This is a genomic window from Kribbella alba, assembly GCF_039529635.1.
Taxonomy (GTDB): Bacteria; Actinomycetota; Actinomycetes; order Propionibacteriales; family Kribbellaceae; genus Kribbella; species Kribbella alba.
Window position 1 is genome coordinate 56,678 of record NZ_BAAANE010000015.1, and the last position, 56,671, is coordinate 113,348.

Consider the following 56,671-nt stretch of genomic DNA (forward strand, 5'->3'; position numbering starts at 1 on the left):
CACGGCCCTCGGCAACCTACCGATCGTCTCCGCCGACACGGTCGCCACTCACGACCTGACCGTCCGCTGGCAGTCCGCCTCGGTCGCCTCCCATCTCCCGGCCATCCCCGGCGTCAAGAAACTCGACGACCGCACCATCACCGTCGCGGCGACCCCCATGCCCGACCTTTACCGCCTTTTCTGCCTCTTCCTACGTGTAGCGACCGCCGTAACCTCCAACCCGCCTTACTGCTGAAACCGCTGAAAGCTAGCGGCTGAGCAGCAGGCGTAGGGCCGGAGGCAGTTCCAGGCCGGCGCTGAGTCGTTGCCAGGCTCGGGAGAAACCGTCGGGAGAGTTGGTGCCCAGTTTGCCGGGGAAGCGGGCGCGGAGGGCGAACGCGAGGATCGTGATGATCAATTGGCCGAGGGCGAACAACACGATGCCGACGGTCATCCGGGCAGCTGAACCGCCTGTGGCCTCGTTGTAGAGGATCCACAGCACTCCCGCCAGCCAGAGCGCGAAGCCTGCGAGGTACGCCGCCGCCAGCAGCCTGCTTCTTGGTGCCTCTGACCAGTCCATGGGCGTAAGTATGGGGTCTGTTTAAAACGTACAAGACCCGGTGCTGCTCGAGCGGGCAGGCTTGGTCTTGTGGACAACGAAGCTGTGCCGATCAGGTTCGATACGAAGATCGCGGTGCTGCTGAGGGACGACCTGCCGGTCTGGCAGCGGTTGAATGTGACCGCGTTTCTGGTGAGTGGGCTGGCGGCGACCAAGCCCGAGTTGGTGGGCGAGCCGTACGAGGACGCCGACGGGACGCAGTACCTGCCGATGTTCCGGCAGCCGGTGCTCGTGTTCGAGGGGTCCAAGGAGTTCATGTCCGTGGCCCACGGCCGGGCCCTGAGCCGGGAGATCCCGGTCTCCGTCTTCACTTCGGATCTGTTTGCCACCGGCAACGACCGGGACAACCGCGCCGCCGTACGAGCCGTGTCACAAGACCAGCTCGACCTGGTCGGGCTGGCCCTGCACGGCCCCAAGAACGCCGTGGACAAGATCCTCAAAGGCTCGAGAATGCATCCCTAGCGGCGCGAATCTTCCGGTACCGGACGCCGCGTGACGAGGTGGCAGGAATCGCAACGTCCGAAGAACCGAGGGGCAGGACCCCCTGTTCTTCGGACGCAAGGAAGGTTCGCGAATGCATCCCTAGCGGCGCGAATCTTCCGGTACCGGACGCCGCGTGACGAGGTGGCAGGGGTCGCAACGTCCGAAGAACCGAGGGGCAGGACCCCCTGTTCTTCGGACGCAAGGGAAGCGAAGGAAAGCGAAGGGAAGCGAAGGGAAGGGGAGGACAGCTCAGACGCGGCGGAAGATCAGGGCTCGCTTGACTTCCTGGATGGCCTTGGTGACCTCGATGCCGCGGGGGCAGGCCTCGGTGCAGTTGAAGGTGGTCCGGCAGCGCCAGACGCCCTCCTTGTCGTTCAGGATCTCCAGTCGCTGCTCGGTGCCCTCGTCACGGCTGTCGAAGATGAACCGGTGCGCGCCGACGATCGCCTGCGGCCCGAAGTACTGGCCGTCGGACCAGAAGACCGGGCAGGACGTCGTGCAGGCGGCGCAGAGGATGCACTTGGTGGTGTCGTCGAAGCGTTCCCGGTCGGCCTGGGACTGGATCCGCTCCCGGGTCGGCTCGTGACCGCTGGTGACCAGGAACGGCATGATGGAGCGGTACGCGTCGAAGAACGGCTCCATGTCGACGACCAGGTCCTTGAGCACCGCCAGGCCCTTGATGGGCTCGACGGTGATCTCCTTGTCCGGGTTCAGGTCCTTGATCAGCGTCTTGCAGGCCAGCCGGTTGCGGCCGTTGATCCGCATCGCGTCCGAACCGCAGACGCCGTGCGCGCAGGAGCGCCGGAAGGTCAGCGTGCCGTCCTGCTCCCACTTGATCTTGTGCAGCGCGTCCAGCACGCGGTCGCCCGGCTGCAGCGTGACCGAGTAGGTCTTCCACTCCGCGTCCGGGGTGACCTCGGGGTTGTACCGAAGGATCTTGACCTTGACGTCCATCAGTACTTGCGCTCCATCGGCTTGTAGCGGGTCTGGACCACCGGCTTGTAGTCCAACCGGATATTGAGGTTGCCCTCGGCATCGACCGACCTGTAGGCCATCGTGTGCCGCATGAAGTTCACGTCGTCGCGCTTGTCGTAGTCCTCGCGGAAGTGGCCGCCGCGCGACTCCTTGCGGGCCAGCGCCGACACGACCAGCACCTCGGCCAGGTCGAGCAGGAAGCCGAGCTCGACGGCCTCGAGCAGGTCGGTGTTGAACCGTTTGCCCTTGTCCTGCACGGCGACCTGGCTGAACCGCTGCTTCAGCGCCTCGATGTCGGTCAGCGCCTGCTTCAGTGAACCCTCGGTCCGGTAGACCTGCGCGTTGATGTCCATGGTGGCCTGCAGGTCCGACCGGATCGCGGCCACCCGCTCCCCGCCGGTGGCGTTGCGCATGCCCTCGATCAGCTCCACCACGAAGGTCTCCGGGGCGTCCGGAAGTTCTTCGAACTCGACCGTTGCCGCGTAGTCCGCGGCGGCGATCCCGGCGCGCCGGCCGAAAACGTTGATGTCGAGCAGCGAGTTGGTGCCGAGCCGGTTCGCGCCGTGCACGGAGACGCAGGCGACCTCGCCCGCGGCGTACAGGCCGGGGATGACGTCCTCGTTGTTGGCGAGCGCCTCGCCCTGGATGTTGGTCGGGATGCCGCCCATCGCGTAGTGCGCGGTCGGGAAGACCGGGATCTGCTCGGTGTACGGCTCGACGCCCAGGTAGGTGCGGGCGAACTCGGTGATGTCCGGCAGCTTCGCGTCGATGTGCGCGGGCTCGAGGTGGGTCAGGTCGAGCATCACGTAGGCGCCGTCCGGCCCGCAGCCGCGGCCTTCCCGTACTTCGTTCGCCATCGCCCGGGCGACCATGTCGCGCGGCGCCAGGTCCTTCACGGTCGGCGCGTAGCGCTCCATGAAGCGCTCGTTGTCCTTGTTCCGCAGGATGCCGCCCTCACCGCGGGCGGCCTCCGACAGCAGCACGCCGAGGCCGGCGAGGCCGGTCGGGTGGAACTGGAAGAACTCCATGTCCTCCAGTGGCAGGCCCTTGCGCCAGACGATGCCCATCCCGTCGCCGGTCAGCGTGTGCGCGTTCGAGGTGGTCCGGAAGACCTTGCCGAAGCCGCCCGAGGCGAACACGATCGACTTGGCAGAGAAGATGTGCAGCTCGCCGGTCGCCAGCTCGTAGGCGACCACGCCGGTCGCCTTGCCTGCCACCATCAGCAGGTCGAGCACGTAGAACTCGTTGAAGAACTCGACGTTCTGCTTGATGCACTGCTGGTAGAGCGTCTGCAGGATCATGTGGCCGGTGCGGTCGGCCGCGAAGCAGGACCGGCGTACTACGGCCTCGCCGTGGTTTCGGGTGTGTCCGCCGAAGAAGCGCTGGTCGATCTTGCCCTCGGCCGTCCGGTTGAACGGCAGACCCATCTTCTCCAGGTCGAGCACCGCGTCGACGGCCTCCCGGCACATCACCTCGGCCGCGTCCTGGTCGACCAGGAAGTCGCCACCCTTGACCGTGTCGAAGGTGTGCCACTCCCAGTTGTCCTCCTCGACGTTGGCCAGGGCCGCGCACATGCCGCCCTGGGCCGCGCCGGTGTGGGACCGGGTCGGGTAGAGCTTGGTGAGCACCGCGGTGCGGGTCCGCTTGCTGGACTCCAGCGCGGCGCGCATACCGGCCCCACCCGCGCCCACGATCACCACGTCGTACTGATGCTGCTGCATCTGAGAACTGTCCTTACTTGCAGACCGACAGCGTTGAGCTGGGGTCGAGGCAGGGGTCAAAGGTGAAGATGACCAGGGTGCCGAGCACCACGATCACGATCGTGGCGGTGATCAGCAGGGCCTTGAGCCAGAACCTGGTCTGGTCCTTCTCGGCGTAGTCGTTGATGATCGTGCGCATCCCGTTGGTGCCGTGCAGCATCGCCAGCCACAGCATCAGCAGGTCCCAGACCTGCCACAGCGGGTTGGCCCACTTGCCGGCCACGAAGCCGAAGTCGAGCGCGGTGATCCCGCCGCCCAGCATCAGGTTCACGAACAGGTGGCCGAGCACGAGGACGACCAGGGCGAGGCCGGACAGCCGCATGAACAGCCAGCTGTACAGCTCGAAGTTGGTCTGGCCGGACCGGTTCCGGCCGCCGCCCTTGAGTGAGCGGGCGCGGCTGGAGGAGCGCGGTTGGGCGATCTCAGGCGTCGTCATCTCAACTCCCGAACACGTGTGTCAGGTGCCGGATCACGAACGGCACGAACAACACGAGCCAGACCACCCCGACGCCGATCATCAGCTGCCGCTGGTAGCGCGGCCCGCGGGCCCAGAAGTCCACCAGGATCAGCCGGATGCCGTTGAAGGCGTGGAACAGGATGGCGCCGACCAGCCCGACCTCCATCAACCCGACGATCGGGTTCTTGTAGGTCCCGATCACCTCGTTGTAGGCCTCCGGGGAGACCCGCACCAGGGCGGTGTCGAGGACGTGCACCAGGAGGAAGAAGAAGATCCCGACGCCGGTGATCCGGTGCGCGACCCAGGACCACATGCCTTCGTGGCCGCGGTACAGGGTGCCGGGTGGTTTGCTGGGCAAACCGGTCCTCCGATCGGACGACAGACCAGAGCCGGGGATCGCGGCGATTCCGGGGCGTCAGAAGGGCAATGGGGCCGCGGTCGGCTCGGCCCGGCAGGGAACCAGGCCGTTCTTGATGCTATCGCCGCCGCACCGCTCTGCTGGCCCGCTCACGTGTGACATCGCTCTCGGAGACGTCGCAGGGATCGGGGTGGCCCGCCGATCCGCCCGGCGATTGGACCGGACAGGCGACCTGCCGACGGCTTAGCGTGACTTCAGACACCAATTCTGGAGGGGATCACGGTGAGTTTCTGGATCTGCGAAACGTGTGCGGTCGAGCACTCCGAGCAAGTGGGGGTGTGCGCGATCTGCGCCGACGAGCGCCAGTGGGTGCCCGCCGACGGGCAGCACTGGACCACCCTGGAGGAGCTGTCCGCCGCCGGGTACACGGTGAAGGTGAAGGACGTCGAGCCGGGGCTGTACGGCATCACCTCCGAGCCGGGCGCGGGGATCGGCCAGCAGTCGATGCTCGTCCAGACCCCGGAGGGCAACCTGCTCTGGGACCCGATCGGCTATCTGGACGACGACGCCGTCAGCCGGGTCCGGGAGCTGGGCGAGGTCGTCGCCGTGATCGCGAGCCACCCGCACATGTACGGCGTCCAGGTCGAGTGGAGCCACCGGCTCGGCGACGTACCGGTCTATGTGTCCGAGGCGGACGCTGATTGGGTCGCCCGGCAGGACCCGGTGATCCGCACCTGGTCCGGCACGCTGGACCTGCTCCCCGGCATCACCCTGATCCAGCCCGGCGGGCACTTCCCGGGTAGCGCGGTGGTGCACTGGGCGGAAGGTGCCGAGGGCAACGGAGTGATCCTGGCCGGCGACACCATCTTCGCGAACCCGGACCGTACCTCGGTCAGCTTCATGCGCAGCTACCCGAACCGCATCCCGTTGTCCGGCGCCGTCGTGGACCGCGTCGCCAAGGCACTCGACGTCTTCTCCTACGACCGCCTCTACGGCAACTTCGGCGCCAGCATCCCCACCGATGCCCGCTCGGTGGTGCGCCGCTCCGCGGACCGCCACGCCGCCTGGGTTCGAGGCGACTACGACCACCTGACCTGACCCTGACCTGACCACGGCTGGACTCTCGGCAGACCAGGGCGTCCACCTGCGTCAGCTCCGGCGTACGCGGCAAGCCGTCGAGCGGGAGACCCGATCAAGCGACCGAGCGACCACTCGACGCGGTCAGGCGGGTGTGGAGAGCCAGCATGTGCCGGACGGACGTGTTCCAGTCGTAGTTCTCAGCTCGACGCCGGGCAGCCGTACGCCGGTCCACAGCAGGCTGGGCTGCCAGGTCCAGTACTGCGTTCGCGAGCGCGAACGGCGTTGCGGGGGCCCAGCGACCGCAGCTGGAGTCGACCAGCTCGCGAGCGCCACCCGTGTCCGCGGTGACCACAGGGGTCCCCGCTGCCAGCGCCTCCAGTACTGCGAGGCCGAACGTCTCGCCCGGGCAGACCGACAGGGCCACGTCCGCCTCGGCGAGGTGGCGGGCCAGCTTGGTCCGGCCGTCGACGTACCCGTGGAAGAAGACCGGAGCGCGGCCCGCGATCGCGATGAGCTCGTCCAGGTGGGGCCCCGAGCCGTACACGTCGAGCCGCATCGGCACGCCGCGTCGGTGGAGCTCGGCCGCGGTGGCGACCGCCAGGTGTGGGCTCTTCTCCCGGGACAACCTGCCCGCGTGGACGAGCTTCAGGATGCCGTCGTCGGTGGGTATGCCGAGCGACGGGTGGAACGTGTCTAGGTCCACGCCGAGCGGGATCCGGACCAGCGGGGTGGTGACCTCGTCGAACTCTGCCGCCGCGTAGCGGGAGGTGACCACCACAGCGTCGTACGTGCGGCTCAGCAGGCGGTAGAGCGCGCTCACCCCGGCGGCTACGCCCAGCTGCCGGCCGGTGCGCAGGGACAGCATCGCGTCCAGGCGTTCGTGGCTGAAAAGGACCGAGCCGATGCCGTTGCGGCGGGCCCACCTTGCCACGGGCAACAAAGTGGACTTGTCCGAAATCTCGACGGTCGACGGCCGGAACCGCTCGAGTGCCTCGATCACCCGCCAGGGATCGGTGATCAGGCGGTAGCCGCCGCCGACCTTCGGCGCCTTCATCCGGACCACCGTGCCGGCTACGGTCTCGGTGACGCTGTCGCGCTCGCCCGGCGTGACCAGGATGCGCTCGGCACCGGCTTCGCAGTATCCCCGACCCAGGTGCTCGATCGCGGTGCGCATGCCACCTGAGGTCGGACCGACGAAGTTCGCCAACTGGGCGATCCGCAGTGTCATGCGACCCGCCGGACGGCAGCGACCTCGCGGAGTACTTCGACGTAGTGGCGGTCCACCAGGTCGTCGACCACCGCCGGCCACGTTCGCGTCTGGACCCTGCTGAGCCCGGCGGCTGCCATCGCCTTGCGGGCTTCGGAGTTGTCCAGCAGGTGTGCGACGGCCTGTCGGAGCGAGCCGGCCAGACCGGGCTCGAAGAGCAGGCCGGTCTCTCCGTGCCGGATGAGGTCGAGCGGACCACCTGCGCCCGGCCCGACCGTGGCGACGCCGGAGGCCTGTGCCTCCTGGATGGTCTGGCAGAACGTCTCGTGCTCGCCGGTGTGTACGAACACGTCCAGACCGGCGAAGATCGCGGCCAGGTCCTCACCCCGGCGCATCCCCAAGAAAGTTGCTTGAGGCAAGGAGCTCTCCAGCGAGGCCCGATCCGGGCCGTCGCCGACCACCACCACCTGACAGTCGAGCTCGCTCAGTTCGGCGAGCCGCCGGACCTTCTTCTCCGCCGCGAGCCGGCCGACGTACCCGACGATCGGCTTGCCGTCCGGCGAGATCTCCCGGCGCCACCCCTCGTCGCGGTTGGCCGGATCGAAGAGGTCCAGGTTGACGCCGCGTCCCCAGTGGTGGACGCGCGGAACACCCGCGTGGATCAGTTGCGTCATCGAGGCGGACGACGGGGCCAGCGTCCGATCCGCGCGCGAGTGGACCCGGCGTACCCAGGCCTGCACACCGCGATCAGCCTTGGCGAACCAGGGATATTGGCGCGCGAAGCCGGCCAGGTCGGTCTGGAAGACGGCGACCGTCGGCAGCCCGAGCCGGCGCGCGCTGCGCAGCCCGTAGGCGCCGAGGATGAAGGGGGACGCCAGGTGAACGAGATCCGGTTTGAACTCGGCCATCGCCCGTTCGATCGCCGGGTCGGGCAGGCCGACCGGGAATTCTTTGTAGCCGGGGATGCCGAAGCTCCGGGCCCGGAGCACCCGGACACCGTGGTAGCTGTCGGGACCCGGGCCGGCGGCGATGATCAGCAACTGGTGCCCGTGGGCCAGCAGCCGGTCGGTGACGTGGCGAACCGTGTTCGCGACGCCGTTGATCTGCGGCAGGAAGGACTCGGCGACCATCACTATGCGCACGCTCGAAGGTTCCCGTTCCAGCATGAACCCTCGGCAACGCTCTAGTGACACCGTGTCGATTCCCTGGCGACGTATCCAGGACCCGCGGCTTGACCTGACGTCCGAACAACTGGCGGGGGATCGGGCTCCGGACGTTATGCGTCGGTAGCCGCGAGGTCACCGGGCCGTGCCACGCAGTTCTGCCGCCTGACGCGCGAAGATCGCGACCGGACCCGATCAGCCCTTCAGGCCGCTCCCGGTCACACCCTCGACGATCTGTCGCTGGAAGGCCAGGTACAGGATGATCAGCGGCAGCGCCGCGAGCATCGCACCGGCCTGGATGTCCGCGTAGCGCTGGCCGAAGCTGCCCTGGACCGTGGCGAGCCCGACCGGGATCGTCATGAGGTTCGGGTTCGACAGCACGAACAGCGGCAGGAGCAGGTTGTTCCACACCCCGACGAACGTCAGGATCGTCACCGCGGCGATCACCGGACGGGACAGCGGCAGGATGACCGACCAGTACACCTTCCAGATGTTGGCACCGTCGATGCGGGCAGCCTCCTCGAGCTCCCGCGGGATCCCGTCGAAGAACTGCTTGAAGATGAACACCGCGATCACGGCGGGCACCTGGGGGAAGATGACCGACCAGTAGGTGTTGAGCAGGTTCACCGCGCCGAGCTCCTGGAAGATCGGCACGATGAGGACCTGCCCGGGGATCATGATCCCCAAGATGATGAGCAGGAACGCGAGGTTCTGGCCGCGGAACTTGAGCCGCGACAACGCGAAGGCCGCCATCGAGGCGAACAGCACGGTCAGGATCGCGGTGATCACCGAGGTGATCCCGCTCGCCAGGTACCAGTTCCAGATGTCACCGGCCTGGAACAGCGTCGCGTAGGAATGCAGCGTCGGGTTCCAGTTCGACAGGATGTTCGTGGCCCCGAGCGCCGCCGTGCCGTTGTCGGACAGCGACGTCTTGAGCGCGAACAGGCTCGGGATGAGCCAGACGATCGCGAACACGACGAGGACGATGCCGGCGACGATGTTGAACGTCCGGCCGCTGGTGCCGACCCGGGCCGCGGTCGCCGCGGGGGCGGCCGCCGAGATCGACGAATTCCTGCGGGCACGCGGAGCAGCGTTGGTCGTTGCCATGTCAGGCCTCCTTGCGGGCTGCCGAGCGGTCGACGAGTTGTCGGATGACCGCGATGGCGATGATGACGATGAACAGGAGGACCGACGCCGCGGACGCCGCACCGATGCGGTTGTCGGTGAAGCCGGTGTTCGTGATGAGGCCGAGGGCGACCTGCGTCGAGATGCCCGGGCCGCCGCTCGTCATCAGGTAGACCTGGTCGAAGATCTTCAGGCTGGCGATGATCTGCAGCAGGATGACCAGGGTCGTCGTCCGGCGGAGGAGCGGCAGGGTGATGTACCGGATCTGGTCCCAGTTCGATGCGCCGTCTACTGCCGCCGCCTCGTAGAGCTCCCGGGGGATCTCCTGGAGGCCGGCCAGGTAGAGCACGAAGTTGAACCCCAGCGTCCACCAGACCGTCGCGATCGCGACACCGATCATCGCGGTGTTCGGACCGGCCAGCACACCGGTACCGGGGGTCAGGCCGAGCGCGCTCTGCGCGGCCGCCCAGAGCCCGGTGGCGGGCGTGAAGATGAACACCCAGATCAGCGAGATCGTCGCCGACGGCAGGATGTACGGCAGGAAGAACGCGAGGCGGAAGAACCACTGCCCGCGACGGATGCGGTTCGTCAGGACCGCGAAGACGAACGCCAGGATGACCAGCGGCGGCGTCGTGTAGATCGTGAACTGGAGCGTGTGCCACAGGGCGCTCCAGAAGTCGGCGCGGGTCAGCATCTCGGCGTAGTTCGCCAGGCCGGCGAACGAGCCGAGGCCCGGCTTCACGGTCGAGGTGTTGAAGAAGCTCGTGATGAGCATCCAGATCGTCGGGCCGATCAGGAACGCCAGGTAGAAGATCCCGAACGGCGCCAGGAAGAGCCAGGCGGAGCGATTGTCACCGCGGGCGAGCGGCGATCGGCCTTGCACGGTTGCCTTCTTCGGAACCGTCCTGAGGGGACGGCTCTCGGCGGGAGCGGCGGTCACGTCGTTGTACCTCCGGGTCCAGGGGTCAGAGCGGGCTGGGGGTGTTGAGGTACACGTTGAGCTGGTCCTTGATCGCCTTCAGCGCGCCCTGCGGTGAGAGCGACAGTTGCTGTACGAGGGCCATCTGCGCGCCGACGGTGTTCTCGAAGGTCGAGCCGGAGCCGCCGTACCACGCGGGGTCGTCGTACACGGCGTCCTTCGCGGCGGACACGTAGTCCGCCTGCGGTTCGAGCTTCTTGTACGCCGCACTGTCGAGGGTGGGTAGGTAGGCAGGCACATGCCCACCCATCGCCCACGTCTGGCTCTGGTCGAGCATCGTCTTGATGAACTCCATCGCCTGCTTGCGTTGCCCCGGAGTGCGGTTCTTCCTCGGCAGGACGAACGTGTGCGAGTCGGCCTGCGCGGCGGGCTTGTCGTAGAGCTGCGGGACCGGGACCATGCCGAACGTCAGGCCCTTGATCGACTGGGCCGTGGTGATCTCCCACTCGCCCTGCAGGTAGAAGCCCGCCTTGCCGGCGAACATCTGCGTCTGCGAACCGGCGTAGTCGAGACCCTTGTTCAGCCAGCCGTTCTTGACCCAGGTCTGGATGCGACCCAGGACGTCGTTGAACGCGGCCTCGTTGACGGAGATCTTGCTGCCGTTGTCCGCCAGGAACGGGGTCGCGTCCTTGTGCTGGTTGTAGAGCATCCAGAACACGCGCCACGGGGTCGCCGTCTCGCTGACGTTCGCGACAGTGATCGCGGTGCCGCCGGTGACCTTGCTGACGGCGGCGAGGGCCTTCTCGAACGTGTCGAGCCCGTCGAGCGGCTTGAGCTTGCCGCCGGCGTCCAGGAGCCCGGCCTTCCCGCAGACGTCCTGGTTGTAGAACATGACCAGCGGGTGGGTGTCGAGCGGGATCGCGATGGTGTTCCCGTTCGTCTGCTGTGCCGCCCATGCCTTCTGGTTGAAGTCGCTCGCCGTGAGGCCGACCGACGCGAGATCCGCGTCCGTGATGGGCTCGAGAATGTTGCCGGCGTAGAGCGGCTTCGCACGGGTCAGGTGTGCGATCGCGACGTCCGGCGGCTTGTTCCCGACGGTGGCCAGGGTCAGCTTGGAGTAGTACGGGTTGCCCCAGGCGAACGTCGTCGCCTGCAGGGACCCAGCGCCACCGTGGAGCTTGCTGTAGCCGGCCTCCATCTCCTGCATGCGGCTGCCGTCGCCGCCGCCGAAGAGGTTCCAGAAGACGAGCTGGTCCGGGTTGAGGGCGCTTCCCACCAAGCCGGCAGCGAGCGGGCTCTTCGTGCACCCCGCGAGGGCGAATGTGCCGGCGGCCGCGAGACCCGCGCCCAGCAGACTTCGTCGTGTGAATGATCCGCTACCCGTTGCCATGTGGCGACTCCTCGTCGTTCCGACAGCCTGTGGCTGCACCGTGGGGTCCGGTCATCGCGGTGGGCGTCGCTGCCCGGGGCCAGCGGTGTGTTGCGCTGATCTACATCGATGAAATAATAGCGCGTGCGCCGGCATCGGCGGATCGTGATCGCCGGCGGGGGGCGGGCAACCCGTGCATGAATTGGCGTGCAACACTGCTTGTGCGGCCCATTTACAACGATGTAGGAGTCGCGGACGTCGCACCTCGGCACGTCGCCGCCACGTCACAAGGGAGTGAAGGAACCGCCATGACGAAAACCCACATCACCGTCGACCGCGAGTTCACCGTGGGTCCGGTCCCCCGCCGTCTGTTCGGCTCCTTCGTGGAGCACATGGGCCGCTGCGTGTACACCGGCATCTACGAGCCGGCCCACCCGAACGCCGACGAGAACGGGTACCGCACCGACGTCCTCGACCTGACCCGGGAGATGGGTGTCTCGATCGTCCGGTATCCCGGCGGCAACTTCGTCTCGGGCTACCACTGGGAGGACGGCATCGGCCCGGTCGACCAGCGCCCGCGTCGCATCGACGGGGCCTGGCACACCATCGAGACGAACGCCTTCGGCCTCCACGAGTTCGCAGCCTGGGCCAAGTTGGCCAACGTCGAGATCATGGAGGCGATCAACCTCGGCACGGCCGGCATCAAGGAGGCCCGGGCCATCGTCGAGTACGCCAATCACCCCGGTGGCACCGCCTGGTCGGACAAGCGCCGCGCGAACGGTTCCAAGGACCCCTTCGGCATCAAGGTGTGGAACCTCGGCAACGAGCTCGACGGCCCGTGGCAGATCGGCCACAAGACGGCCGACGAGTACGGCCGCCTCGCGCAGGAGGCCGGCAAGGCCATGAAGCTCGTCGACCCCAGCATCGAGCTCGTCGCGGTGGGCTCCTCGAACTCGCACATGTCGACCTTCGGCGAGTGGGAGTACCAGGTGCTCTCGCACGCGTACGACGAGGTCGACTACATCTCGCTGCACGCCTATTACCAGGAGCATGACGGCGACGCGCTGTCGTTCCTCGCGAGCGCGAACGACATGGACTACTTCATCGAGTCCGTCATCTCGACTGTCGACGCGGTCAAGGCGAAGCGCCAGACGTCGAAGTCGGTCAACCTCTCGTTCGACGAGTGGAACGTCTGGTACCAGCAGAAGGGCGATGCCGAGGACCAGCTCCACATGGTCGAGAAGGCCCCGTGGCGTGAGCACCCGCGCCTGATCGAGGACACGTACAACGTCACCGACGCCATCGTCGTCGGCACTTACCTCAACTCGCTGCTGCGCCATGGCGACCGCGTGACGATCGCCAACCAGGCGCAGCTCGTCAACGTCATCGCACCGATCCGCAGCGAGGAGAACGGGCCTGCCTGGCGCCAGACCACCTACTGGCCCTTCGCCCGTGTGGCAGAGCTCGCAAAGGGGCAGATCCTCCGCACAGTCACGTCGGGTGACAAGTTCGAGTCCAAGCAGTACGGCGATGCCGACGTCGTCGACGTCAGCGCCACGCACGACGCGGACGCCGGTCGCGTCGCCGTCTTCCTGGCGAACCGAGGTCTGGAGGAGAGTGCGGACGTCACGATGACGCTGCGCGGCTTCCAGGCGGGGCGCGTCACCCGCGCCGAGGTGCTCACGGTGCCGGAGGGTGGGAACCGCTTCACCGCGAACACTGAGGACGCGCAGGACGCCGTCGGCCTGGTGAAGCTCGAGGACGCGGCCGTCGAGGACGGTCAGCTCCGCGTCTCCCTGCCGCCGCTGTCGTGGGCGGTCATCGAGATCGACGCCACGGAGGCATAGGCGGAGGCATCGCGGGGCCGAAGGCGCGCGAACGTATCGCAGGCCACAAGCCTGCCGTGCTGGATCTCACCCGGCTGGTGCGTACCAGTGGGCGCCTGGTCGCTCTACGGTGGGGGAATGAGCCATCAGACCGAGTCCGGGTGGGACTTCGAACCCGTGTATGGGCCCGAGAAGCTCGACGGATTCGACCCGGCGGAGAAGCTGGGCGTGCCCGGCGAGTATCCGTTCACGCGGGGCGTGTACCCGACGATGTACACGCGGCGGCCCTGGACGATGCGTCAGTACGCCGGGTTCGGCACCGCGGCCGAGTCGAACCAGCGGTACCACCAGCTGATCGACGCGGGCACGATGGGCCTGTCCGTCGCGTTCGACCTGCCGACCCAGATGGGCTACGACTCCGACGCGGAGCTCGCCCACGGCGAGGTCGGCAAGGTCGGGGTGGCGATCGACTCGATCGACGACATGCGGGTGCTGTTCGACCGGATCCCGCTGGACCAGGTATCCACCTCGATGACCATCAACGCGCCCGCCTCGGTGCTGTTGCTGCTCTACCAACTCGTCGCCGAGGAACAGGGCGTCTCGGGGGACAAGCTGACCGGCACGATCCAGAACGACGTACTGAAGGAGTACATCGCCCGCGGCACCTACATCTACCCGCCGAAGGAGTCGCTGCGGCTGATCAGCGACATCTTCGCCTACTGCCAGACGGAACTGCCGCGCTGGAACACCATCTCGATCTCCGGCTACCACATGGCCGAGGCGGGCGCCACGCCCGCGCAGGAGATCGCCTTCACCCTTGCCGACGGCATCGAATACGTGCGGGCAGCGGTCGCCTCCGGCCTGGACGTGGACGAGTTCGCGCCGCGGTTGTCTTTCTTCTTCGTGTCCCGGACGACGCTGCTCGAGGAGGTCGCGAAGTTCCGCGCCGCCCGGCGGATCTGGGCGCAGGTGATGCGCGACGAGTTCGGCGCGAAGAATCCGAAGTCGCTGATGTTGCGGTTCCACACGCAGACGGCCGGCGTCCAACTCACCGCCCAGCAGCCCGAGGTCAACCTGGTCCGCGTAGCGATCCAGGGCCTCGCCGCCGTCCTCGGTGGCACCCAGTCGCTGCACACCAACTCCTACGACGAAGCGATCGCGCTTCCCACCGAGAAGGCCGCCCGGCTGGCTCTGCGGACCCAGCAGGTGCTGGCGTACGAGACAGACATCACCGCGACCGTGGACCCCTTCGCCGGCTCGTACGTCGTCGAGTCGCTCACCGGCGAGGTGGAAGCCGCCGCACGCGAACTGATGGACCGGGTGGAGGACTTCGGTGGTGCCGTCGCGGCCATCGAGAAGGGATTCCAGAAGCAGGAGATCGAGCGCTCGGCGTACCGGATCGCGCAGCAGATCGACTCGGCCGAGCGGGTCGTCGTCGGCCTGAACAAGTTCAAGGTCGCCGAGGAGGAGCCGTACGAACCGCTCCGGGTCGACCCCGCGATCGAGGCCCAGCAGGTCGAGCGCCTGGCCACGCTGCGCGCTGAGCGGGACCAGGCAGCCGTCGACAAGGCGCTCGCGGACCTGAAGGCGGCGGCCCAGGGCTCCGACAATTGCCTCTACCCCATGAAGGAAGCCCTGAAGGCCCGCGCCACCGTAGGCGAGGTCTGCGACGCCCTCCGCGAGGTCTGGGGCGCCTACGTCCCCGCCGACACCTTCTGACCCGGCCACACGTTGCAAGCCGTTGATCCGCCCGGGCGCTAGCGTGATGCCTCCTGTCGAAACGGAAGGATGGCCGGATGGCTCGTCGTATACCTGGTGCCGCAGTGGCCTTGGCGTTGCTCGTCTCGATCGCGGCCTGCGGGAACGACAAGCCGAGCGGGCTGCCCACCCTGGCTCCCGGCGGGTCGGACAGCTCGGGGACTCCCACTGCGACGACCGGTACGCCGTCGGGTCCGGCGACGACTGACCCGTCAGCGACAACGCTCCCCGACACCATCGGGGTCCACCGGCGCAAGATCGCCACCAAGAACCCGACCGAGGCCGCTGTTGCACTGGCCTTCGTCCGGTACATCACGGTGCGCCTCACGGCCTACAACAAGGTCGAGGTGGATCAGGACGCGCTCGCGAAGTCGTCGACCGGCACCGCGCTGAACGAGGTGAAGGCCGACGTCGCCGGGCTGCGAAGCCGCAAGCAGCACTCCGTCGGAGAAGTCTGGGTGGACGTCGCCAAGGTGGCGGTGGCCGGCAATACCGCGACCGTGACCTCATGCATGGACAACACGACCGTCGATGTGGATTCGACGGGCAAACCCTCCGGCGCTCCGAAGCCCTTCTACAACATCAAGAGCACCGTCCAGTTCGTCGGCGGCAAGGTCTGGCTGGTGAGCGCCGTCACGTTCCGCGGGGACAATCCCTGCAAGTGAAACCGGATCGCGTCATGGTTCGTCTGACCCACCGTCTCGCTAGGGTGAGGACGTCGAGGTCCGTCAGATGAGGAGCGAACCGATGATGCGCACGATCGCGACCGCCGCGGTGCTGGGGCTTGCGTCCGCCTTTGCTTTCGTCAACCCCGCCAACGCCGCGGGCGGCTTGGAGCAGTCCGGTGACGGCGGCTACAAGATCGGCGTCCACGTCACCATCTCCGGTGCCGACGCCGGCAGGCTCGGCAAGGGCGGCGGCACGACGATGTCCGTCCAGCCCTCCTGCTGGTGGCGCAAATACAACCCCGACATCGGCGGCAACGACGCGACGACGCCGGAGGGCTTCCAGAAGTTCTACGACGAGTCCATTCCGTACCTGTCCGGCCACGCGGCAGTCGGCCGGCTGTCGATGCCGGACTACAACGAGGTCAAGCGCGTCACAGACGCGGCCAAGAACGGCGAGCACTACACCTGGTACCAACTGCAGTGCCGCGACGGCGTCGACCCGGTCAAGGCGGGCTTCACCAAGTCGGGCGGGACGTACATGGGTCAGCAGATCGGGATCGACTGGGCAGCCTTCCCCGACGGCCAGGTGCCCGAGCCGTACGTCGCGCCGGAGGACCTCGCCGTCGCGCTGTGGGACTACGCCCAGCAGGGCCTGACCAACCCCGTGATCGGCCGGAACCCGAAGCTCGCCGCCAACGGTGGTGCGGCCGTGGTGAACCTGCCGACCTGGTTCTGGGTGACCAATCCGGCTACCTCGCTCGCCGACGACGGCAAGATCGACCTGGTCGCGACGGCCGGCAACTCGACGGTGACGCTTTCGGCGGCGAGCAGCGACGTCAGCTTCACCTCGGCCGCTGGTGAGACCAGTTGCTCCGTGGCCCAGGCCAAGCAGGCATACAGCGCCGGCAAGTCGGACGCCGATGCGTGCAAGATCTCGTTCGAGAGCGCGAGCGCCGGCTGGCCGGTGACCGCGAGCATCAGCTGGGGCGGCACGTGGACGGGCAACGACGGCACCGAGGGTGTCCTGCCGCAGGTGTTCCACTCGACCACGGTCAACGTCCCCGTGGTCGAGATCCAGGTCCCGAACCGCTGATTCAGTCCAGCAGGGCGCAGGACGCCAGAACCGTCATCCCGACGGCGATGGCGTCCTCGTCCGGGTTGAAGCCCGGCGTGTGCAGATCCGCAGCCGACTCCACGCCGGCCGGGCGGACCCCCAGCCGGGCCATCGCGCCCGGCACATGCTCGAGGTACCAGGCGAAGTCCTCGCCGCCCAGGCTCTGATCCGTCGGCGCCACTGCGCCCAGTCCCATCGTCTCCACGACCGCACGCTGGAGCACCTCGATGGCCGCGGCGTCGTTCATCACCGGCGGCACGCCGTGCGTCACCTCGGTGCTCACCTGGACCCCGTACGGCGCGATCAGTTGCTCGGCGAGCGTCGGGATCAGCTCAGCAGCCAGGCGCCAGGCGCTGGCATCCAGGCAGCGGAGGGTGCCTTCGGCCTCCCCGCGCGCCGGGATCGCGTTCGCGGCCGAGCCTGAGGTGATGCGGCCCCAGACCAGTGACAGGCCGGCCCGCGGATCGACCCGCCGGGACAGGGCCGCAGGCATCTCGGTGACCAGGGTGGCGAGCGCGTAGACGAGATCGCCGGTGAGGTGCGGCCGGGAAGTGTGTCCACCAGGCCCGGACAACCGCACCAGGACCCGATCCGCGGCGGCGGTCAGAGCGCCGATCCGCAGGCCGACCTTCCCGACCGGCAGCCGAGGGTCGCAGTGCAGCCCGTAGATCCGTCGTACGCCGTCCAGCCCGCCGGCCGCGATCACTCCGAGCGCACCGCCGGGCATCACTTCCTCGGCCGGCTGGAAGATCAGCCGCACCCGATGGGGCAGTTGCCCGTCGGCAGCCATCCGCGCGAGCACGATCGCCGCGCCGAGCAAGGCAGCTGTGTGGACGTCGTGACCGCAGGCGTGGGCGACGCCTTCCTGGGTGGAACGAAAGGGCGAGTCGACGCCGTCCGGCACCGGTAGCGCGTCGATGTCGGCGCGAAGCGCGACGCAGGTGTCGCCCGAGCCGATGTCGCAGATCAACCCGGTCCCCGTCGGCAGCACTTGCGGGGACAAACCGGCCGCCACCAGCCGCTGCCGGATCAGATCGGTCGTCCGAACCTCGTGCCACCCGAGTTCGGGGTGCGCATGCAGGTCGCGTCGGACGGCCACGATTTCGTCCTGGACCTCGTCGACGCGACTCTGCAGGTCGCTGAGCAGCAGGCTCTGCGAAATCGTCATTGCGCGATTCTCGCACCGGCCCCCGCGCGGGCCGGAGGCCGGGCTGCTGCGAAGCGTGACACGATCTCGCCTGCAGAACCCGAGGGCCTCACTCTCAGTGACCGGTCGACGGATTGGGGTGCCGACAGGGCAATCTTGCGGTGAACGCTCGGTCATCACAGCAAGGCTCTCCGTGCACACGATGCATGGCGGATCACTTTCCGGTATCGAGGCTGTATTCGATCTCATATATTGACCAGCCGCCCCCTATAGTCGCCCGTGCGGCGCGCCGGAAAGCGCGTCCGCGGTCAGTTTTGGGTCGACGCGAGGAGGCGTCCGGTGAAGAAGTACGTTCGGGGACTGGCAATCATGGGCGTGCTCACGCTCGGTGTGGCCGCCTGTGGAAGCAAGCCAGCTGACAACACACCGGCCGCGGGGGGCCACACGGACTTCAACGCCTGCATGGTGTCCGACTCGGGCGGCTTCGACGACAAGTCCTTCAACCAGACCTCGTACAAGGGTCTCCAGGACGCGGTCAAGGAGCTCGGCCTGACCGAGAAGAAGGCCGAGTCCAAGTCGGACAACGACTACCCGACCAACATGAACGCGATGGTCGCGGCCAAGTGCAACGTCATCGTGCCGGTCGGCTTCAAGCTGGCCGACGCGACCGAGGCCGCGGCGAAGGCGAACCCCGACATCAAGTTCGCGATCGTCGACTACAACGGCTTCAAGGCGCCGATCCCGAACGTCAAGCCGCTGGTCTTCAACACCGCCCAGTCGAGCTTCCTGGCCGGCTACCTCGCCGCCGGGACGACCAAGAGCGGCAAGGTCGGCACCTTCGGTGGCGCCCAGATCCCGACCGTGACGATCTTCATGGACGGCTTCGCCGAGGGCGTTGCCTACTACAACAAGACCAAGACCAAGAACGTCCAGGTCGTCGGCTGGGACACCAAGACCCAGAAGGGTCTGTTCACCGGCGACTTCGAGTCCACGGCCAAAGGCCAGCAGAACGCGCAGAACCTGGTCACCCAGGGCGCGGACATCATCTTCCCGGTCGCGGGTCCGGCCGGCATCGGCGGTCTGCAGGCGGCCAAGGCCAGCGGCGGCAAGGTCAACGCGATCTGGGTGGACACCGACGGCTGCGTCAGCGCCGCGGAGTACTGCAGCGTGCTGCTCACCAGCGTGTTCAAGGGTATGGACGTGGCCGTGTCCGACGCGATCAAGGCTGCTGTCGACAACAAGTTCAGCAACGAGGCGTACGTAGGCACGCTGGCGAACAACGGCACCGGCCTGTCGCCGTACCACGAGTGGGACAGCAAGATCCCGGCCGAGCTGAAGACCGAGATCGACCAGCTGAAGAAGGACCTGATCGACGGCAAGATCAAGGTGGAGTCGAAGGTCCAGCCGTAAGCCGCGCCGCGGCGTCGAGCTAGCGGAATCGTTCGGTACGGTTCGAGCCAGGAGGGCGAGCCCGGGATCAGCCCGGTCGCCTTCCTGGCTCGCCGTCTGGAGGGAGGCTGCACATGCACCTCGAGCTCTCGGGACTGACCAGGAGTTTCGGCTCACTGGTCGCCAACGACAGCATCGACCTGGTCATCGAACCAGGGGAGATCCACTGCCTGCTGGGGGAGAACGGCGCGGGCAAGTCCACCTTGATGAACATGCTCTACGGGCTGTTGCAGCCCGACTCCGGCGAGATCCTCATCAACGGCGAGAAGGTGACGATCAACTCGCCCAGCCAGGCCATCGCGCACGGCATCGGCATGGTCCACCAGCACTTCATGCTGGTCCCGGTCTTCACCGTCGCCGAGAACATCATGCTGGGCCGGGAGACCACCCGGGGCGGCGGCGTACTGGATCGCAAGCAGGCATATGCCCGGGTCCGCGAGCTGTCCGACAGATACGGCCTCGAGGTGGATCCGGGCGCGCTGGTGGAAGACATCCCGGTCGGGGTCCAGCAGCGGGTGGAGATCATCAAGGCGCTGGCCAACGACGCCGAGGTGCTGATCCTGGACGAGCCCACCGCCGTGCTGACCCCGTCGGAGATCGACGACCTGATCGCGGTGATGCGCCAGTTCAAGGCGGACGGCACCTCGATCGTCTTCATCACCCACAAGCTCAAAGAGGTCCAGGCGATCGCGGACAAGATCACCGTGATCCGCCGCGGCAAGGTGGTCGGCGAGGCGGAGCCGTCGGCCAGCGAGGAAGAGCTCGCCGAGCTGATGGTCGGCCGCGCCGTCGACCTGGTGGTGGACAAGGAGATCGCTCAGCCGGGGGCAGCCGCATTGGAGATCCGCGGGCTGAGCGTGATCGACGAGCGCGGCCACACCGCGGTCGACGGGATCGACCTGGAGGTTCGAGCCGGCGAGATCGTCGCGCTGGCCGGTGTCCAGGGCAACGGTCAGAGTGAGCTGGCCGAGGCCTTGCTGGGCCTGACCCCGATCGCGGCCGGCACCATCACGGTCGGCGGCAAGGACATCAGCCGGACCGGGACCAGGCAACGCCTGGACGCGGGCATCGGCTATGTCCCGGAAGACCGTGCGCGCGACGGGTTCGTCGGCTCGTTCACGGTGGCCGAGAACCTGGTCCTCGACCTCTTCCGCTGGCCGCCGTTCAGCAAGGGCGTCGTGCTGCAGACTGAGGCGATCGGGCAGAACGCGACCGAACGGGTCGCCGAGTTCGACATCCGCACCCAGTCGATCGATCTGCCGGTCTCGTCACTGTCGGGCGGCAACCAGCAGAAGGTCGTGCTGGCGCGGGAGCTGTCCAGACCGCTCAAGCTGCTGGTGGCATCGCAGCCCACCCGGGGCGTCGACGTCGGCTCGATCGAGTTCCTGCACAAACGCATCGTCCGCGAGCGCGACCAGGGCACAGCGGTGCTGATCGTGTCCACCGAGCTGGACGAGATCGCCGCGCTCGCCGACCGGATCGCGGTGATGTACCGCGGCCGGATCGTCGGCATCGTCGGTCCGCAGACCCCGCGCGACGAGCTGGGCCTGATGATGGCCGGTGCCTCCCAGCAGGAGGCCGAGGCCGAAGCGACCGAACACCCGACCACGTTGGGGAGTATCTAGATGAGCGACACCGAGCAGGCGACGCCGCCGGTGGAGAAGGCGCCCGCGCCGCCGCAAAGACGTTCCGGCCTGCCCAACTGGGTGATCCAGGGGCTGGTCTCCCTCAGCGCGATCGTGCTGGCCCTGGTGGTCGGCGCCGTCCTGATCATCATCGGCGACGAGCAGGTGAAGGCCGCCGCGAGCTACTTCTTCTCCGCGCCCCTCGATACCGTGTCAGCCGCGCTGACGGCGGTCGGCGAGGCGTACAAGGCGCTGCTCGTCGGCGCGGTGGGTGGGTTGGACCCGATCGCCGAGTCGCTCACCCAGGCCACGCCGCTGATCTGCGGCGGCCTCGCCGTCTCACTGGCCTTCCGCACCGGCCTGTTCAACATCGGCGCCCAGGGCCAGCTCGTCATGGGCGCGATCTTTGCCGCCTGGGTCGGGTTCGCCTGGCACCTGCCGATCGGGATCCACCTGCTCGTCGCGGTGATCGCCGGCATCATCGGCGGCGCGATCTGGGGTGGACTGGTCGGAGTGCTGAAGGCCCGGACGGGCGCGCATGAGGTGATCGTGACGATCATGCTCAACTACGTGGCGATCTACCTGCTGCAATGGTTGCTGACCACCTCCGCCTTCCAGCGTCCGGGCCGCTCCGATCCGATCAGCCCGGTGGTGGACAGCAGCGCGCAGTACCCGCAACTCGGCGGCACCCGGCTGCACCTGGGCTTCGTGCTGGCGTTGCTGGCCGCAGTTTTCGTGTGGTGGCTGCTCAACCGTTCGACCATCGGCCTGGAGTTGCGGGCAGTCGGGGCCAACCCGGACGCGTCGCGGACCGCCGGCATGAGCGTCGGCCGGGCCTACACGATCGCGATGCTGGTCGGCGGTGCCCTCGCGGGACTGGCCGGTACTCAACAGGTGCTGGGTACCGACCTCCCGCTGACCGACGGCGTCGCCGCGTCGGTCGGCTTCGACTCGATCACCGTCGCGCTGCTCGGTCGCGGCACTCCCGTCGGGACCGTGCTGGCCGGCCTGCTGTTCGGAGCCCTGAACGCGGGTGGTCTGCAGATGCAGTTGCAGACCCAGACGCCGCTGACCCTGACCACGGTGCTGCAAGCGGTGATCGTGCTGTTCGTCGCGGCACCCGCACTGGTTCGCTCGGTGTTCCGCTTCCTGCCCAAGGAACGCGGCACCGGCGCCGTCCTCGCGAAGGGCTGGAACGGATGAGCAGCACCCTGAAGACCGAGCCGGCCGAGACCGAACGGACGCTCGAGTCACCGACCGAGCGGGCCCAGCGGGTCCGTTACGGCAGCATCCTGCTGGTCCTGGCTGTTCTGACGGTCGTGCTGGCGGCCACTACCGGCAACGGCCGCGCTGCCTTCGGCCTGCTGGGCGGCAGCGAAGTACTGGGCGACGCCGCGGCGTGGGTCGGCATCCTCGTGCTGCTTGCGGCCGCGGTGGCTGCCGTCGTGCTCCCCTTCAGGGGCCGCGCGCCCCGAGCGACCGCCGCTCTGGCGCCGCTGCTGGTGCTGTTCGCGGTGATGTTCTTCAAGACCAGGGGCTCCGCCTCGTTCTCCGTGCCGGCTGGCCCAACCGCCTGGGCGCTCGCCGGCCTGGCCGTCGCCTGCGCCGTGGTCTGGGTACTGCGGATCGGCGGCGGCAGGCTGAACAGCCTGCTCGGCAGCATCGTGGTGATTGGGTTCTTCGCGGCCTTCCTGTGCTGGGCGGTCGCGGGCAAGAACCTCGCCTTCCCGATCTCCAACCAGTTCCAGGGCACCCTGAACTTCGCCACCCCGCTGATCCTCGGCGCCCTGGCCGGGGTGATCAGCGAACGCGCCGGCGTGATCAACATCGCGATCGAGGGACAGTTCCTGGTCGGAGCGTTCACCGCCGCCCTGGTCTCCAGTACGACGGGCAGCGCCGCGGCGGCGCTGATCGCGGCCGCTCTGTCGGGCGTGCTGATGGCCGCCCTGCTGGCCGTGTTCGCGATCAAGTACTTGGTGAACCAGGTCGTTCTAGGCGTCGTGCTGGTGGTGTTCGCGACCGGTATCACCGGCTACCTGTACGACCAGTTCATGCAGGAGAACGCGGCGAGCCTGAACACCCCGCACGTGCTCACCGCCGTGAAGATCCCGGGCCTGGGTGACATCCCCTTCATCGGCCCGATCCTGTTCAACCAGACCGCCCTGGTCTACCTGACCTATGTGGCGATCGCGCTGGTCACCTTCATGTTGTTCGAGACCCGCTGGGGCCTGCGGGTCCGCTCGGTCGGCGAGCACCCGAAGGCAGCCGACACCGTCGGCATCAACGTGACCAGGGTGCGGTACTCGGCGGTGCTGTGGGCAGGTGTTCTGGCGGGACTCGGTGGTGCGTTCTTCACCGTCGGCTATGCCGGTGCCTTCAGCAAAGAAATGACCGCGGGCAATGGCTTCATCGCGTTGGCCGCGCTGATCATGGGCCGCTGGCACCCGATCGGTGCGACCGTCGCGGCGCTGTTCTTCGGCTTCGCCACCCAGCTCCAGTCCCAGCTGCAGATCGTCGACACACCGATCCCGGGCGAGTTGTTGCTGATGGCTCCTTACCTGGCCACGATCATCGCGGTCGCGGGTCTCGTCGGCAGGGTGCGAGCCCCGAAGGCCGACGGCGAACCGTACGTGAAGGAATGACCGTGCAGCCGGATTGGCCAGCCCTCCGAGCGGCCGCGGTCGAGGCGATGGGCCGGGCCTACGCGCCGTACTCGAGTTACCCGGTCGGGGCGGCGGCGCTGGTGGACGACGGGCGGGTGGTTGTCGGTTGCAACGTGGAGAACGCGTCGTACGGGCTGGGGCTGTGTGCCGAGTGCGGGCTGGTCTCGGAACTGCTGATCAGCGGGGGCGGGCGGCTGGTGGCGTTCTCGTGTGTGAACGGTCAGGGTGACGTGATCCTGCCCTGTGGGCGGTGCCGCCAGCTCCTGCACGAGCACGGCGGTCCCGAACTGTTGCTGGAGACAACGTCCGGCATCCGGCCGCTGAGCGAGCTGCTGCCCGATGCCTTCGGGCCCGAGGAGTTGGAGAAGAACAAGTGACCGAGAGCTTCGACGCCGTCGACGTCATCCGCACCAAGCGCGACCGTGGCGAGCTGAGCGACGGTCAGATCGACTGGGTGATCGACGCCTACACCAGGGGCGCGGTCGCCGAGGAACAGATGTCCTCGCTGGCGATGGCGATCCTGCTGAACGGGATGAACCGGCGCGAGATCGCCCGCTGGACCGCGGCGATGATCGCCTCCGGCGAGCGGATGGACTTCGGCAAGCTGTCCCGGCCGACCGCGGACAAGCACTCCACCGGCGGCGTCGGCGACAAGATCACGTTGCCGCTGGCCCCTTTGGTGGCGGCCTGCGGGGTCGCGGTTCCGCAGCTCTCCGGCCGTGGGCTGGGCCACACCGGGGGCACGCTGGACAAGCTCGAGTCGATCCCGGGCTGGCGGGCGGCATTGTCGAACGACGAGCTGATGCGCCAGCTCGAGGATGTGGGCGCCGTGATCTGCGCGGCCGGTGACGGCCTGGCTCCGGCCGACAAGAAGCTCTACGCACTCCGGGACGTGACCGGCACGGTCGAGGCGATCCCGCTGATCGCGAGCTCGATCATGAGCAAGAAGATCGCCGAAGGCACCGGCGCACTGGTGCTGGACGTGAAGGTCGGCTCCGGCGCGTTCATGAAGGAGCTGGCCGACGCCCGCGAGCTCGCCGAGACGATGGTTGCGCTGGGCACCGATGCCGGCGTGAAGACCGTTGCCCTGCTTACCGACATGTCGACCCCGCTCGGCCTGACCGCGGGAAACGCCTTGGAGGTCAGGGAATCCGTCGAGGTACTGGCCGGTGGCGGACCCGCCGATGTCGTCGAGCTCACCATCGCACTGGCCACCGAGATGCTCGCCGCTGCCGGTGTCACGGACATCGACCCGGCCGAGAAGCTTCGCGACGGTACTGCGATGGACGCCTGGCGCAGGATGATCGCAGCCCAGGGCGGCGACCCGGACGCCGAGTTGCCGGTGGCCCCTGAACAGCACGTGGTGAACGCCTCCGTTGACGGCGTGCTGACAGAGTTGGACGCGCTGGCCGTGGGGGTCGCCGCCTGGCGCCTCGGAGCCGGCCGCGCCCGCAAGGAAGACCCGGTCTCCGCGGTAGCCGGCGTCGAACTCCACGCCAAGCCAGGCGACACCGTTCGGGCAGGTCAGCCCCTCCTGACCCTTCACACCGACGACCCCAGCCGCTTCGCCCGGGCCCTGGACGCCCTCACCGAAGCCACCACGATCGCGCCGGCCGACGGTCCGCAGTACCGGCCCGGCCCCCTCATCATCGACCGCATCACCGCCTGACCTGATCCGGACGCGGTAGACCCCTCGCCCGGTAAGATCCCCGCTCGGGGGTAAGGCGAACTAGGAGTCTGCAGATGAAGTTTCACCGCCTCGGAGCCGCTCTGACAGCGGCGACCTTGACGGTTTTCCTCGCGGCCTGCGGCGGCAACGACGACTCAGGCGGTCTGCCGACGGTGAGCACAGGACCGTCCGACACACCGACGAGTGCGTCGGCCACGACCGCGGCTCCGACGCCTACCGCGCCACCGACTCGCAGTACCCAGAAATACGGCACCCTGACGCTGGTGCTGGACCACATGCCGAAACCCCCGGCGAATTCCGAGCTCGTGCTGCAGGCGTACGACGAGTTCGAACGCAGTACGCACAAGACCTATGCGACGAATGTCGAGGACCCGGGTCTGGCGAGGCGGGCAGCAGCTGCCGCGCTGCAGGACGCTCGCAAGGTGCTGCAGGACCAGAAGGCCAAGAAGGTCCGCACCGGTGGGTCGATCACGGTGACCGTCAAGGTCGACCGGACCAACGCCGCTGCGGCGGCCCTCAGCAGCTGTTATGACCAATCCAAGGCTGTGTTGGTCAGGGCTGACGGCACCACCTATGTGGGACCCGGGGCGAAGCAGTATCCGCGCCTCAAGGTGGCTGTGATCCTCGCCAATGTGGGTGGGCTCTGGAAAGTGACCGAGTACAACCTCAGGAGGGACATATGCTGACCCGTCGGCCCACGATCCTAGCCAGTCTCGCGCTCGGCACCTTCGCGTTGCTGGCGACCTCACCATCGGCCCACGCGGACCGACTACCCGGTAACCCGACACCTGTAGCCTCCGGCAACAAGGTGAGCATCACGATCACCGGTACTGGCGTCAGCGGTGGCTCCGGCGGCCAGGGCGGCAGCCGGGCGGTCTCGGTGGCGACCCCGTGCAGCTACACCCAGGGGATGACCGGCAAGGAATACTACGACTACATACAGGGCGGCGGTCCGCTCGGCCGCGACGAGACCGGTACCCCCTTCAAGCCGAATCCGGGCTACGAGCAGTACAAGGACGATGACAAGGGCCACTGGTACGGCGGTATGTGCTCGTCGGAGACCTTCGGGGATCTGGACAAGTTCTTCGACTACGCCAAGAAGTGGTTCGAGGCACACGACGCCATTTACGTGCAGCCGGGCGGACGGCTCCCGGTTCCTCCGGTGCCCCCGGAGTTGCTGCAGAAGGTCGCCTTCGACGAGATGACCCTTCCGCCGCCCGCGATCGACTGGAATCCCAAGCACGTCGGCGATGCGGCCTCGGTGGTCAACTTCGACACCTGGGTGTGGTTGAAGGACCGCAGCACGAACCGGTACGTCGAGGCGTCGGTCGACTCGATCGAGGGACGGATCTTCGCCCGGGTGGACGCAGACCTCGTTGGCATGACGGTTCAGGCGCCGGACACGGAGACTGTCGAGTGCCCGGGCTCCGGTGTCCCGTACTCGGAGGGCGCCACCGGGGAATGCGCGATCCGCTTCGGCAAGGCCAGTCCTGGCCAGTCGAAGACGCCCGTCACGGTGCAGACCAACTGGCACACCACGTGGTTCGGCACCGGAGTCGGGCGGACTGAGACCCCGCAGCAACCCGGTCCGGCAACCGCCCCCACCCCGATCCGTGTGCTGGAGATCCAAGCCATCTCCCGCTGAGGTTTCACGAGGACGAGGACGTCGTCTGATCCGGGGCTGGCCTCGGGCCCCGGTATTCTTCAACCTCGCAAGGTGATTCGGACCCGAACGAGTAAGGGAGTGGCGTGTCGTTTTCCGGGATTGAAGCGGACGGCGTGTTGGCGTTGTCGGCCGCGACACTGGCCTCGTCGGGGAATCTGAACCTGGAGGCGAAGGCGATCCAGACGCTGATCGGGACGGTCAGCGATCTGGTGCCGGACCCGCCGAACGTCACCGCGAAGACGAACCCGGTGGTCCAGGAGCTCGCGCGGGTGTCGGGCTGGGCCAAGGACATCGCGATCAAGTTCGTCGACGACCAGAAGCCGCTGCAGGACCTTGCGAGTCTGGGCTACTGGCTGCCGGACCTCAGCAAGCTGGGCTGGGACGGCAGCAAGAGCGTCGGCGAGAACATCGACAAGACCGCCCGGTCGGACGAGTTCGGCGCCTTCGTCCTCGGCACAGCCGGGGCTCTGCTGGACCGCTACCGCAAGTGGGAGCTGGCAGTACCCAAGCCTGGTACGCCGCCACTGCGGTTGCCTCCGGCCGATGACGTCGTCCGCGGGATGGAGCTGATCCGCCGGCCCTCCGGTCTGTTGGTGCCACAGGGGAGCAGCGCCGACCCGAATGTGCCTCGCCTGGCTCAGGAGAGCCGGGGACCGGGCTGGCAACAGCCTGGCCGGACCCTCTCGCCGGAGGGTTTCGGCCGTCCGCCGACCTGGGCGCGCTACGGCAGCAAGGGCCTGTTCGTGGTCGGCACGGCGCTCACCCTCTACGACGTGGGCATGAGCCAGTGGGAGCACGACCAGAAATATCACCCGGAGTGGAGCACGGGCCAGCGGGTGGCGAACACCGGCTACAGCGTGGCCACCGAAGGCGGTGGCGCGGTCGCCGGCGGTATCGTCGGGGCCAGTTGGGGTGCCTCGATCGGAACCGCCATCTTCCCCGGCGCGGGCACAGTTGTCGGCGGTATCGTCGGCGGTGCCATCGGTGCCTTCGCCGGGTCCAAGGTCGGCAAGGCGGTCGGCACCGGCATCAAGCAGGGCGCCAAGAAGGTCTGGAATTCCTTGTTCGGCTGATCACCAGCTGACCTGGCAGTGAGTCGTCGACAGATACGAGGTGGCAATCGATGTGGCCGATCGCGGCAGCGGGAGTCGTGCTGCTCCTAGCCGGAGCGAGCGCGTACGCCGGATTCGGCAAACCGATCGTCGTCACCATGTGGCCGAAGCCGTACCTGTCCTTCGGCCTTGCCTGGCTGGGACTCGCGGCCTTGCTGATGGCCCTCGGTACGACGCTGATCGACTCCGGCCCGGAGGCTCTCGGGGTGGTGTTCTCGCTGCTCGCGCTGGTCTGCTTCGCGATCACCCTGCTCAGCTTCTTCTGGCTGCCGCGCCGGCTCCTGCCGGGTTGGTACCGCGCCTGGGTCGACGGCGGCCGCAGTACGGGACAAGCCAGTCGATGGCCGAAGTTCGGCCGAGGAGGACGATCGTGAAAGACCTGGCCACCGATTCCGAGACCGGTCTCACGCTCGGCCTCCCGCCCGGCTGGGAGCAGCTCGAGTACGACGGGCTGTCGCTGGCGATCGCCGCGCCGAGCCTCGGCGAGGACGACCCGTACCGGCCGAACGTGAACGTCCTGGTCGCCGAGATCGGCTCGGAGATCGATCTGCGCGAGCTCGGCACGGACGCGATCGTCGCCGCGAAACTAACCGCCGACGATGCCCACGTCATGGCGTACGACGTTTTCCTGGGCCCTGGTGACGTCGAGGGCAGGCGGCTCGGTTTCGCGTATCGCAATGACGCGAACGCAATTGCGGTGACGCAGTGGCTGCTGCTCCACAACGGCCTCTACACCGTCATCACCGCGAGTTGCCTGGTCACCGACCTGACCACCGTGCAGCCGTTGTTCGAGGAATCCATCGGCAGCCTGCGCCTGCCGGGAGCGGAGGTGCCCGCATGACGCTGCCACGGCTCGACCCGTACCTGCAACGCATCGGCGAGCCGCTGGAGGATCTGTCCCGCATCGCTGCCAGTCAGCCCTACGAGTCGCTCGGACCGCTCCTGCCGCGTGCCGCCCTGAACATCCTGGCCGGCAACGGCGGCAAGGTGACGCTCGGCTTGAAGGAACTCGTCGAGTCCGGGCTCGCCACGGAGGACGGCAAGCTGACCGAGCAAGGCCAGTTGGTCAAGCAGATCCTGACGAAGCCGACTGCCCGGATCCGGCTCGAATCCGCGCGGGGTCGCGCAACGCTGACCTTCGAGGCCTACGTGTACGCGGGGCAGGCGGTCCTGCTGGCCTCCGCCTCACCCGCCTCACTGGTGGAAGTTCCGCACGGCGAGGACATCCTGACCGCCTCGGCCACCGTCCGGCTGGACTTCGTCGACGTCAGCTACGTCCCGATCGCGCTGGCGGCCTGGGCCGGCGTCGCCCCGGCGTGGAGTCTGGCGACGAGCCCCGAGCTGATCGACGAGGAGTTGCTCGTCCACCGCGCGGACGACCCCGCTGTGGCGCCGCCCGCGGATGCCGACGAGCACCTGAAGTACGTCTGGTCCCAGCCGTGGTTCCTCTGGACGCTGACCGGCACCGGACTCGACTCCGGCCTGGTGATGGTCAACGCAGGTCCGGCCGGCCACTTCGCCCTGACGGAAGGCGAGGGAAAGAAGGCCCGCTTCACGGCGTACCCGTCGATGTTCCTGTGGCAGAAGCTGGTCGCCCTGGTCGAGCAGTCCGTCACCGCGATCGCCGCCGGCTAGTGCCCCGCGTCCAACCTCGGACGCCCGGCACTAGCCGGCGGGCTTCTTCTCGGCGTCGTCGGCGCGTTTGTCCCGCTTGACGGCCTCGGCGTCGCACGCGCCGGCGTAGCTCTCGATCGAGGTCTTCACGCTGCCCACCGTCGTCTTCGCCGACGACAGCGCGTCCGCGTAGGTCTTGGCGTGCGGGCCCTGCCAGAGGGTGTCGCTGGGCAGCGGGTACTTCTTCTGCAGGTTCACCAGGTCGTCGTCGAGAGCGCCCGCCTGGGTGCGCAGGTCCTTCGCAGCCTTCCGCAACTTGGCAGCCTGCGCTCGGAGCACCACTGGATCATCAGCCACCCCGCGATTTTAGACCGCGTCAGGTCCACGCCGCTCGGACTAGTGACTCTGCTTGCTGGTACGGCGAGCGCTGGGGAACCAGCGATATCGCCTGTGACCCAGGTCAGGCCAACCGCGTGTACGACGCGTCGTTCCCGATGCTGGATCGTGCGGACGGCACGGGGATGCTCTTCGCCATGAAGGTCAACTCGTACGCGACCGACTACACGATCACCAAGGTTCCCGACCAGACGTCGGACACCCCGGCCGCCGAGCTGAAGCGGAAGGACAAGCCGTTCGAGGTCACGGTCAAGGTTCGCGACCATCGCCTCAGGCGCGCTCGGATCTTCCGGTAGACCCACTTCACTGTCTTGTTTGCCCCAGTCGGACGGTCCCGTTCCTGTGAACGTACCAACGGCCTCGGTCACAGCCGCGTACCTTCGCATCCGGCATCATGACCCGCAGGCCCCACCACGTCGTACCCTCTAGCTGGACTGTCGTCTGACGAGATGGGATGCCCGCATGCGGTTCGTGGTCACGGTGGTCGATCCGGCCCCTGGGGTGAGTGCCGACGTCGTCGTCGACGCGGAAGCGGGCCTGACCGTGGCCGGACTGGCACCGCGGCTCGTCGAGGCCGTCGGTCGGCCAGTCACCGTGCCGGGCTCGGCCCAGGTGATCAACCTGCACGACCCGGCCGCGACGGTCGACCACCTGCCGACACTCTTCGTGGACGGCCGGCCGGTCGACCCGGCCGTGGTGCTGGCCGAATCGCCGCTGCGCGAGGGCACCCTGGTCAGCATCGGCGACTCCCGCGGTTGTGTTCCGCCGGAGCCGCATGGCGTGGTGGAGGTTCGCGTCGTCGGCGGCCCCGGCGCTGGCGCCGTGCACCGGTTGGGCATGGGCACTTACACGATGGGCAGCGCGCCGACGGCCGGTATCAGGCTGGCTGGCGGCGGCATCCCTGGCGAGGTCGCGACTCTGACGGTCGCGGTCTCGGGCGAAGTCACCATCCGGCCGGAAGAGCTCGACGGTATGACGGCGCCGGAGCGCCCGGTGGACCCCCTGGCCGGGCCGATCGTGATCCCGGACGAGACCGGCGAGGAAGAGTCGACTTACGTGCTCGAGCCCGGGCAGCGGCCCGCTCTGGTCGAGCTGGACCGCAAGGCACTCGAGTCGGGGAGTCGCTGGTCCGGCGTCACCTGGGAGCCGGGCATGCAGCTCACGGTCGGACCAGTGATGCTCGCCCTGGCCCCGGTGGATCCGCCGGACGCATCGCTTTCGCCGAACCCGGCCGGTGGACTGCTCGACTTCAACCGGCCGCCCCGGCTGCTGCCACCGCCCCGGATGACCGATTTCGCCTTGCCCGCAGAGCCGGAGAAGGGGCAGAAGCCCACCTTCCCGCTGCTGGTGATGTTGTTGCCGATGGTGGGCGCAGTCGCTCTCGCGCTGATCCTCAAGCAGCCAGGGATGCTGCTGTTCGGCCTGCTCACACCGCTGATGTACATCGGCCAGTACTTCCAGAGCAAGCGCGAGGGCAAGTCGACGTACCGCGAGCAGCTCGCCAGGTACAAGGAGCGCAAGGCGCGGGTCGAGCGCGACGCGCGCCGGGCACTGGTTGCCGAGCGCAACGCTCGGCGCCGGGACGTGCCTGACCCGGCGGCCGTGCTGCTGTTCGCCACCGGCCCCAGGGCGCGGCTGTGGGAGCGCCGGCCGACGGATCCAGACTGGCTGGAGCTTCGCCTTGGCATCGGTGATCTGCCGAGCGAGGTGATGGTCGAGGACCAGACCGTGGACGCCCACCTGCGCAAGCGCACCTGGACCGCTCCCGACGTGCCGGCCACCGTACCGCTGGTCTCCGTCGGCGTGCTCGGTATCGCCGGTACCGGCGGCTTGGCTCAGCAGATCGGCGCGTGGCTGGCGGCACAGCTCGCCGCCCTGCACAGCCCACGAACCCTGCGGCTGATGGTGTTGTGCCCCACCGACGCGGCGCCGACGTGGCAATGGATGCGGTGGTTGCCGCACGTTCGCGGTGGCGAGGATGACGGCTTCCTCGGCCTGTTCGGCAATGACGACGAGACCACGATGCGGCGGATCAACGAGCTGGCCAGGCTCATCGAGGCCCGCCGAAAGGCGCTGAACGCCTCCAACCCCACGCCGCAGCCGGAGCTGTTCGCCGAGCAGATCGTCGTCGTCATGGACGGAGCACGCAGACTCCGGCTGCTGCCGGGTGTGGTCGGCCTGCTCAAAGACGGTCCGTCCGTCGGGGTCAGGTTCATCTGCCTTGACGGTGACGAGCGCCAACTGCCGGACGAGGCGAACGCGGTGGTGACGCCGCACGGCGCGTGGTGGCGGCTTCGCCAGACCGGCGCTCCCACGGTGGACGGGATCCGGCCCGACCTGGTCAGCCCGCAGTGGCTGGACCGGCTGGCCCGCTCCCTCGCGCCGATCCAGGACGTTTCCGGCGGCGACGAAGCCACCGCGATCCCGGCTGCCAGCCGGTTGCTGACCGTACTGCGGATGGAGTCGCCGGACCCGGAAGGGCTGGCCAGGGGCTGGGCGGGGGGTGGCCGGACCACCGAGGCGGTGATCGGTGAGGGCGCCGAGGGACCGTTCAGCATCGACATCGTCCGGGACGGTCCGCACGGTCTGGTCGCCGGCACCACCGGTGCCGGTAAGTCAGAGCTGCTGCAGACGATCATCGGATCGCTTGCCGTTGGCAACAGACCGGACGAGATGACCTTCGTGCTGGTCGACTACAAGGGTGGCGCGGCCTTCAAGGACTGCAACCACCTGCCGCACACGGTCGGCATGGTCACCGACCTCGACGGCCACCTGACCACCCGGGCGCTTGCCTCGCTGGCCGCTGAACTGCACCGGCGCGAGTACCAGCTCAAGGGCGCGAACGCGAAGGACATCGAGGAGTATCTCGAGCGGATGGGCCCCGACGACGAGCGGATGCCGCGGCTGCTGATCGTGATCGACGAGTTCGCCGCGATGGTCTCGGAACTGCCCGACTTCGTCACCGGCATCGTCGACATCGCCCGCCGCGGACGTTCGTTGGGCGTCCACCTGATCCTGGCGACGCAGCGCCCGGCAGGCGTCGTCACCAACGACATCAAGGCGAACACCAACCTGCGGATCGCGTTGCGCGTGACAGACGCCGGAGACAGCTCCGACGTGATCGAGGCACCGGACGCGGCGCACATCTCGAAGGGGACACCGGGTCGTGGTTACGCCCGGCTGGGGCACTCGTCGCTGATCCCGTTCCAGACCTCCCGTGTCGGAGGACGTCCGCCCGGATTGGTTGCCGCCAGCATCGGAGTACGGCCGGTGGGCTGGCGGGATCTCGGCCGGCCGGTGCAGTTCGACGGTGAGCAGGCCGAGGACGATGTGATGATCCCGACCGACCTCGCCACCTTGGTGAAGGCGTTGCAGGGTGCGGCCGAGGTCGCCGGGGTGAAGACCCCGCCGAGCCCGTGGCTGCCGCCGCTGTCCGAGATCGTCACGCTGGCCGACCTGGAGGCGGACAAGCCCGCCGAGGACGGCAGCCTGCCGCCGATCCCGTTCGGCCTGGCCGACGTACCGGCCGAGCAGGCGCGGTCAGTGGCGACGTACGACCTGGACTCGTCCGGCCACCTGGCCATCATCGGGGCCCCGCGCAGCGGACGTTCGGCGACGCTGCGGGCCATCGCGGGGTCGATCGGCCGGCTGATCGAGCCCAAGGACGTGCACCTGTACGGCGTTGACTGCGGCAACAACGCGTTGATCCCGATGGTGAGCCTGCCCCACACCGGTGCGGTGGTGGCCCGTGACCAGGTGGACCGGCTGACCCGGCTCACCGCGCGGATCCAGGGCTTGATCGGTCGCAGGCAGCAGGAGCTCGCCTCGAAGGGTTTTGCCGACCTCACCGAGCAGCGGCGCAGCGTCGCGCCGGACGAGCGGATGCCCTACATCGTGGTGCTGCTGGACCGCTGGGAGGGCTTCGTCGCCGCGTTCGAGTCGGTCGACGGCGGCCGGCTGGTCGACGCCTGGATGCAGATCCTGCAGGAAGGCGCCGGTGCCGGCGTCAAGGTCGTGATGACCGCCGACCGGTCCGCGCTGGTGGGCCGGATCTCCACCCTGATGGAGGATCGGCTGCTGCTGCGGATGACCGATCCGTCGGACTTCCTGATGATCGGGATGCCGACCAAGGAGGTGCCGGAGCACTTCCCGCCCGGCCGTGGATTCCGCGCCCAGGGCCTGCTGGAGACCCAGGTGGCGCTCCTCACCGAGGACGACGACGGCACCGCGCAGGTGGCCGCGCTGCACCAGATCGGCGCCCAGGCGACCCCGCAGTCGGAGATTCCGCGGCAGTTGCGGCCGTTCCGTGTCGACGCCCTGCCGGCTTCGATCGACGCCGCCGCTGCGCTCGAGCTGGTGACGCGACCGCTGCGCCCGACCGAGGTGCTCGTCGGCGTCGGTGGTGACGATCTCGGCGTCCGGACGTTCGACGCGTTCGAGCACGGGCCGGGCCTGGTCATCGTGGGACCGCCGCGGTCGGGCCGCAGTACGACGCTGCTGACGATGATCGACTCGATCACCTCGCGCGGCTGGCAGGTGATGGCCGTCGTACCGCGCCGGAGCCCACTTCGCGACCTGGTCGGAGCGCCCGGCGTGGTCGGGGTGTTCGGCGCGGATGCGGATGCGGAGAAGGTGCGGGAGGTCCTGGACGGCCTGCCGAGTCCCTTCGCCGTGGTGATCGACGACCTGGAGTTGCTCGGGCAGGACAGCCCGCTGGCGGAGCTGATCGACGCCCGGGTCGCCCTGCTGCGGGATACCGGCAACCTGATGATCGGCGCGGGTACCGGCTCGGATCTGACCAGCATGTACCGCGGGCCGGTGGTGTCGCTGAAGAAGTCGCGGGCCGGCATCGTGCTCAACCCGCAGAAGTACGACGACGCCGAGATCTTCGGCATCCAGTTGCCTCGCGGAATGGCTGGTGGAGCGCCGCCCGGGCGGGCCCTGCTGGTCGCCGGCGGCCGCTACGAACCCGTCCAGGTCGCCCGCAGCTGAATCAGTCCCCGGTCCGCTGACTCACCTCAGTGGGCCGAGATTGCCACCTGGGGCCAGGGGCAACAAAGGGCCGGGATGCTCAAGAGCCGGCCAGACCTCGCGGTCCGACCGGCTCTTGGAGTTTCGCTGGACTGATCAGCCACCGGTGGCGGTCTGGATCGCCTGGCGGTTCTTCTCGACCGCCGTCGACGCATTCGTCAGATCGGTCTCGATGTTGGTGATGTTCTTCTTGCACTGCTCCCAGGCGGTGCGGAAGTCGTCCGCGTACTTACCCTTCCAGGTGGTGCTGGTCACAACACCGGAGGACGCGGTCTTCAGCTGGCCCAGCTCGGTCTGGAACTCCGAAAGCTTCTTCTTGAGAGCTTCCATCTCCGGCAGGCTACCGCCGACCATGTCGTTCATAGATCTCCCCATCTCGTCCTGGTGCTTGCCGCACCTCTTGGACCAAACGTAACCATGCCAGGGGGCCACTCGTCCGCCTGACCCGGTGCACGGGCCACGTCCGGAATGACCGCAGTGTGGTGAGCTAGTCGGCCAGCAGGTGCTGCCGCTCGGCGGTGAGCTGGTCGGTTGCGGTGAGGATCTCGGCCCGCCGCTGCCGCAGATCGTCGCCGATCTGCTGCAGCAGGCTGCGGGTCCGCGGCAGCCGGTGCTGGGCCTCCATGATCCGCAGGAAGCTCCGCAGATCGGCGTACGGATGGTCCATCCACACGTCGAGGAACCTGGCCCTAGTGTCCAAGGGCACCCCGGTCTCCAGCGACTGCCGCTCGCCGTACACCTGCAATTCGTCCTTCAGCCTGGCCAGACATTGTTCGGCATACGCCGCTGCGTTGCCCACCGCCGCCAGCTCGTCGTACTTGGCCTTGCCTGCGAGTACCCCTCCTCCGGCCAGGTCGGCAGTGGCCCATCTGCGGGCGCTTCCGATCAGGTGCTCGAGCGTGTCCAGCGCCCGGTCGGACCAACCGAGGCTGGTGAGCAGATCGTCGGTGTCCTGCAGTACTACGGCCTGTTGCTCCTGCTCTGCGGCGATTTCCCCCAGGCGCCCGGCCCGTGGATCCGCAGCGGCCAGCAGGCGTTTCTCCTTGTCCTGCAGAGCTATCTCGTAGTCGGCGGAGGTAGCGGCGAGCTCTTCCTGCCGCGAGCGTGCCTGGTCGAGTTCATCCCTGGCTGACTCGAATTTCCTCCGCGCCTCATTGAGCCGGTCCTCGGCCTCGTCTGTCTCCAACCGCAATACTTCGAGCTGCTCGTCCAGCCCACGGGACACCAGCAACCTGAACCAGGAGCGGGACCGGGCCTCGAGGCGGTCCAGGCGATCGCTGAGTTCCGCCAGCCGCCCGGCGAAATGCCGCGTCTCGGCGTACAGCGCGTCCACCTGCCGTTGTAGACGGCTGACCGTCGCGTCGACGCCGCGCTGCTCCTGCCGCGCGGCCATCCCAGCTGTCAGCCGTCTCTCGATCCCCTCAGCCACGGGTCATTCGACCACGCGCCCGGTCCATCCTCGTGTGTAGTCGACTCCCGAACTGATCACCTTATGTGATCATGCTGCCGCTGTCGGTGAGCTAGTCTGAGGTGCTGGCTGCGCCAGGCCGGCTTCGAGGGCCGGCTTCGAGCGCCGACTTCGAGGTACGAGGCGTGACGCAAGCCTGCTGACAGTCAGGGCCGGGGGCGATTCTGACCCCACCCGGACGATAGTGTCTGACCGACGCCAGGCTGGGGCGACTGCGCCGAACCGGCACAGAGTTGCCCCGCGGATTTTCAAGGAGCGGGGCAGATGTCCACCACCACCGGCACAGAAACCGTCGACCGGCAGCGCCAGCGCGCCGAACGAGGCGTCGGAACCACCCGGAAGCCCGGTGGCAGACTGCCGACGAACACCAAGCGGCGGCGCCCGGCGATCGCGGCGCTGGCGGCGCTGCTGATCGTCGGCGGCGCCCTGATCGCCGGTCTGCTGGCGATCAGGATGGATGAGCGCCAGGCAGTCATCCAGATCTCCCAGAACGTCGGCGTGGGTGAGCAGATCACCGTCAAGGACCTGGCCGAGACGCGCGTGGCCGGCGACTCGCTGACTCTGGTCCCGGCCGACCGGGCGAAGGAGATCATCGGCGCCTATGCCAAGGTCAACCTGATCAAGGGACAGTTGCTCGATCCCGGTCAGCTGACGCGGACGGACCCGATCGCGCCGGGCAAGGCAGCGGTGGGCATCGTCCTGGTCGGCGGCCGGATCCCGGCCGCCGGGTTGAAGTCCGGCGACCAGGTCGAACTGGTCCGGATCAGCCAAGGCAACCAGAACCCGGTGGTGCTCGGCACCGCGACCGTTCTCGACGTCCCGAAGCAGGCCACCGACAGTGCCGGCCTGGGGAGCAAGTCCTCCGCCGCGCAGACTGCCACCGTGCTCGTCGACCGGGAACTGGTCAAGGCGGTGACCGATGCCTCCGGCAACAACCGGATCGCGGTGGCGCTGCTGAAGAGCGGCACCTCGGTGGAGGACAAGTAGATGGGGCTGTATGTCGTCGCCGCGGCCAAGGGCTCGCCGGGCGTCACCACCGCCTCCGTGGCGCTCGCCGGCGCCTGGCAGGGCGATCCGATCCTCGCTGATCTCGACCCCGCCGGGGGCGACATCGCGCTGCGGTACCGGGACCAGGAGGGTGTGCCGCTCGATCCCGACCGCGGGTTGCTCTCCCTCGGTGCAGCTGTACGCCGAGGGAGCACTGAGGTCCAGTTGGCCGACCATGTGCAGATGCTGTCCGGTGGACTCGAGGTGCTGGTCGGTGTCACCTCGCCGAGTCAGGTGCAGGGTCTCGGCCCGGCTTGGCAGCACCTGGCCCGTTCACTGCGATCAGTGCCCGGACGGGACGTGATCGCGGACTGCGGGCGGCTGATGCCCGGCTCCGCCACCGTTCCGGTGCTGCAGAACGCGGATGCCCTGCTGCTGGTCGCCCGGCCCACCGTCGAGGGCCTGTCGCACCTGCGCGAGCGGATCCGCGGGTTCTCCGAGGTGCTCCAGCTCGGCACGTACGACGCCGTACCGGTCGGTGTCGCCCTGGTCACGTCGTACCGGGATTCCCGCGTGGTCGGCGAGGTCCAGGGCATTCTGGACCGGGCCCGGCTGCCCGCGTGGGTGCTGGGCATCCTGGCCGATGACGACAAGGCGGCCGAGGCGGTCCGGACCGGGGACGGCCGCAAGGCAAGGTCATCGCTGCTGCTGCGCTCCGCGGCAGGTATCGCGGAGCGGCTGCGCAAGCTCGGGGCGCAGAGCGCCAAGGCCACCGAGGACTGGGGAGTCGCCTGAGATGGATCAGTCGCTGGTACGCCGGTTGCGCGAAGAGGTCGCCGAGGTGCTCGCCCGGCAGCGCCGGGAGGATACCGCCAACGGCCTGCCGCAGATGACCGCGGAGGACGAGCGGCAGTTCGCTCGCGCGGTGGTCGGCCGGGTCCTCGAAACCCACGCCCGGGGTGAGATCGCCTCTGGTCGCACCCCGCCGAGTGCCCTCGAGGAGCAGGAGCTCGCGGACGGCATCCACGCCGCGCTGTTCGGAGTCGGCCGCCTGCAGCCGTTGCTCGACGACCCGATGGTGGAGAACGTCGACATCAACGGCTGCGACCGGGTCTTCGTCGGCTTCGCGGACGGCCACGAGGAGCTGGGCGATCCGGTCGCGGAGTCCGACGACGAGTTGGTCGAGCTGATCCAGACGCTGGCCGCCTACTCGGGCCTGGCCAGCCGGCCGTTCGACTCGGCGAACCCGCAGCTGGACCTGCGTCTTCCGGACGGCAGCCGCTTGTCGGCCCTGATGGGCGTCTGCGCGCGGCCGTCGCTGTCGATCCGGCGTGCCCGGCTGTCCCGGGTGAGCCTGGACATGCTGGTCGAGTACGGCACGATGTCGCCGGACCTGGCCTCGTTCCTGTCGGCCGCGGTGGCCGCCCGGAAGAACATCATGATCGCCGGCGCGACCAACGCCGGTAAGACGACGCTGCTGCGGGCGCTGGCCAACGAGATCCCGCCGGAGGAGCGCCTGATCACCGTCGAGCGGGCGCTGGAGCTGGGCCTCGGCGAGTTCGAGGACCTGCACCCGAACGTGTTGTCGATGGAGGAGCGACTGCCGAACTCCGAGGGGCAGGGCGCGATCGTGATGGCCGACCTGGTCCGTCGCAGCCTCCGCATGAACCCCAGCCGGGTGATCGTCGGTGAGGTGCTCGGCGACGAGATCGTCACCATGCTGAACGCGATGAGCCAGGGCAACGACGGCTCGCTGTCGACCATCCACGCGAACTCCTCGCTGGAGGTCTTCAACAGGATCTGCACCTACGCGATCCAGTCCGCCGAGCGACTGCCCGCCGACGCCACCATGATGCTGATCGCCGGTGCGATCGACTTCGTGGTCTTCGTCGAACGGCGCAACGAGTTCTCGGCCGGCGGTGAGCTGCGCCGGATCATCACCTCGGTGCGTGAGGTCAACGGCGTCGACGGACGGGTGCTGTCCAGCGAGATCTTCCAGGCCGGACCGGACGGGCTGGCGCAGCCGGCCGCGCCGATCAGCTGCCTGCCCGAGTTGCAGGCCGTCGGGTATCGCGCCTCGGCTCCCGCGGGGTGGGCGTCATGACGGGTCCGTCCGCGACCTTGCTGCTGGTCATCCTGCTCGGTGCGGTGATAGGCGGGGGAGTCCTGCTGCTCATCCTGTCTCTCGTCCCGCGCGAGGACGAGGCTGAGATGAAGCCGCCGTCGCCGCTGCTCGAGGCCTTGCGGAAAGCCGGGATCCGGGTGCCGATCGCCGCCGGCGTCGGTCTCCTGATCCTACTGCTCACCCGGTGGCCGGTGGCGGCCGCGGCCGTGGCAGTTCTGGTGTTCGTCTGGCCGGCGTTGTTCGGCGGAGCCGGCGCGGAGGCGAAGGCGATCAACCGGCTGGAGGGACTGGCCGCCTGGACCGAGTCCTTGCGGGACACGGTGGCGGGCGCGGTCGGACTCGAACAGGCGATCCCGGCCACGGCCTATGCCGCGGCGCCGTCGATCTCGAAGGAACTGACCGCACTGGCGGACCGTCTCAGGGTTCGTGTTCCACTGCCGCAGGCCCTTCAGCGCTTCGCCGACGAGATGAACGACTCCAGTGTCGACCTCATCGTCGCGAGTCTGATCCTGAACGCCCGCCTCCGTGGTCCCGGTCTGCGCGAGGTGCTGACCTCGTTGTCGGAGTCGGCCCGCGCGGCGCTCGATATGCGTCAGCGGGTCAACGCCGGCCGGCGCGGTACGCGGCGCAGCGTCCAGATCGTCATGTTCGTCACCGTGGCCTTCGTGCTCGGGCTGTCACTGTTCAACAAGAAGTACGTGGCGCCCTACTCCACGCCGGTCGGGCAGGTGATGCTGCTGATCATCCTCGGACTGTTCGCCGCGGGCTTCGTCTGGCTCCGGCGGCTGGCCAGCTTCGAAGTGCCGGAACGATTCCTGCACGCCCGCGACCGGGTGGCGTCCGCGGATCCAGGGGGTACGAGATGACTCTGGTGATGCTTGCCGGCGCCATGGTCGGCGCGGGGCTGCTGGTGCTGATCCGGTATGTCTCCGGCTCCACCCCGAGCGGTACTGCGGGTCTGCTGCAGCTCGACGCGGACCGCCGGCGTTACCGCAACGAGGTGAGCCTGACCGCGGACCGCCGGCACCAGCAGGAGTCGCTACGGATGCGGCGGCTGGGATCCGGCCTGCGCCGGGCACTCGATGCCAGAGGCATCCAATTGCCGCCGTCCATCCGGGCCGACCTCGGCATCGCCGGGCGGTCGCTGGAGACACACCTGGCGACCAGCCTGGTGGGTGGGCTGGTCGGCTTCGTCGTGCCGATCATCCTGCTCGTGCCGGTCAGCGTCGTGACCGGCAGCCTGCCGGGCGTGATCCCGCTGTGGTTGTCGGTCGTCGGTGCGGTGGTCGGCGCGATCCTGCCGACGGTTCAACTGCGAGCCGTGGCCGCTGACCGTCGGCGCGACTTCCGGCACGTGGTCAGCTCCTTCCTGGACCTGGTGGCGATGAACCTCGCCGGCGGCCGCGGCGTACCGGAGGCGTTGTCGTCGGCCGCGGGGATCAGTGACGGCTGGGCGTTCGTCCGGATCCGTGACACCCTCGAGACTGCTCGCCTGCAGGGGATCACTCCGTGGGCGGCGCTCGGTGAGCTCGGCGAGGAGGTCTCGATCGACGAGCTGCGAGATCTCTCGGCGGCGCTGGCACTGGTCGCCGAGGACGGCGCGAAGGTGCGCGACTCCCTGGTGGCCCGTGCGGTCTCGATGCGCCGACGGGAGCTGGCCGATACCGAAGGCCGTGCGCAGGCACGGTCCCAGTCCATGCTGATGGCACAGATGTTGCTGTGCGTCGGATTCCTGCTGTTCCTGACCTATCCAGCTGTAGCCCGCGTGGTCGGGCTGTGAACCTAGATCCTCACTGAGGAGTGATGACCATGTTCAACCCCACCAACCAGGCAGTCCTCCTGCTCAAGGTCCTGGTCGAAGGCCGGATCCAGCACGCCCGCAGGTCGGAGGCCGGTGCGTCCGCGGTCGAGTGGGTGCTCATCACGGCGCTGCTGATCGGCGTCGCGATCGCGGTCGGCGCGATCATCCTGAGCAGGCTGACCGCCAAGGCCAACAGCATCGACCTGGGCTGACAAGACAGCATGAAGATTTCCGGCTGGGCTAGGAAGAGGAAGCGGAACGAGCGCGGCGCGAGCACCGTCGAGCTCGTCCTCTACATGCCCATCCTCATGCTGGCGATCTTCATCACGATCCAGTTCTCGCTGATCTACCTGGGCAACCAGGCCGCGTCGGCGGCGGCCCGGGAGACGGCCCGGGTGGCGCGGACGACGCTGGACCGGGGTCAGGCCGAGACGGCCGGCCTGGAGTACACCAACCGCATCGGCAAGGGCATCCTGGAGGACGTGCAGGTGGTCGTGACCCCCGTCGGCACCCAGCAGGTGCGCGTCGTGGTGACGGGTCATGCCCAGAAGATCACGCCGTTCGTCGACCCGCCGACCGTCACCCAGGTCGTGCAGGGACCGCTGGAGGAGTTCCGTGCGGACAACTGAGCGTCGATGGTCGCGGCGGCGCGAGCGGGGCTCGATGGCCGTCGAGATCGTGCTGCTCGCGCCGGTGATGATGGCCTTCATGATGCTGGTCGTCGCCGGCGGCCGGTATGTCTCGGTTCGCGGCGACATCGAGGCGGCGACCCGGGATGCAGTCCGCGCGGCCACCCTCGAACGCACCCGGAGCGCGGGGGAGGCAGCGGCGGTGGACATCGCGGCCGCCTCACTGCAGGATGTCGGAGCCTGTTCGGGCGCGACACTGGACGGCGACTTCGTGTCCGGCGGCATGCTGACCGTCACCATCAGCTGTGAGGTCTCGTACGACGGGCTGGGGCTGATCGGACTGCCCGGCTCGAAGACCGTGACGATCAGCAGTTCGGCACCGATCGACTTGTACCGGAGGACGGGATGACCTGGCTCGCCCAATGGCTGCGCTCGCGTCGCAGGAGCCAGCGAGGCTCGGCGACCGTCTTCATGCTCGGCTTCGCCGCCGTCCTGATGGTCGGCGCCGGCCTGGTGGTGGACGGCGGCCTCGCGCTGAACAAGCGCAGCCAGCTGACCGATGACGCGGAGCAGGCGGCCCGCTCGGGCGCGAACGCGATCGACGTCGATACGCTGCGAGGCACCGGCGTGCTGGCGGTCGACCCGGCCAAGGCGACCGCTGTGGCCACCGACTTCCTCAGCCAGCGTGGGTACACGAACATCTCAGTGGTTGTGAACGGCAACGAGGTGTCCACGTCCGCCGAGGCGTCGGTCGACACCGCGATCCTGTCGCTGGTCGGGATCAACACGTTCACCGTCCGCGGCGACGCCACCGCGACGCCCGAGACCGGGATCGGCTAGGAGAGACGAGCATGACGACCCAGCGACCGAGCCCCGCGCGGTTCACCGACGCCCCGGACCCAGGCCGGTTCCATCAGGAGCCCGCACCGGAGCGCCGCTCCGCGGGTGGAGCGTTCCTGGCAGCCGTTGCGCTGCTGCTGCTCGTGGTCGGCGTGCCGGTCGCGCTCCTCGTACTGACCGGACTGCCGCCCTTCCCGCACAAGTGGCCGACCCGCGAGGACCTGACGGCCCCGATCGGGATCGAGGCCATGCTGACCGTTCTGCGTGCTGTCGTCTGGCTGGCCTGGCTGCACTTCACCAGTTGCGTGATCGCCGAGTTCGCCAGCGCGGTCCGCGGCCGCGGCGTGCCGCGATCCATCCCGCTCGGTGGCGGGAGCCAGCGGTTGGCAAGGGTCCTGGTCAGTGCGTTGCTGCTGACCGGCATCGCTGCCGGACAGGCCGCTGCGGCGACCGGTGGTGGCGGTAGCGCCGACCTCGAGCCCAAGTCGACGGTGTCGATCAGTGCGACGACCCAGGTCCAGCAGGACAGCATCGACGACCGGATCGATCCGACCCGGTTCACCGAGCAGCACACGACGGCCAGCAAGGACCCGCTGGCCGGCAAGAAGGTGTATGTCGTGAAGGCCCCGCACGGGCACCACCACGACAGCCTTTGGGACATCGCGGACAAGCACCTCGGCGATGGCCGTCGCTACAAGGAGATCTACGAGCTCAACAAGGACCGGGTGCAGCCCGACGGGCAGCACCTGCACCTCGCGCGGCTGATCATGCCGGGCTGGACGTTGATCATGCCGGAGGACGCGACCGGGGTGGAGCGCGTGCCGGTCGAGCACATCCAGGCTCCGGTTCAGCACACGACGGACACTCACGCAACTGGCAATCATGAGACCAGCCCGGACACTCCCGAGGTCCAGCCAGCCTCGGGCGGCGGTGACCAGCACGGCAATGTCCACGCACCGACGGGTGGAGGCGAGCACCAGCCCGACAGCGGCCAGGTGCAGCAGGACCCCCGCTGGCGGATGCCGAACGACCTGCTCGGCGGCGGCCTCGTGGCTGCCGGCCTGCTCAGTCTGCTGCTCGTCGAGCGGTACCGGCGGCGTGGGCGTGACCCGGAGCCGGCAGCCGCCGCGGCCGAGGTCGCGCTCCGAGTCGGAGCCGATCCGGATCGGTCCGAGGCCCTGGACCGGGCCCTGCGTCGCCTGGTGGGGCAGTGCGACGCGATGAGCGTCCCGCTGCCGCCGCTGTTCGCCGCGGTCGTGGACGACAGGGCCATCGAGCTGCTGTTGGCGCCTGCCCGCACCGATGCCCCCGCACCTTGGCAAGCGATCGATCAGGGCCGCCGCTGGCGGTTGGAGCGGGCGGACATCGCCGCGGACGCCGCCGGGCCGGCGCCGTACCCCGCGCTGGTCTGTCTCGGCCGGGACGAGGACGAGCGTGACGTGTTGGTCGATCTCGAGGCAGCCAGTGGCGCGCTCAGCGTGCGCGGCGACTCGGTGGTCGCTCGCGAGGTTGCCACTTCGGTGGCAGTACAGCTGGCGACGAACCCCTGGGCCGACCAGCTCCTGGTCACCACCTCGGGACTGCCGGACGCGCTCGGGGAGGTCCTGGCGGACCGGCTCCGGGTGGTGCCGGACATCGACATGGTGCTGCCGGACTTCGAGCAGGGCGGGGTGGAGACCGAGGTCCTGGCCGGCCGGGTGACCCGTGCGGCCGACGCCTCACCGCAGTACGTCGTCCTGGGCGCGCCGCCGAACGAGGACACCGCGCACCGGCTCGCTGCCCTGGCCTCGCGGGGCCGGTCCGGCTTCGGGCTGATGGTGGCGGGTGACGTGACCGGTGCCCGCTGGCAGTTGCAGGTGGACGAGTCGGGCACCTTGCGGATTCCGGCCCTCGACCTGACGCTGTCGGCGAGCAGGCTGACCGAACCGACCGTCGAGCTGCTCACCGAGCTCCTCGACGCGGCGCGGACACCGACCCAGCAGCCGTCGGCCGCCAACCGGGTCCGGATCCCGGTCACCGGCAGCTCGGGCGACGACTCGAACTGGGTGACCGCCAACGTCCGGGTCGGCGTACTGGGGACCGTCGAGGTCCGCAGCCCGTACCGGCTGGAGATCGAGCGGTTGCCGCTGGCAACAGAAGTCGTTGCCTTCCTCGCGTTGCACCCGGGTGGTGTTCACCCGAGCGTCCTCGGTGCGTCGGTCTGGCCCCGTGGTGTCACGGCCGAGGTCCGGGACGCGACTGTCGAGCGCGTCCGCCAGTGGCTAGGGACGGACTCGCAAGGCGGGCACCAGTTGCGTCAGGACGCGAGCGGCCGGTTGTACCTCGGCCCTGAGGTGGCGGTCGACTGGGACTGCTTCTGCGAGCTGGTCCGCCGCAGCCGCACCGCGCAGACGGTCCGGGACGAGCGCGAGCTCCTCCGGCGCAGCCTGCACCTGGTGCGTGGACCGTTCCTCAGCGGCAGGCCGCGTGGCGGCTACTCGTGGATCGCGCGCGTGCACCTTGAGCGGATGGTGCCCGACCTCGTTGTCGACACGGCGCACCGGCTGGCCCAGCTGACCCTCGGGGACGACGACCCGGCGGGTGCCGTCAGCGCTGCCCGGGCGGGTCTCCGGCTGACCGGCAGTTCCGACCTGATGTGGCGGGACCTGCTCCTGGCCGAGCACAGGTACGGCGGGGTCGCGGCGACCGAACAGGTGGTCCAAGCACTGGGCGAGGGAGTGCTGAAGCATGGACTGGTGCTGAGCGCCGAGACCGAGGCACTGATCGAGGAGCTCCTGCCGACCGGCGCGAGCCGCGCCCGCCGCGCCGGCTGACCAGCACAGGGCTGATCGGGGAGAGGCCGGTCAGCCCGAGTTGCGGGTCAGCAGCGCCTTCTGCTGCTTGGCGATCGAGGAAATCAGGGCCGTGTCGGGAACCAGGTCGGCGGTGACTTCGCCGGTCTGGTGGACGCTGATCTCGGCGACCAGCGCGCCGACCACGAAGCTCGCCTCGGCGATCGCTTCGGACCGGTTGGCCGAGCCGCTCACGACCACCCGGGCGTCCGTCATCGCCTCGGGCACACCAGGGATGGCGAACGAGCGGCTGTGGCTGTCCTGCTGCCAGAACCCTTGCTGCAGGCCCCTTGCCTTCGCCTTCGAGCCCGCCTTGAAGAGCTGCACGGTGAACCGCTTCTTCTTGTCCGCGCTGACCCGGTAGGCCTGGTAGCCCTCGATGAAGCTTGCGTTCAGCAACAAGGCGCGATCCTCGGACGGGGTCGACGAGAGCGTGCCCAGATAGCTCTCGGCGTCGAAGGGCCCGGTGAGCTGGTCCGGATCGGGTGACCCGGCCTTCACATACCCGGCCGGTACGACGATCAGCCCGGCGAGGGTGCTCGCCGGTTCCGCGGTGGCGGGCGGTGCCGACGGGGCACCCGCGCCGGCGCCTCCGTTGGTGGTCACAGCGCCCGCGTCACTCGAGCAGCCGGTCAGGACGGTCGAACCCAGCAGCACAGTCGTCACCACAGCGGCGACGCTGGGAGCAGCACGCCTCACGATTCCTCCGGCAGGTCAGGGAACCTGATCGGACCAGACAAAGGTGAACACGAGGCGAATACGCAAGGAGTCAGCACCTCACCGCACTGAGTCGCCGCCTCAGCCGCTGGGACTCGGGACTCCTCCTCGACGCGGAGGTTGACGCGTCAACCCACAGTGCTAGAGTTGATGCATCAACCAATTGGGGAGTGATTGTGAGACTCGGCCTGACTGCCTTCCCGAAGCTGCCTCGGATCGCCGTACTGGGTGCGGGACACGTAGGGCCGGCGATCGCGCGGGTGGCGATCGCAGCCGGACATCAGGTCTCGATCGCCGCTTCCGGTGATCCGGAGAAGATCGCCCTCATCACCCAGGTACTGGTCCCCGGCGCCGACGCGCGCTGGGCGGCCGACGCCGTCAAGGACGCTGAGTTGGTGGTGCTGGCGATCCCGCTGCACAAGTTCGCCACTTTCGACCCAGCCCTGGTGGCCGGAAAGCTCGTCGTCGACACGATGAACTACTGGCCACCCGTCGACGGCGTCCAGGAGATGTTCGAGGAGCGCCGGTACGGCAGCGAGGATCGCCGCTACGGCAGCAGCGAGATCGTTCAGCAGCGGCTTGTCGACTCGACGGTCGTGAAGACCTTCAACCACGCCGGCTATCACGAACTCGAAGACGACCGCCGGTCCGCGGGCTCGCCTGACCGCCGCGCGCTCGGCGTCGCCGGCGACGACTCCGGCGCGGTCGATCTCGTCGCGGGATTGGTCGAGCGCATCGGCTACGACGCCGTCCCGCTGGGCAGCCTCAGAGACGGCCGCATCCTCGAGCCGGGCGGCCCGGTCTTCGGAGTGTCCCTGCGCCGCACCGACTTCGAGTCGGCCGCGACCGCCCGAGCGGCGTAGTACGCGCTCAACTCATCAGACTTCCCACCAGCCAGAGAGATCGACGTGACCACACCACTTTCAGACACCGCCGCGACTGCCGCGGGCGAGTTCCCGCTCGTGCTCGGTCTGGACACCTTCGGCGATGTCACCCACGACGAGGACGATCGCCCGCTCTCGCACGCGCAGACGATCCGGGACCTCGTCGACCAGGGAGTCCTGGCCGATCAGGTCGGCGTGGACTTCTTCGGCATCGGCGAACACCACACCGACGACTTCCCGCTGTCGGCCGCAGACGTCGTGCTCGGTGCGATCGCCGCGCGGACGGGCCGCATCCACCTCGGCTCAGCGGTCACGGTGCTGAGCTCGGACGACCCGGTCCGGGTGTTCCAGCGCTACTCCACCCTCCACGCCGTCTCCGGCGGCCGGGCCGAGGTCATCCTCGGGCGGGGTTCCAGCATCGACTCGTTCCCGCTGTTCGGGTACGACCTTGCCGACTATGAGGACCTCTTCGAGGAGAAGGCGAACCTCTTCGCCGAGTTGCTCAAGGGCAGTCCGGTCAACTGGCAGGGCAAGACGCGCGCGTCGCTGCACGACCAGGACGTCGTACCGCACACCGAGCAGCCGCTGCCCACTTGGATCGGTGTCGGTGGAAGCCCGCAGTCGGTGATCCGCGCCGCGCACTACGGCTTCTCACTGATGCTCGCGATCATCGGCGGCAGCCCGTCGCGGTTCGCGCCGTTCTCGCAGCTGTTCCATCAAGCCCTGGAAAAGTTCGGCCGGGACCCGTTACCCATCGGCGTGCACTCGCCCGGCCATGTCGCAGCCACTGATGAGCAGGCGCGCGAGGAGTTCTGGCCGCGCTACCTGGAGGTCATCCGCCACGTCAGCAAGACCCGTGGGTTCGCCGTTCCGACCAAGGACAGCTTCCTGCAGGAGATCGGGCCACACGGAGCCCTTTATGTCGGATCGCCAGAAACCGTTGCGCAGAAGATCGCGACGAATCTCGTTGCCCTGGGCGCCAACCGCTTCGATCTGAAATACGGCATGGGCGGTCTCGGGCAGGGCGCGATCATGACCAACATCGAGCTCTACGGCACCGAGGTCATCCCGCGGGTTCGCGAGCTGATGGCGTGATGACGTCACCGGGCCCTGGCCGTGGCCAGGAGTTCGGTGATGCGGCGGCGGGCGGCCTTGGGGTGAAGGGGTTCGCAGCCGGCGTCGAGGCAGCGCCGGACCACCCGAGGGTCGTCGCGGAGCAGGAGGAGACCGCGGCGGAGCAGGGTGAACGGCGGCTTGCGGTGCTCGCGGAGGTCGCGCTGGAAGCGGCGGACGAACGTCACCAGGCGGTGGTGCCGGACGCAGATCGCCGCGGCCAGCAGGTTCCGCTCCCGCAGCGCTGCCACGATCTGGTCCGCGAAGATGCCTTCGGCAATCACCAGCGGTGAGCCCTCGGTCGACACCGGCCGGTGCCCGACGGTTCCGTCCACCGAGATGTCGTAGATCGGCAGGTCCGCCGACCCCGTGGTACAGAGTGTCTCCAGTGCAGCGATGGCCCGGTCCGCGTCCCAGGATCCGGGGTGGTCCCAGTCCACGATCCCGAGCGGCGAGCGCGGCATCGCCTCGTCGTCCCCGTCCCGGTAGAAGTCGTCCAGGCGAACCACCGGAAGCCCCACCAGCTCGGCCAGATGGGACTTCCCTGTCCCGGACGGCCCGGCCAGCAACACCACACGCGCACTCACCCGCGCCATTCTCCGTCATCGGGGCTCGATGACGCTCGGTGGGTAACGCCGACCCTCTGGGTCCCGATACTGAGGACATCGCGCCGACCGGCACGACTTGGCGGAGGGCGCCTGATGACTGAGCGGCTGACCTGGGGAGGAGCGCTGGCCTACGGAGTCGTCGCGGTTTCGGTGGGCGTGGAAAGCGTGCGGATGATTCGGCACGACGCGTATTGGACCGACGGACGAGTCTGGGCCGCAGCCTGCATGGTGGCGACAGTGATCCTCACCGCCCTCCTGACTGCCGTCGCTGCCGTCTCCCGGTTTCCCCTTATCGCCGACGACGGCCCCTGGCTGAGCCGCAACGGCTGGATGGTGCTGATCGGGCTGACCGTTTGCTCGTTCCTGGCGTCGAAGGGTGCCGCGGATCAGGAATTCACGGTCTACCTGACCGGTCCCGCGGTCTTCCTCCCGTTCTGGGTGCGCCGGCTGGAGGAGTCCTATCGCGAAGGGGTTGAAGAGGCGCGCCACGCCGCTCGGGCCGCTCGGGCTGCCCGCGAGCAGGTGGCGTCGGATGAGCGGACTGCTTGAGCGTCGCCCTGTTCAGCGCAGGAGCGCCTGGCGTAGTTGGGCGTCGTGGTTGGCGAACCAGGTGTTGGTGCGATCTGTCAGTTCCGCTTCGCCGGTGGTCCAGCGTTGGTGGAACCAAGGGTGTCCGGCCTCGGCGCCGCGGCGGACATAGTCCATGCACCAGATGTGGTTCTCGGCCGCAGCGTCGATGAGGCGAGCCCGGTCCGTCTCGTCGAGGCTGTAGCTGTCGGCGAAGCGGCGGAGCCGGGCCAGGGTCCGGCCGTGGCGGGCGTCGTGGATGTCGGCGTCGGGGCGCAGCGGAGCCCACAGCCGGATCGCCGCGGCGACGTCCCAGAGCGCCGAGCCGGGTCCGGCGAGGTCGAAGTCGATCAGTGCGACGGCAACCCCGTCGCGGAAGACGAAGTTGTCCAGGTTCGGGTCGTTGTGGCTGACCAGGCCGTCGACGTACGCCGCCGGCACAGGCTCGGCCCAGGGGTGGCCGTCCGGGTCGAAGCCGATCATGGCCTCGTGGTACCGCCTGAGCAGACCGGCGACGCTGTCGAGCGCCGCGTCGGTCATCGACCAGGCCGGGTACGGCGGGGTGACGGTGGCGCCCGGCAGGTACGTCAGCACCTCGCGGCCCTGGTCGTCGATCCCGAGCAAGGTGGGCGCGCCCTCCGAACCGGTGCTGAAGCCGACCCGTTCGAGGTGTTGGAGCAACGTGTGCGTCGCCGGACTGCTCGGGCGGAGTGGACGGCGTACGGTGTCGCCGACCCGCACCACCTGCCCACGGTTGGCCGTGCCACCGAGCAGCGGAGTCTCGCTCTTGGGCATCGTGGTTCAGTCGGTCCTGTCCAGCAACGCTCTCGCGAGCGGAGCATGCGTGACGACGCCGTTGACCAGCCCGCCGCGAACGGCGGCGCGGACCGCCTGGACCTTCGCCATCCCGTAGGGGATCGCGACCACCTCGTCGATCGCCGCCATCTGCGCGGCGTTGATCGCGACCACGCGATCGGCGACCCGGCTCTGCACCGGCTCCCCGTCGGCGTTGACGAACACCCCGGAGATGTCGGCGACGACACCGGCCCGACGGAGCTGGTCGCAGGACTTCTTGTCCATCGCGTCGAACAGCGTCGAGTGGCCCGCTGACCAGGCGCCCAGCCCGACCACAGCCTTGGTCACCGATTCGAAGTGCCTGATCGCGTCGGCCACCTCCGGCTGCTGGCGCAGCGCCCGCGCGGTGGCGGCGTCGGGCACCACCAGCGGCGCATAGAAGAGGTACGCCGCGCCGCCCGACAGGCGGGCGACGTTCCGCACCAACTCCACCGAGTTCGCCTCCACGTCCGGACGGGTCAGTGCGCCGGTGAGCTGGACGACGGGGACCGGAGCCAGGGAGATCAGCTGTTCGGTCATCGCGGTGACGGCCCGGGCCCAGGCGAGTCCGAGCACGTCCTCCGCGGTGACGATCTCGGTCAGCAGGTCGGCGGCGGCCCTGCCCAGCTGGAGCCGCAGGGCTGCGGGATCCTCTTCCGGCGTGTCGACCACGATGGCCCGCCGAAGTCCGAAGGCCTCCTGCAGCCGGGAGGAAAGGTCGAGGTCGATCGCGCCCGGGTGGCTGATCTCGATCCGGACCATACCGCTGCTGCGGGCCTGCTCGAGCAATCGTGCCACCTTGAACCGGCTGAGCCGGAACTCGTCGGCGATCTCGACCTTGGACCGGCCGTCGACGTAGTACCGGCGCGCGATCGACGCCGTCAGGACGAGCTGCGACGGCCCGCCGGTGAAGGTGCTCGGCTCCATCTAAGACCTCCCGCGCTCAACTGAGCATGCCTGCGCTCTAGTGTTGCACAGACTCTTGACAGGCTCATCCACACCGGGTTCACTCGGCTATGAGCAGCGCGCTGCTCATATGAGCGTCCGACCCTGGGGTTTCGAAGACAACAGCCGACGAAGCGAAGGAGCAGCTCGTGCTGGAACAGCGGAAGCGCATCGGGAGTGCGGCCGTCGCGCTCCTCCTCGCGGGTGCGGTCAGTGGCTGCGCCGGATGGGGCGGCGGCGGGGGTGGCGGCGGCGCGGACAGCGTCACCGTGCTGATGGTGAACAACCCGCAGATGGTCGATCTGCAGAAGCTCACCGCGGACAACTTCACCAAGCAGACCGGGATCAAGGTCAACTACACGGTGCTGCCGGAGAACGACGTCCGGGACAAGATCAGTCAGGAGTTCTCCAGCCAGGCCGGTCAGTACGACGTGGCGTCGTTGAGCAACTTCGAGATCCCGATCTACGCGACCAGCAAGTGGATCGCGCCGCTGTCGGACTACATCGCCAAGGATCCGACCTTCAACCAGGACGACGTGCTGAAGTCGATGACCACGTCGCTCACCGCCACGGACGGGAAGGTGTACGGCGAGCCCTTCTACGGCGAGTCCTCCTTCCTGATGTACCGCAAGGACGTCCTGGCGGAGAAGGGCCTGACGATGCCGGCCAAGCCGACCTGGCAGCAGGTCGCCGACATCGCGGCGAAGGTGGACAACGCCAAGCCCGGGATGAGGGGTATCTGCCTGCGCGGCCAGCCCGGCTGGGGACAGCTCTTCGCGCCGCTGACCACGGTGGTGAACACGTTCGGCGGCACGTGGTTCACCGCTGACTGGCAGCCGAAGGTGAACGCGCCGGAGTTCACCGAGGCGACCAAGTTCTACGTCGACCTGGTCCGCGCGCACGGCGAGCTCGGCGCGCCGCAGGCCGGCTTCACCGAGTGCCTGAACAACCTGGTCCAGGGCAACGTGGCGATGTGGTACGACGCGACGTCGGCTGCCGGCTCGCTCGAGGCGCCGAACTCCCCGGTGAAGGGGAAGATCGGGTACGCCCTGGCGCCGACGGTCAAGACCAGCAGTTCCGGCTGGCTCTACACGTGGTCCTGGGCGATCCAGGAGGCCAGCAAGAAGAAGGACAACGCCTGGAAGTTCGTCTCCTGGGCCTCGAGCAAGCAGTACGAGGAACTGGTCGGGCAGCAGCTCGGCTGGTCCCGGGTCCCGGCCGGCAAGCGGGCCTCGACGTACACCAACCCGTCGTACCTCAAGGAAGCGGCGGCGTTCGCGCAGCCGACCAAACAGGCGATCGAGACCGCGGACCCGCGGAACCCGGGTGCGCAGCCGCGGCCCGCGATCGGGATCCAGTTCATCGACATCCCGGAGTTCCCGGACCTCGGCACGCAGGTCAGCCAGGACGTCAGTTCGGCGATCGCCGGACGGATGAGCGTGGACGAAGCGCTGAAACGCGGGCAGGTGCTCGCCGACGACGTAGCTGAGCGCTATCGCTCACGCCAAGCGAAGAAGTAAGGGGAGCCTTCATGACTGTCGAAGCCGAGGCCCGTCCGGGGCGCCATGCTTCGGTTCCGCCCGGATCCGAGGGCACGATGATGCGCCGTACCGGCGACTGGGCCCGACGGGCGCCGTTGCTGCCGGCGCTGGTGTTCATGATCCTGGTGACCCAGTTGCCGTTCGTGGTCACCGTGATCATCTCGTTCATGAACTGGAACGCGTACTATCCCGACGAACGCGGCTTCGCCGGGTTCGCCAACTTCCGCCGCGTCCTCACCGACGTGAACACGCGGCACGCGATCTGGGTGACGATCCTGCTGACCGCCGCGGTGGTATTGATCAGCCTGCTGCTCGGGTTGGCGATCGCGCTGCTGCTCGACCGGAAGTTCCGTGGTCGTGGCGTGGTCCGGACGATGATGATCACGCCGTTCCTGATCGTGCCGGTTGCGGCCGCACTGCTGTGGAAGCACGCGCTCTACAACCCGTCGTACGGACTGTTCAACGGCGTACTGAAATGGGTGTTCGGGGCCAACGCGCCACAACCTGACTGGATCAGCAACCAGCCGCTGTGGTCGGTGATCTTCGCGCTGGTCTGGCAGTGGACGCCGTTCATGATGCTGATCCTGCTGGCCGGGCTGCAGAGCCGTCCACTCGACGTGATCGAGGCGGCGGGGATCGACGGCGCCAGCCAATGGGACATCTTCCGCTACATGACGTTGCCGCACCTGCGGCAGTACCTGGAGCTCAGCGCACTGCTCGGGTCGATCTACGTGGTGCAGAACTTCGACCACGTCTTCACCATCACCTCCGGCGGTCTCGGTACCGCGAACCTGCCGTACACGATCTACCAGACCTTCTACACGGCCCACGACTACGGCCGGGCCTCTGCCGCCGGCGTCATCGTCGTGATCGGCACGATCATCATCGCAACGCTCGCCCTGCGTTCGGTGTCCACGCTGTTCAGGGAGGAGGGCAAGCGATGAGCGGCCAGGCGACGATCGTGACCGGTAAGAAGGGGCGCGGCGGTGGGATGGCGCTGTCGGCTCTGGCCTGGATCGTGGGCACGTTGTTCGTGCTCCCGGTGCTGTGGATGGCGCTGACCTCGTTCCACCGCGAGGAGGACGCGGCGAAGAATCCGCCGGACCTGACCGCGCCGCTGACCCTGGACGGCTTCCGCTCGTTCTTCGACACCGGCCCCTGGCCGTCGATCGCGAACTCGTTGACCGCGAGCATCCTGTCGACAGCCCTGGTGATCCTGCTGGCCTTCCCGGCGGCGTACGCGCTGTCCATCAAACCGGTCAAGAAGTGGACGGACGTGCTGTTCTTCTTCCTGTCCACCAAGATGCTGCCGGTGGTCGCGGGGCTGCTGCCGATCTACCTGTTCGCCCAGTTCGCCGGACTGCTGGACAACATCTGGTTGCTGGTCATCCTGTACACGTCGATGAACCTGCCGATCGCGGTCTGGATGCTGCGCAGCTTCCTGGCCGAGGTGCCGGTGGAGATCCTCGAGGCCGCCGAGGTGGACGGCGCCGGGTTGACACGTACGCTGCGCTCGGTGGTCGCGCCGGTGGTGATGCCGGGGATCGCGTCGGCGGCACTGATCTGCTTCATCTTCAGCTGGAACGAACTGCTGTTCGCCCGGGTGCTGACCGGCACCGTGGCGCAGACCGCCCCGGTGTTCCTGACCGGGTTCGTCACCAGCCAGGGCCTGTTCCTGGCCAAGGTCTGCGCGGCATCGCTGGTGGTGTCGCTGCCAGTGCTGATCGCCGGATTCGCCGCCCAGGACAAGCTGGTCCAGGGCCTGTCCCTCGGAGCCGTCAAGTGACCCAGACCAATCTGAACAAGCTCGGCTCCGCCACGGTAGGTGCCCTTGGCAACGAGGTTGGCGTGCCGGCGTACGACCGCGGTGCGGTCCGCCCCGGCATCGTGCACTTCGGCGTCGGCGGCTTCCACCGCGCACACGAGGCGATGTACCTCGACCGGCTGATGAACGAGGGACAGGCGCTCGACTGGGGGATCTGCGGTGTCGGCACGATGCCGCCGGACCAGCGGATGCGGGACGTGTTGCAGGCCCAGGACGGGCTGTACACGCTGGTGGTCAAGCACCCCGACGGGGCGATGGAGCCGCGGGTGATCGGCTCGATCGTCGAGTACCTCTACGCGCCGGACGACCCGGAGGCGGTGCTGGCCAGGATGACCGACCCGGCGACCCGGATCGTGTCGCTGACCATCACCGAGGGCGGGTACCACGTCAACCAGGTGACCGGTGAGTTCGACCCGGGTGATCCCGGGCTCCGGCACGACCTGGAGCCGGGCGCTGTGCCGACGAGCGCGTTCGGCCTGGTGGTCGAGGGTCTGGCCCGGCGCCGCGCGGCCGGTGTTCCGTCGTACACGGTGATGTCCTGCGACAACATCCCGGGCAACGGTCACGTCGCGAAGAGGATGCTGACGTCGTTCGCCCGGTTGAAGGACCCGGAGCTGGCGGACTGGATCGAGCGCGAGGTCCGCTTCCCGAACTCGATGGTGGACCGGATCACCCCGGTCACAGCCGACACCGACAAGGAGGCGTTGGCGCAACGGTTCGGCATCGACGACGGCTGGCCGGTGGTGTGCGAGCCGTTCACCCAGTGGGTGCTGGAGGACGATTTCGGCGGTGACCGGCCGCCGTTCGAGGACGTCGGCGTGCAGTTGGTGAGTGATGTCGAGCCGTACGAGCTGATGAAGCTGCGGCTGCTGAACGCAAGCCACCAGGCGCTCTGCTACCTCGGCTACCTGGCCGGCTACCGCTACGCGCACGAGGTCTGCCAGGACAAGCTGTTCGTCGACTTCCTCCTCGGCTACATGGACGAGGAAGCGACCCCGACGCTGCCGCCGGTGCCCGGTGTGGATCTGGATCGGTACAAGCACCAGCTGATCGAGCGCTTCGCCAACCCGGAGGTGCGCGACACGCTCGCCCGTCTCTGCGCGGAGAGCTCGGACCGGATCCCGAAGTGGCTGCTGCCCGTGATCCGCGAGCAACTCGCCGCCGGCCGGGGCATCGACCGGGCCGCGCTGGTCGTCGCCGCCTGGGCCCGGTACGCCGAGGGCGTCGACGAGCAGGGGGAACCGATCGAGGTCGTGGACCGGCTCCGCGACAAACTGGTCGAGCGGGCGCAGCACAATCGTGAAGACCCGCTGCTCTTCGTGTCCGACCGGGATCTGTTCGGTGACCTGGTCGACGACGAGCGGTTCGTCCGGGCCTACACCTCGGCGCTGTCGTCGCTGCATGAGCGCGGGGCCAGGGCAACACTCGAAGGGCCGGCCGGATGATCGCAGCCCTCACCGCGGCCGGTTTCACCAGCTGGCGGCCGGTCGCGGTGGTGCTCTGAAACCGTTACGGTGCGGGAAATCGCGTGAACGGATTGGGGGCCGGACGACGTGACCTTGCTCGGTGACGGCGACGAGGACGACGAGTTGCTGGCGGACGTCGCCCGTCGCTACTACCTGGACAACGCCTCCAAGGTGGACATCGCCAAGGAGCTGGACCTGAGCCGGTTCAAGGTCGCCCGGCTGCTCGAGGGCGCCCGC

57 protein-coding genes (2 of these 57 cut by a window edge) are annotated in these 56,671 nt (G+C 68.4%); 39 read left to right on the top strand and 18 right to left on the bottom strand.

Annotated elements, in window-relative coordinates; genetic code table 11:
- Positions 1–235, top strand: partial view of a M55 family metallopeptidase gene (locus ABD210_RS30920; RefSeq protein WP_344116394.1) — the final stretch only. The gene continues 599 nt to the left of window position 1, outside the view; 235 of the gene's 834 nt are visible here — the last part of the coding sequence; its start codon lies off the left edge, out of view; it ends in the stop codon at positions 233–235.
- Between the two features lie 12 nt (positions 236–247).
- On the opposite strand, the gene ABD210_RS30925 is transcribed toward ABD210_RS30920, so the two are convergent.
- Entirely contained in the window at positions 248–559 is a 312-nt protein-coding gene (locus ABD210_RS30925) for a hypothetical protein (RefSeq protein ID WP_344116395.1), read from the bottom strand.
- A gap of 69 nt (positions 560–628) precedes the next feature.
- On the opposite strand from ABD210_RS30925, the gene ABD210_RS30930 reads away from it, so the two are divergent.
- A complete protein-coding gene (locus tag ABD210_RS30930; protein ID WP_344116396.1) occupies positions 629–1,060 on the top strand; it encodes a DUF2000 family protein in 432 nt (143 codons plus the stop codon).
- 270 nt (positions 1,061–1,330) lie between these two features.
- Here the strand turns inward: ABD210_RS30930 and ABD210_RS30935 are convergent, their stop codons facing one another.
- Genes ABD210_RS30935 through sdhC form a run of 4 tightly spaced genes read right to left on the bottom strand, consistent with a single transcriptional unit; the run spans position 1,331 to position 4,631 of the window.
- Positions 1,331–2,035, bottom strand: a complete 705-nt coding sequence (locus tag ABD210_RS30935; protein ID WP_344116398.1) for a succinate dehydrogenase iron-sulfur subunit — start codon at positions 2,033–2,035, stop codon at positions 1,331–1,333.
- Positions 2,035–3,777, bottom strand: a complete 1,743-nt coding sequence (sdhA, locus tag ABD210_RS30940; protein WP_344116400.1) for a succinate dehydrogenase flavoprotein subunit — start codon at positions 3,775–3,777, stop codon at positions 2,035–2,037. Before sdhA ends, ABD210_RS30935 begins: the two co-directional genes overlap by 1 nt.
- A gap of 13 nt (positions 3,778–3,790) precedes the next feature.
- Complete coding sequence (locus ABD210_RS30945) at positions 3,791–4,252, bottom strand: succinate dehydrogenase hydrophobic membrane anchor subunit (RefSeq protein WP_344116402.1); 462 nt, start codon at positions 4,250–4,252, stop codon at positions 3,791–3,793.
- 1 nt (position 4,253) lies between these two features.
- Positions 4,254–4,631: a succinate dehydrogenase, cytochrome b556 subunit gene (sdhC, locus tag ABD210_RS30950; RefSeq protein WP_344116404.1), complete on the bottom strand. Its 378-nt coding sequence runs from the start codon at positions 4,629–4,631 to the stop codon at positions 4,254–4,256.
- 282 nt (positions 4,632–4,913) lie between these two features.
- On the opposite strand from sdhC, the gene ABD210_RS30955 reads away from it, so the two are divergent.
- Positions 4,914–5,729: an MBL fold metallo-hydrolase gene (locus ABD210_RS30955; RefSeq protein ID WP_344116407.1), complete on the top strand. Its 816-nt coding sequence runs from the start codon at positions 4,914–4,916 to the stop codon at positions 5,727–5,729.
- Positions 5,730–5,823: 94 nt separating this feature from the next.
- Here the strand turns inward: ABD210_RS30955 and ABD210_RS30960 are convergent, their stop codons facing one another.
- The 5 genes from ABD210_RS30960 to ABD210_RS30980 form a co-directional block, all read right to left on the bottom strand.
- Positions 5,824–6,939, bottom strand: coding sequence for a glycosyltransferase (locus ABD210_RS30960; RefSeq protein WP_344116409.1), 1,116 nt, complete (start codon positions 6,937–6,939; stop codon positions 5,824–5,826).
- Positions 6,936–8,060, bottom strand: a complete 1,125-nt coding sequence (locus tag ABD210_RS30965) for a glycosyltransferase family 4 protein (protein WP_344116411.1) — start codon at positions 8,058–8,060, stop codon at positions 6,936–6,938. Before ABD210_RS30965 ends, ABD210_RS30960 begins: the two co-directional genes overlap by 4 nt.
- Positions 8,061–8,276: 216 nt before the next feature.
- On the bottom strand, positions 8,277–9,188 hold the full coding sequence (locus ABD210_RS30970) for a carbohydrate ABC transporter permease (RefSeq protein WP_344116413.1): 912 nt from the start codon (positions 9,186–9,188) through the stop codon (positions 8,277–8,279).
- 1 nt (position 9,189) lies between these two features.
- Positions 9,190–10,089: a carbohydrate ABC transporter permease gene (locus ABD210_RS30975; RefSeq protein ID WP_344116415.1), complete on the bottom strand. Its 900-nt coding sequence runs from the start codon at positions 10,087–10,089 to the stop codon at positions 9,190–9,192.
- An 82-nt stretch (positions 10,090–10,171) separates the two neighbouring features.
- Positions 10,172–11,515 (bottom strand): extracellular solute-binding protein, encoded by a 1,344-nt coding sequence (locus tag ABD210_RS30980; protein WP_344116417.1) that lies wholly within the window; start codon positions 11,513–11,515, stop codon positions 10,172–10,174.
- 287 nt (positions 11,516–11,802) lie between these two features.
- Here ABD210_RS30980 and arfA point away from each other — a divergent pair, with 287 nt between their 5' ends.
- From arfA to ABD210_RS31000, 4 genes are all read left to right on the top strand, one after another.
- On the top strand, positions 11,803–13,341 hold the full coding sequence (gene arfA, locus ABD210_RS30985; RefSeq protein WP_344116419.1) for an arabinosylfuranosidase ArfA: 1,539 nt from the start codon (positions 11,803–11,805) through the stop codon (positions 13,339–13,341).
- A 117-nt stretch (positions 13,342–13,458) separates the two neighbouring features.
- On the top strand, positions 13,459–15,039 hold the full coding sequence (locus tag ABD210_RS30990; protein ID WP_344116421.1) for an acyl-CoA mutase large subunit family protein: 1,581 nt from the start codon (positions 13,459–13,461) through the stop codon (positions 15,037–15,039).
- A 77-nt stretch (positions 15,040–15,116) separates the two neighbouring features.
- On the top strand, positions 15,117–15,743 hold the full coding sequence (locus ABD210_RS30995) for a hypothetical protein (RefSeq protein WP_344116423.1): 627 nt from the start codon (positions 15,117–15,119) through the stop codon (positions 15,741–15,743).
- An 82-nt stretch (positions 15,744–15,825) separates the two neighbouring features.
- Positions 15,826–16,839, top strand: a complete 1,014-nt coding sequence (locus tag ABD210_RS31000) for a hypothetical protein (protein WP_344116425.1) — start codon at positions 15,826–15,828, stop codon at positions 16,837–16,839.
- A gap of 1 nt (position 16,840) precedes the next feature.
- Here the strand turns inward: ABD210_RS31000 and ABD210_RS31005 are convergent, their stop codons facing one another.
- Positions 16,841–18,028: an amidohydrolase gene (locus tag ABD210_RS31005; protein ID WP_344116426.1), complete on the bottom strand. Its 1,188-nt coding sequence runs from the start codon at positions 18,026–18,028 to the stop codon at positions 16,841–16,843.
- 348 nt (positions 18,029–18,376) lie between these two features.
- On the opposite strand from ABD210_RS31005, the gene ABD210_RS31010 reads away from it, so the two are divergent.
- The 12 genes from ABD210_RS31010 to ABD210_RS31065 all read left to right on the top strand — a co-directional run bounded on the left by ABD210_RS31010 (position 18,377) and on the right by ABD210_RS31065 (position 29,847).
- Positions 18,377–19,417, top strand: coding sequence for a BMP family lipoprotein (locus ABD210_RS31010; RefSeq protein WP_425552773.1), 1,041 nt, complete (start codon positions 18,377–18,379; stop codon positions 19,415–19,417).
- Positions 19,418–19,530: 113 nt separating this feature from the next.
- Positions 19,531–21,081 (top strand): ABC transporter ATP-binding protein, encoded by a 1,551-nt coding sequence (locus ABD210_RS31015; RefSeq protein WP_344116430.1) that lies wholly within the window; start codon positions 19,531–19,533, stop codon positions 21,079–21,081.
- Positions 21,082–22,284 carry an ABC transporter permease gene (locus ABD210_RS31020; RefSeq protein WP_344116432.1) on the top strand — a complete coding sequence of 401 codons (1,203 nt, stop codon included), beginning with the start codon at positions 21,082–21,084 and terminating at the stop codon, positions 22,282–22,284.
- Positions 22,281–23,723 (top strand): ABC transporter permease, encoded by a 1,443-nt coding sequence (locus ABD210_RS31025; protein ID WP_344116434.1) that lies wholly within the window; start codon positions 22,281–22,283, stop codon positions 23,721–23,723. The genes ABD210_RS31020 and ABD210_RS31025 overlap by 4 nt, the downstream gene beginning before the upstream one ends.
- A gap of 2 nt (positions 23,724–23,725) precedes the next feature.
- Positions 23,726–24,121 (top strand): cytidine deaminase, encoded by a 396-nt coding sequence (locus tag ABD210_RS31030; protein WP_344116436.1) that lies wholly within the window; start codon positions 23,726–23,728, stop codon positions 24,119–24,121.
- Positions 24,118–25,413: a thymidine phosphorylase gene (locus ABD210_RS31035; protein WP_344116439.1), complete on the top strand. Its 1,296-nt coding sequence runs from the start codon at positions 24,118–24,120 to the stop codon at positions 25,411–25,413. The genes ABD210_RS31030 and ABD210_RS31035 overlap by 4 nt, the downstream gene beginning before the upstream one ends.
- 74 nt (positions 25,414–25,487) lie before the next feature.
- Positions 25,488–26,120, top strand: a complete 633-nt coding sequence (locus tag ABD210_RS31040; RefSeq protein ID WP_344116441.1) for a hypothetical protein — start codon at positions 25,488–25,490, stop codon at positions 26,118–26,120.
- Positions 26,114–27,079: a hypothetical protein gene (locus ABD210_RS31045; RefSeq protein WP_344116443.1), complete on the top strand. Its 966-nt coding sequence runs from the start codon at positions 26,114–26,116 to the stop codon at positions 27,077–27,079. The genes ABD210_RS31040 and ABD210_RS31045 overlap by 7 nt, the downstream gene beginning before the upstream one ends.
- A gap of 104 nt (positions 27,080–27,183) precedes the next feature.
- Complete coding sequence (locus ABD210_RS31050) at positions 27,184–28,173, top strand: hypothetical protein (protein WP_344116445.1); 990 nt, start codon at positions 27,184–27,186, stop codon at positions 28,171–28,173.
- Between the two features lie 50 nt (positions 28,174–28,223).
- Positions 28,224–28,586 (top strand): hypothetical protein, encoded by a 363-nt coding sequence (locus ABD210_RS31055; RefSeq protein ID WP_344116446.1) that lies wholly within the window; start codon positions 28,224–28,226, stop codon positions 28,584–28,586.
- Positions 28,583–29,053, top strand: a complete 471-nt coding sequence (locus ABD210_RS31060) for a hypothetical protein (protein WP_344116448.1) — start codon at positions 28,583–28,585, stop codon at positions 29,051–29,053. Before ABD210_RS31055 ends, ABD210_RS31060 begins: the two co-directional genes overlap by 4 nt.
- Positions 29,050–29,847, top strand: a complete 798-nt coding sequence (locus ABD210_RS31065; protein ID WP_344116450.1) for a hypothetical protein — start codon at positions 29,050–29,052, stop codon at positions 29,845–29,847. The genes ABD210_RS31060 and ABD210_RS31065 overlap by 4 nt, the downstream gene beginning before the upstream one ends.
- Before the next feature lie 30 nt (positions 29,848–29,877).
- Here ABD210_RS31065 and ABD210_RS31070 read toward each other — a convergent pair whose 3' ends face one another.
- The gene (locus ABD210_RS31070) at positions 29,878–30,183 is read right to left on the bottom strand and encodes a hypothetical protein (RefSeq protein ID WP_344116452.1); all 306 of its coding nucleotides are present in this window, start codon (positions 30,181–30,183) and stop codon (positions 29,878–29,880) included.
- 116 nt (positions 30,184–30,299) lie between these two features.
- On the opposite strand from ABD210_RS31070, the gene ABD210_RS31075 reads away from it, so the two are divergent.
- On the top strand, positions 30,300–30,518 hold the full coding sequence (locus ABD210_RS31075) for a hypothetical protein (protein ID WP_344116455.1): 219 nt from the start codon (positions 30,300–30,302) through the stop codon (positions 30,516–30,518).
- Between the two features lie 166 nt (positions 30,519–30,684).
- On the top strand, positions 30,685–35,214 hold the full coding sequence (locus ABD210_RS31080; protein ID WP_344116457.1) for an FtsK/SpoIIIE domain-containing protein: 4,530 nt from the start codon (positions 30,685–30,687) through the stop codon (positions 35,212–35,214).
- Between the two features lie 135 nt (positions 35,215–35,349).
- Here the strand turns inward: ABD210_RS31080 and ABD210_RS31085 are convergent, their stop codons facing one another.
- Together ABD210_RS31085 and ABD210_RS31090 are read right to left on the bottom strand one after the other, a co-directional pair.
- Positions 35,350–35,616 (bottom strand): hypothetical protein, encoded by a 267-nt coding sequence (locus ABD210_RS31085; protein ID WP_344116459.1) that lies wholly within the window; start codon positions 35,614–35,616, stop codon positions 35,350–35,352.
- 124 nt (positions 35,617–35,740) lie between these two features.
- Positions 35,741–36,682: a hypothetical protein gene (locus tag ABD210_RS31090; RefSeq protein WP_344116461.1), complete on the bottom strand. Its 942-nt coding sequence runs from the start codon at positions 36,680–36,682 to the stop codon at positions 35,741–35,743.
- A gap of 303 nt (positions 36,683–36,985) precedes the next feature.
- Here ABD210_RS31090 and ABD210_RS31095 point away from each other — a divergent pair, with 303 nt between their 5' ends.
- The 10 genes from ABD210_RS31095 to ABD210_RS31140 are packed head-to-tail and all read left to right on the top strand — an operon-like array spanning position 36,986 to position 45,916.
- Entirely contained in the window at positions 36,986–37,708 is a 723-nt protein-coding gene (locus ABD210_RS31095) for a hypothetical protein (protein ID WP_344116463.1), read from the top strand.
- The gene (locus tag ABD210_RS31100; protein ID WP_344116465.1) at positions 37,709–38,503 is read left to right on the top strand and encodes a CpaE/TadZ family protein; all 795 of its coding nucleotides are present in this window, start codon (positions 37,709–37,711) and stop codon (positions 38,501–38,503) included.
- 1 nt (position 38,504) lies between these two features.
- The gene (locus tag ABD210_RS31105) at positions 38,505–39,812 is read left to right on the top strand and encodes a TadA family conjugal transfer-associated ATPase (RefSeq protein ID WP_344116467.1); all 1,308 of its coding nucleotides are present in this window, start codon (positions 38,505–38,507) and stop codon (positions 39,810–39,812) included.
- On the top strand, positions 39,809–40,699 hold the full coding sequence (locus ABD210_RS31110) for a type II secretion system F family protein (RefSeq protein WP_344116469.1): 891 nt from the start codon (positions 39,809–39,811) through the stop codon (positions 40,697–40,699). Before ABD210_RS31105 ends, ABD210_RS31110 begins: the two co-directional genes overlap by 4 nt.
- Complete coding sequence (locus ABD210_RS31115) at positions 40,696–41,613, top strand: type II secretion system F family protein (protein WP_344116471.1); 918 nt, start codon at positions 40,696–40,698, stop codon at positions 41,611–41,613. Before ABD210_RS31110 ends, ABD210_RS31115 begins: the two co-directional genes overlap by 4 nt.
- A gap of 29 nt (positions 41,614–41,642) precedes the next feature.
- Positions 41,643–41,846: a hypothetical protein gene (locus ABD210_RS31120; RefSeq protein ID WP_344116473.1), complete on the top strand. Its 204-nt coding sequence runs from the start codon at positions 41,643–41,645 to the stop codon at positions 41,844–41,846.
- 9 nt (positions 41,847–41,855) lie between these two features.
- Positions 41,856–42,263, top strand: a complete 408-nt coding sequence (locus tag ABD210_RS31125) for a TadE/TadG family type IV pilus assembly protein (RefSeq protein WP_344116475.1) — start codon at positions 41,856–41,858, stop codon at positions 42,261–42,263.
- On the top strand, positions 42,250–42,672 hold the full coding sequence (locus tag ABD210_RS31130) for a TadE/TadG family type IV pilus assembly protein (RefSeq protein WP_344116477.1): 423 nt from the start codon (positions 42,250–42,252) through the stop codon (positions 42,670–42,672). The genes ABD210_RS31125 and ABD210_RS31130 overlap by 14 nt, the downstream gene beginning before the upstream one ends.
- Positions 42,669–43,103, top strand: a complete 435-nt coding sequence (locus tag ABD210_RS31135; protein WP_344116479.1) for a pilus assembly protein TadG-related protein — start codon at positions 42,669–42,671, stop codon at positions 43,101–43,103. Before ABD210_RS31130 ends, ABD210_RS31135 begins: the two co-directional genes overlap by 4 nt.
- Before the next feature lie 11 nt (positions 43,104–43,114).
- The gene (locus ABD210_RS31140) at positions 43,115–45,916 is read left to right on the top strand and encodes a hypothetical protein (RefSeq protein WP_344116481.1); all 2,802 of its coding nucleotides are present in this window, start codon (positions 43,115–43,117) and stop codon (positions 45,914–45,916) included.
- Positions 45,917–45,946: 30 nt separating this feature from the next.
- Here the strand turns inward: ABD210_RS31140 and ABD210_RS31145 are convergent, their stop codons facing one another.
- A complete protein-coding gene (locus ABD210_RS31145) occupies positions 45,947–46,603 on the bottom strand; it encodes a hypothetical protein (RefSeq protein ID WP_344116483.1) in 657 nt (218 codons plus the stop codon).
- 224 nt (positions 46,604–46,827) lie between these two features.
- On the opposite strand from ABD210_RS31145, the gene ABD210_RS31150 reads away from it, so the two are divergent.
- On the top strand, positions 46,828–47,514 hold the full coding sequence (locus tag ABD210_RS31150; protein ID WP_344116485.1) for an NADPH-dependent F420 reductase: 687 nt from the start codon (positions 46,828–46,830) through the stop codon (positions 47,512–47,514).
- Between the two features lie 45 nt (positions 47,515–47,559).
- Entirely contained in the window at positions 47,560–48,630 is a 1,071-nt protein-coding gene (locus ABD210_RS31155) for an LLM class flavin-dependent oxidoreductase (protein ID WP_344116487.1), read from the top strand.
- 5 nt (positions 48,631–48,635) lie between these two features.
- On the opposite strand, the gene ABD210_RS31160 is transcribed toward ABD210_RS31155, so the two are convergent.
- On the bottom strand, positions 48,636–49,235 hold the full coding sequence (locus tag ABD210_RS31160) for a uridine kinase family protein (RefSeq protein WP_344116489.1): 600 nt from the start codon (positions 49,233–49,235) through the stop codon (positions 48,636–48,638).
- 114 nt (positions 49,236–49,349) lie between these two features.
- Here ABD210_RS31160 and ABD210_RS31165 point away from each other — a divergent pair, with 114 nt between their 5' ends.
- On the top strand, positions 49,350–49,805 hold the full coding sequence (locus ABD210_RS31165) for a hypothetical protein (RefSeq protein ID WP_344116491.1): 456 nt from the start codon (positions 49,350–49,352) through the stop codon (positions 49,803–49,805).
- A gap of 12 nt (positions 49,806–49,817) precedes the next feature.
- On the opposite strand, the gene ABD210_RS31170 is transcribed toward ABD210_RS31165, so the two are convergent.
- Together ABD210_RS31170 and ABD210_RS31175 are read right to left on the bottom strand one after the other, a co-directional pair.
- A complete protein-coding gene (locus ABD210_RS31170) occupies positions 49,818–50,618 on the bottom strand; it encodes a phosphotransferase (RefSeq protein ID WP_344116493.1) in 801 nt (266 codons plus the stop codon).
- A 6-nt stretch (positions 50,619–50,624) separates the two neighbouring features.
- Positions 50,625–51,584 carry a sugar-binding transcriptional regulator gene (locus tag ABD210_RS31175; protein WP_344116495.1) on the bottom strand — a complete coding sequence of 320 codons (960 nt, stop codon included), beginning with the start codon at positions 51,582–51,584 and terminating at the stop codon, positions 50,625–50,627.
- Between the two features lie 167 nt (positions 51,585–51,751).
- Here ABD210_RS31175 and ABD210_RS31180 point away from each other — a divergent pair, with 167 nt between their 5' ends.
- From ABD210_RS31180 to ABD210_RS31200, 5 genes are all read left to right on the top strand, one after another.
- Positions 51,752–53,122, top strand: coding sequence for an ABC transporter substrate-binding protein (locus ABD210_RS31180; protein WP_344116497.1), 1,371 nt, complete (start codon positions 51,752–51,754; stop codon positions 53,120–53,122).
- Between the two features lie 11 nt (positions 53,123–53,133).
- A complete protein-coding gene (locus tag ABD210_RS31185) occupies positions 53,134–54,087 on the top strand; it encodes a carbohydrate ABC transporter permease (RefSeq protein WP_344116498.1) in 954 nt (317 codons plus the stop codon).
- Complete coding sequence (locus ABD210_RS31190; RefSeq protein WP_344116500.1) at positions 54,084–54,929, top strand: carbohydrate ABC transporter permease; 846 nt, start codon at positions 54,084–54,086, stop codon at positions 54,927–54,929. Before ABD210_RS31185 ends, ABD210_RS31190 begins: the two co-directional genes overlap by 4 nt.
- Positions 54,926–56,413 (top strand): mannitol dehydrogenase family protein, encoded by a 1,488-nt coding sequence (locus tag ABD210_RS31195; RefSeq protein WP_344116502.1) that lies wholly within the window; start codon positions 54,926–54,928, stop codon positions 56,411–56,413. The genes ABD210_RS31190 and ABD210_RS31195 overlap by 4 nt, the downstream gene beginning before the upstream one ends.
- A 108-nt stretch (positions 56,414–56,521) precedes the next feature.
- On the top strand, positions 56,522–56,671 hold the beginning of the coding sequence (locus tag ABD210_RS31200; RefSeq protein WP_344116504.1) for a sugar-binding transcriptional regulator. The gene runs 828 nt beyond the window's last position; the window shows 150 of its 978 coding nt (coding positions 1–150); the start codon lies at positions 56,522–56,524; its stop codon lies beyond the right edge, outside the window.

Bases quoted from the DNA above. Each gene is read 5' to 3' on its own strand.
- ABD210_RS30925 (WP_344116395.1), bottom strand. From the start codon at position 559: ATGGACTGGTCAGAGGCACCAAGAAGCAGGCTGCTGGCGGCGGCGTAC.
- ABD210_RS30935 (WP_344116398.1), bottom strand. From the start codon at position 2,035: ATGGACGTCAAGGTCAAGATCCTTCGGTACAACCCCGAGGTCACCCCG.
- sdhA (WP_344116400.1), bottom strand. From the start codon at position 3,777: ATGCAGCAGCATCAGTACGACGTGGTGATCGTGGGCGCGGGTGGGGCC.
- ABD210_RS30945 (WP_344116402.1), bottom strand. From the start codon at position 4,252: ATGACGACGCCTGAGATCGCCCAACCGCGCTCCTCCAGCCGCGCCCGC.
- ABD210_RS30960 (WP_344116409.1), bottom strand. From the start codon at position 6,939: ATGACACTGCGGATCGCCCAGTTGGCGAACTTCGTCGGTCCGACCTCA.
- ABD210_RS30970 (WP_344116413.1), bottom strand. From the start codon at position 9,188: ATGGCAACGACCAACGCTGCTCCGCGTGCCCGCAGGAATTCGTCGATC.
- ABD210_RS30980 (WP_344116417.1), bottom strand. From the start codon at position 11,515: ATGGCAACGGGTAGCGGATCATTCACACGACGAAGTCTGCTGGGCGCG.
- arfA (WP_344116419.1), top strand. From the start codon at position 11,803: ATGACGAAAACCCACATCACCGTCGACCGCGAGTTCACCGTGGGTCCG.
- ABD210_RS30990 (WP_344116421.1), top strand. From the start codon at position 13,459: ATGAGCCATCAGACCGAGTCCGGGTGGGACTTCGAACCCGTGTATGGG.
- ABD210_RS30995 (WP_344116423.1), top strand. From the start codon at position 15,117: ATGGCTCGTCGTATACCTGGTGCCGCAGTGGCCTTGGCGTTGCTCGTC.
- ABD210_RS31000 (WP_344116425.1), top strand. From the start codon at position 15,826: ATGATGCGCACGATCGCGACCGCCGCGGTGCTGGGGCTTGCGTCCGCC.
- ABD210_RS31005 (WP_344116426.1), bottom strand. From the start codon at position 18,028: ATGACGATTTCGCAGAGCCTGCTGCTCAGCGACCTGCAGAGTCGCGTC.
- ABD210_RS31010 (WP_425552773.1), top strand. From the start codon at position 18,377: ATGGGCGTGCTCACGCTCGGTGTGGCCGCCTGTGGAAGCAAGCCAGCT.
- ABD210_RS31015 (WP_344116430.1), top strand. From the start codon at position 19,531: ATGCACCTCGAGCTCTCGGGACTGACCAGGAGTTTCGGCTCACTGGTC.
- ABD210_RS31020 (WP_344116432.1), top strand. From the start codon at position 21,082: ATGAGCGACACCGAGCAGGCGACGCCGCCGGTGGAGAAGGCGCCCGCG.
- ABD210_RS31025 (WP_344116434.1), top strand. From the start codon at position 22,281: ATGAGCAGCACCCTGAAGACCGAGCCGGCCGAGACCGAACGGACGCTC.
- ABD210_RS31040 (WP_344116441.1), top strand. From the start codon at position 25,488: ATGAAGTTTCACCGCCTCGGAGCCGCTCTGACAGCGGCGACCTTGACG.
- ABD210_RS31045 (WP_344116443.1), top strand. From the start codon at position 26,114: ATGCTGACCCGTCGGCCCACGATCCTAGCCAGTCTCGCGCTCGGCACC.
- ABD210_RS31055 (WP_344116446.1), top strand. From the start codon at position 28,224: ATGTGGCCGATCGCGGCAGCGGGAGTCGTGCTGCTCCTAGCCGGAGCG.
- ABD210_RS31065 (WP_344116450.1), top strand. From the start codon at position 29,050: ATGACGCTGCCACGGCTCGACCCGTACCTGCAACGCATCGGCGAGCCG.
- ABD210_RS31080 (WP_344116457.1), top strand. From the start codon at position 30,685: ATGCGGTTCGTGGTCACGGTGGTCGATCCGGCCCCTGGGGTGAGTGCC.
- ABD210_RS31085 (WP_344116459.1), bottom strand. From the start codon at position 35,616: ATGAACGACATGGTCGGCGGTAGCCTGCCGGAGATGGAAGCTCTCAAG.
- ABD210_RS31095 (WP_344116463.1), top strand. From the start codon at position 36,986: ATGTCCACCACCACCGGCACAGAAACCGTCGACCGGCAGCGCCAGCGC.
- ABD210_RS31100 (WP_344116465.1), top strand. From the start codon at position 37,709: ATGGGGCTGTATGTCGTCGCCGCGGCCAAGGGCTCGCCGGGCGTCACC.
- ABD210_RS31105 (WP_344116467.1), top strand. From the start codon at position 38,505: ATGGATCAGTCGCTGGTACGCCGGTTGCGCGAAGAGGTCGCCGAGGTG.
- ABD210_RS31110 (WP_344116469.1), top strand. From the start codon at position 39,809: ATGACGGGTCCGTCCGCGACCTTGCTGCTGGTCATCCTGCTCGGTGCG.
- ABD210_RS31115 (WP_344116471.1), top strand. From the start codon at position 40,696: ATGACTCTGGTGATGCTTGCCGGCGCCATGGTCGGCGCGGGGCTGCTG.
- ABD210_RS31120 (WP_344116473.1), top strand. From the start codon at position 41,643: ATGTTCAACCCCACCAACCAGGCAGTCCTCCTGCTCAAGGTCCTGGTC.
- ABD210_RS31125 (WP_344116475.1), top strand. From the start codon at position 41,856: ATGAAGATTTCCGGCTGGGCTAGGAAGAGGAAGCGGAACGAGCGCGGC.
- ABD210_RS31135 (WP_344116479.1), top strand. From the start codon at position 42,669: ATGACCTGGCTCGCCCAATGGCTGCGCTCGCGTCGCAGGAGCCAGCGA.
- ABD210_RS31140 (WP_344116481.1), top strand. From the start codon at position 43,115: ATGACGACCCAGCGACCGAGCCCCGCGCGGTTCACCGACGCCCCGGAC.
- ABD210_RS31165 (WP_344116491.1), top strand. From the start codon at position 49,350: ATGACTGAGCGGCTGACCTGGGGAGGAGCGCTGGCCTACGGAGTCGTC.
- ABD210_RS31170 (WP_344116493.1), bottom strand. From the start codon at position 50,618: ATGCCCAAGAGCGAGACTCCGCTGCTCGGTGGCACGGCCAACCGTGGG.
- ABD210_RS31175 (WP_344116495.1), bottom strand. From the start codon at position 51,584: ATGGAGCCGAGCACCTTCACCGGCGGGCCGTCGCAGCTCGTCCTGACG.
- ABD210_RS31185 (WP_344116498.1), top strand. From the start codon at position 53,134: ATGACTGTCGAAGCCGAGGCCCGTCCGGGGCGCCATGCTTCGGTTCCG.
- ABD210_RS31190 (WP_344116500.1), top strand. From the start codon at position 54,084: ATGAGCGGCCAGGCGACGATCGTGACCGGTAAGAAGGGGCGCGGCGGT.